The sequence below is a fragment of the Streptomyces sp. NPDC051909 genome, from assembly GCF_040681095.1.
GTDB lineage: Bacteria > Actinomycetota > Actinomycetes > Streptomycetales > Streptomycetaceae > Streptomyces.
On sequence record NZ_JBFAYA010000018.1, the window covers coordinates 57106 to 114776 of the forward strand.

The 57671-nt window shown below is 72.4% G+C and carries 47 protein-coding genes and 3 pseudogenes (2 of these 50 only partly in view); 32 read left to right on the forward strand and 18 right to left on the reverse strand.

The features are described 5' to 3' along the window. From AB0M18_RS26360 to AB0M18_RS26380, 5 genes are all read left to right on the forward strand, one after another. Window positions 1-1138 carry the 3' portion of a DUF3556 domain-containing protein gene (locus AB0M18_RS26360; protein WP_365762139.1) on the forward strand. It extends 686 nt beyond the left edge of the window, so the window shows 1138 of its 1824 coding nt (coding positions 687-1824); the start codon falls outside the window, past its left edge; the stop codon is at window positions 1136-1138. Next, complete coding sequence (locus AB0M18_RS26365) at window positions 1135-2574, forward strand: NAD(P)/FAD-dependent oxidoreductase (protein WP_365762141.1); 1440 nt, start codon at window positions 1135-1137, stop codon at window positions 2572-2574. Before AB0M18_RS26360 ends, AB0M18_RS26365 begins: the two co-directional genes overlap by 4 nt. A gap of 903 nt (window positions 2575-3477) precedes the next feature. Further along, window positions 3478-4599, forward strand: coding sequence for a substrate-binding domain-containing protein (locus AB0M18_RS26370; protein ID WP_365762143.1), 1122 nt, complete (start codon window positions 3478-3480; stop codon window positions 4597-4599). A gap of 126 nt (window positions 4600-4725) precedes the next feature. Then, window positions 4726-8502, forward strand: coding sequence for an endo-alpha-N-acetylgalactosaminidase family protein (locus AB0M18_RS26375; RefSeq protein ID WP_365762145.1), 3777 nt, complete (start codon window positions 4726-4728; stop codon window positions 8500-8502). Between the two features lie 190 nt (window positions 8503-8692). Next, window positions 8693-9754, forward strand: a complete 1062-nt coding sequence (locus AB0M18_RS26380) for a LacI family DNA-binding transcriptional regulator (RefSeq protein WP_365762147.1) — start codon at window positions 8693-8695, stop codon at window positions 9752-9754. A 16-nt stretch (window positions 9755-9770) separates the two neighbouring features. On the opposite strand, the gene AB0M18_RS26385 is transcribed toward AB0M18_RS26380, so the two are convergent. Then, the gene (locus tag AB0M18_RS26385; protein ID WP_365762149.1) at window positions 9771-11723 is read right to left on the reverse strand and encodes a DUF2264 domain-containing protein; all 1953 of its coding nucleotides are present in this window, start codon (window positions 11721-11723) and stop codon (window positions 9771-9773) included. Window positions 11724-12100: 377 nt separating this feature from the next. Between AB0M18_RS26385 and AB0M18_RS26390 the strand changes: the two genes are divergently transcribed. The 4 genes from AB0M18_RS26390 (at window position 12101) to AB0M18_RS26405 (ending at window position 16327) form a co-directional block, all read left to right on the forward strand. Then, complete coding sequence (locus AB0M18_RS26390; protein ID WP_365762151.1) at window positions 12101-13372, forward strand: sugar ABC transporter substrate-binding protein; 1272 nt, start codon at window positions 12101-12103, stop codon at window positions 13370-13372. A 71-nt stretch (window positions 13373-13443) separates the two neighbouring features. Next, window positions 13444-14310 carry a sugar ABC transporter permease gene (locus tag AB0M18_RS26395; protein WP_365762284.1) on the forward strand — a complete coding sequence of 289 codons (867 nt, stop codon included), beginning with the start codon at window positions 13444-13446 and terminating at the stop codon, window positions 14308-14310. Next, window positions 14307-15224, forward strand: coding sequence for a carbohydrate ABC transporter permease (locus AB0M18_RS26400; protein WP_365762153.1), 918 nt, complete (start codon window positions 14307-14309; stop codon window positions 15222-15224). Before AB0M18_RS26395 ends, AB0M18_RS26400 begins: the two co-directional genes overlap by 4 nt. A gap of 122 nt (window positions 15225-15346) precedes the next feature. Beyond that, window positions 15347-16327: a hydroxyacid dehydrogenase gene (locus AB0M18_RS26405; RefSeq protein WP_365762155.1), complete on the forward strand. Its 981-nt coding sequence runs from the start codon at window positions 15347-15349 to the stop codon at window positions 16325-16327. A gap of 110 nt (window positions 16328-16437) precedes the next feature. Here the strand turns inward: AB0M18_RS26405 and AB0M18_RS26410 are convergent. The 3 genes and pseudogenes from AB0M18_RS26410 to AB0M18_RS26420 form a co-directional block, all read right to left on the reverse strand. After that, window positions 16438-16545 (reverse strand): annotated as a pseudogene (locus AB0M18_RS26410) (DNA-binding protein); the annotation flags it as partial. Then, on the reverse strand, window positions 16542-16784 hold the full coding sequence (locus AB0M18_RS26415) for a hypothetical protein (protein WP_365762287.1): 243 nt from the start codon (window positions 16782-16784) through the stop codon (window positions 16542-16544). The gene AB0M18_RS26415 and the pseudogene AB0M18_RS26410, both read right to left, overlap by 4 nt. After that, window positions 16774-17892 (reverse strand): magnesium and cobalt transport protein CorA, encoded by a 1119-nt coding sequence (locus AB0M18_RS26420; RefSeq protein WP_365762157.1) that lies wholly within the window; start codon window positions 17890-17892, stop codon window positions 16774-16776. Before AB0M18_RS26420 ends, AB0M18_RS26415 begins: the two co-directional genes overlap by 11 nt. A gap of 145 nt (window positions 17893-18037) precedes the next feature. On the opposite strand from AB0M18_RS26420, the gene AB0M18_RS26425 reads away from it, so the two are divergent. Further along, window positions 18038-19231, forward strand: coding sequence for a winged helix DNA-binding domain-containing protein (locus tag AB0M18_RS26425; protein WP_365762159.1), 1194 nt, complete (start codon window positions 18038-18040; stop codon window positions 19229-19231). Here AB0M18_RS26425 and AB0M18_RS26430 read toward each other — a convergent pair. Beyond that, on the reverse strand, window positions 19228-20019 hold the full coding sequence (locus tag AB0M18_RS26430; RefSeq protein ID WP_365762289.1) for a LuxR C-terminal-related transcriptional regulator: 792 nt from the start codon (window positions 20017-20019) through the stop codon (window positions 19228-19230). The two genes, AB0M18_RS26425 and AB0M18_RS26430, sit on opposite strands and share 4 nt — an antisense overlap. A gap of 166 nt (window positions 20020-20185) precedes the next feature. Between AB0M18_RS26430 and AB0M18_RS26435 the strand changes: the two genes are divergently transcribed. Together AB0M18_RS26435 and AB0M18_RS26440 are read left to right on the forward strand one after the other, a co-directional pair. Then, window positions 20186-21874, forward strand: a complete 1689-nt coding sequence (locus AB0M18_RS26435) for an AMP-binding protein (RefSeq protein ID WP_365762162.1) — start codon at window positions 20186-20188, stop codon at window positions 21872-21874. Then, window positions 21871-23475: an AMP-binding protein gene (locus tag AB0M18_RS26440; protein WP_365762164.1), complete on the forward strand. Its 1605-nt coding sequence runs from the start codon at window positions 21871-21873 to the stop codon at window positions 23473-23475. The genes AB0M18_RS26435 and AB0M18_RS26440 overlap by 4 nt, the downstream gene beginning before the upstream one ends. On the opposite strand, the gene AB0M18_RS26445 is transcribed toward AB0M18_RS26440, so the two are convergent. From AB0M18_RS26445 to AB0M18_RS26455, 3 genes are all read right to left on the reverse strand, one after another. After that, window positions 23423-24016 (reverse strand): GNAT family N-acetyltransferase, encoded by a 594-nt coding sequence (locus tag AB0M18_RS26445; RefSeq protein WP_365762166.1) that lies wholly within the window; start codon window positions 24014-24016, stop codon window positions 23423-23425. The two genes, AB0M18_RS26440 and AB0M18_RS26445, sit on opposite strands and share 53 nt — an antisense overlap. A gap of 169 nt (window positions 24017-24185) precedes the next feature. Beyond that, window positions 24186-24974 (reverse strand): TIGR04222 domain-containing membrane protein, encoded by a 789-nt coding sequence (locus AB0M18_RS26450; protein WP_365762168.1) that lies wholly within the window; start codon window positions 24972-24974, stop codon window positions 24186-24188. 67 nt (window positions 24975-25041) lie between these two features. Then, entirely contained in the window at window positions 25042-25407 is a 366-nt protein-coding gene (locus tag AB0M18_RS26455) for a hypothetical protein (RefSeq protein ID WP_365762170.1), read from the reverse strand. 739 nt (window positions 25408-26146) lie between these two features. Between AB0M18_RS26455 and gcl the strand changes: the two genes are divergently transcribed. After that, window positions 26147-27934, forward strand: a complete 1788-nt coding sequence (gcl, locus tag AB0M18_RS26460; RefSeq protein ID WP_365762172.1) for a glyoxylate carboligase — start codon at window positions 26147-26149, stop codon at window positions 27932-27934. A gap of 40 nt (window positions 27935-27974) precedes the next feature. Here gcl and AB0M18_RS26465 read toward each other — a convergent pair whose 3' ends face one another. Beyond that, window positions 27975-28994, reverse strand: a complete 1020-nt coding sequence (locus AB0M18_RS26465) for an ArsR family transcriptional regulator (RefSeq protein ID WP_365762174.1) — start codon at window positions 28992-28994, stop codon at window positions 27975-27977. Window positions 28995-29053: 59 nt separating this feature from the next. Here AB0M18_RS26465 and AB0M18_RS26470 point away from each other — a divergent pair. Beyond that, window positions 29054-30278 (forward strand): annotated as a pseudogene (locus tag AB0M18_RS26470) (MFS transporter). Between the two features lie 311 nt (window positions 30279-30589). Here AB0M18_RS26470 and AB0M18_RS26475 read toward each other — a convergent pair. The 3 genes from AB0M18_RS26475 to AB0M18_RS26485 all read right to left on the reverse strand — a co-directional run bounded on the left by AB0M18_RS26475 (window position 30590) and on the right by AB0M18_RS26485 (window position 34044). Then, complete coding sequence (locus AB0M18_RS26475; RefSeq protein ID WP_365762176.1) at window positions 30590-32047, reverse strand: catalase; 1458 nt, start codon at window positions 32045-32047, stop codon at window positions 30590-30592. A gap of 194 nt (window positions 32048-32241) precedes the next feature. Continuing rightward, window positions 32242-33129, reverse strand: coding sequence for a 2-hydroxy-3-oxopropionate reductase (locus AB0M18_RS26480; protein WP_365762178.1), 888 nt, complete (start codon window positions 33127-33129; stop codon window positions 32242-32244). Between the two features lie 63 nt (window positions 33130-33192). After that, the gene (locus tag AB0M18_RS26485; RefSeq protein ID WP_365762180.1) at window positions 33193-34044 is read right to left on the reverse strand and encodes a TIM barrel protein; all 852 of its coding nucleotides are present in this window, start codon (window positions 34042-34044) and stop codon (window positions 33193-33195) included. A 141-nt stretch (window positions 34045-34185) separates the two neighbouring features. Between AB0M18_RS26485 and AB0M18_RS26490 the strand changes: the two genes are divergently transcribed. The 9 genes and pseudogenes from AB0M18_RS26490 to AB0M18_RS26530 all read left to right on the forward strand — a co-directional run bounded on the left by AB0M18_RS26490 (window position 34186) and on the right by AB0M18_RS26530 (window position 41652). Next, the gene (locus AB0M18_RS26490; protein WP_365762291.1) at window positions 34186-34464 is read left to right on the forward strand and encodes a hypothetical protein; all 279 of its coding nucleotides are present in this window, start codon (window positions 34186-34188) and stop codon (window positions 34462-34464) included. Next, complete coding sequence (locus AB0M18_RS26495; RefSeq protein ID WP_365762182.1) at window positions 34461-34847, forward strand: helix-turn-helix domain-containing protein; 387 nt, start codon at window positions 34461-34463, stop codon at window positions 34845-34847. Before AB0M18_RS26490 ends, AB0M18_RS26495 begins: the two co-directional genes overlap by 4 nt. 155 nt (window positions 34848-35002) lie before the next feature. Continuing rightward, window positions 35003-35524 carry a 2-oxo-4-hydroxy-4-carboxy-5-ureidoimidazoline decarboxylase gene (gene uraD, locus AB0M18_RS26500; protein ID WP_365762184.1) on the forward strand — a complete coding sequence of 174 codons (522 nt, stop codon included), beginning with the start codon at window positions 35003-35005 and terminating at the stop codon, window positions 35522-35524. Continuing rightward, the gene (uraH, locus tag AB0M18_RS26505) at window positions 35521-35928 is read left to right on the forward strand and encodes a hydroxyisourate hydrolase (RefSeq protein WP_365762186.1); all 408 of its coding nucleotides are present in this window, start codon (window positions 35521-35523) and stop codon (window positions 35926-35928) included. The genes uraD and uraH overlap by 4 nt, the downstream gene beginning before the upstream one ends. Before the next feature lie 5 nt (window positions 35929-35933). After that, entirely contained in the window at window positions 35934-36857 is a 924-nt protein-coding gene (pucL, locus tag AB0M18_RS26510; protein ID WP_365762188.1) for a factor-independent urate hydroxylase, read from the forward strand. 280 nt (window positions 36858-37137) lie between these two features. Continuing rightward, window positions 37138-37557: pseudogene (locus tag AB0M18_RS26515) on the forward strand (solute carrier family 23 protein); the annotation flags it as partial. A gap of 75 nt (window positions 37558-37632) precedes the next feature. After that, window positions 37633-39024, forward strand: a complete 1392-nt coding sequence (locus AB0M18_RS26520; RefSeq protein ID WP_365762191.1) for an 8-oxoguanine deaminase — start codon at window positions 37633-37635, stop codon at window positions 39022-39024. Window positions 39025-39421: 397 nt separating this feature from the next. Continuing rightward, the gene (locus tag AB0M18_RS26525; protein WP_365762193.1) at window positions 39422-40771 is read left to right on the forward strand and encodes a nucleobase:cation symporter-2 family protein; all 1350 of its coding nucleotides are present in this window, start codon (window positions 39422-39424) and stop codon (window positions 40769-40771) included. A gap of 65 nt (window positions 40772-40836) precedes the next feature. Continuing rightward, window positions 40837-41652 carry an aspartate/glutamate racemase family protein gene (locus AB0M18_RS26530; protein WP_365762195.1) on the forward strand — a complete coding sequence of 272 codons (816 nt, stop codon included), beginning with the start codon at window positions 40837-40839 and terminating at the stop codon, window positions 41650-41652. 7 nt (window positions 41653-41659) lie between these two features. Here AB0M18_RS26530 and AB0M18_RS26535 read toward each other — a convergent pair whose 3' ends face one another. Beyond that, entirely contained in the window at window positions 41660-42238 is a 579-nt protein-coding gene (locus tag AB0M18_RS26535; RefSeq protein ID WP_365762197.1) for a hypothetical protein, read from the reverse strand. A gap of 142 nt (window positions 42239-42380) precedes the next feature. On the opposite strand from AB0M18_RS26535, the gene AB0M18_RS26540 reads away from it, so the two are divergent. Both AB0M18_RS26540 and AB0M18_RS26545 read left to right on the forward strand, forming a co-directional pair. Beyond that, entirely contained in the window at window positions 42381-43352 is a 972-nt protein-coding gene (locus AB0M18_RS26540; protein WP_365762199.1) for a fibronectin type III domain-containing protein, read from the forward strand. Window positions 43353-43403: 51 nt separating this feature from the next. Beyond that, the gene (locus AB0M18_RS26545) at window positions 43404-45203 is read left to right on the forward strand and encodes a hypothetical protein (protein WP_365762201.1); all 1800 of its coding nucleotides are present in this window, start codon (window positions 43404-43406) and stop codon (window positions 45201-45203) included. A 115-nt stretch (window positions 45204-45318) separates the two neighbouring features. On the opposite strand, the gene AB0M18_RS26550 is transcribed toward AB0M18_RS26545, so the two are convergent. The 3 genes from AB0M18_RS26550 to AB0M18_RS26560 form a co-directional block, all read right to left on the reverse strand. Further along, window positions 45319-46467, reverse strand: coding sequence for a hypothetical protein (locus AB0M18_RS26550; protein ID WP_365762203.1), 1149 nt, complete (start codon window positions 46465-46467; stop codon window positions 45319-45321). Window positions 46468-46756: 289 nt separating this feature from the next. Continuing rightward, a complete protein-coding gene (aceB, locus tag AB0M18_RS26555) occupies window positions 46757-48388 on the reverse strand; it encodes a malate synthase A (protein ID WP_365762205.1) in 1632 nt (543 codons plus the stop codon). Between the two features lie 259 nt (window positions 48389-48647). Further along, complete coding sequence (locus AB0M18_RS26560; RefSeq protein WP_365762207.1) at window positions 48648-49259, reverse strand: nucleotidyltransferase family protein; 612 nt, start codon at window positions 49257-49259, stop codon at window positions 48648-48650. Window positions 49260-49420: 161 nt separating this feature from the next. On the opposite strand from AB0M18_RS26560, the gene AB0M18_RS26565 reads away from it, so the two are divergent. From AB0M18_RS26565 to AB0M18_RS26595, 7 genes are all read left to right on the forward strand, one after another. Beyond that, window positions 49421-49777, forward strand: coding sequence for a DUF5955 family protein (locus tag AB0M18_RS26565; RefSeq protein WP_365762209.1), 357 nt, complete (start codon window positions 49421-49423; stop codon window positions 49775-49777). A 430-nt stretch (window positions 49778-50207) separates the two neighbouring features. Next, a complete protein-coding gene (locus AB0M18_RS26570; protein ID WP_365762293.1) occupies window positions 50208-52883 on the forward strand; it encodes a LuxR C-terminal-related transcriptional regulator in 2676 nt (891 codons plus the stop codon). A 119-nt stretch (window positions 52884-53002) separates the two neighbouring features. Then, window positions 53003-54652, forward strand: coding sequence for an MFS transporter (locus AB0M18_RS26575; RefSeq protein WP_365762211.1), 1650 nt, complete (start codon window positions 53003-53005; stop codon window positions 54650-54652). A gap of 35 nt (window positions 54653-54687) precedes the next feature. Beyond that, window positions 54688-54885: a hypothetical protein gene (locus tag AB0M18_RS26580; protein WP_265867800.1), complete on the forward strand. Its 198-nt coding sequence runs from the start codon at window positions 54688-54690 to the stop codon at window positions 54883-54885. Window positions 54886-54913: 28 nt separating this feature from the next. Further along, window positions 54914-55390, forward strand: coding sequence for an SHOCT domain-containing protein (locus AB0M18_RS26585; protein WP_365762213.1), 477 nt, complete (start codon window positions 54914-54916; stop codon window positions 55388-55390). Window positions 55391-55420: 30 nt separating this feature from the next. Beyond that, entirely contained in the window at window positions 55421-55873 is a 453-nt protein-coding gene (locus tag AB0M18_RS26590) for a hypothetical protein (protein ID WP_365762215.1), read from the forward strand. Further along, window positions 55870-56340 (forward strand): amphi-Trp domain-containing protein, encoded by a 471-nt coding sequence (locus tag AB0M18_RS26595; protein WP_365762217.1) that lies wholly within the window; start codon window positions 55870-55872, stop codon window positions 56338-56340. Before AB0M18_RS26590 ends, AB0M18_RS26595 begins: the two co-directional genes overlap by 4 nt. Window positions 56341-56410: 70 nt before the next feature. Here the strand turns inward: AB0M18_RS26595 and AB0M18_RS26600 are convergent, their stop codons facing one another. Together AB0M18_RS26600 and AB0M18_RS26605 are read right to left on the reverse strand one after the other, a co-directional pair. After that, window positions 56411-57037, reverse strand: a complete 627-nt coding sequence (locus tag AB0M18_RS26600) for a response regulator transcription factor (RefSeq protein ID WP_365762219.1) — start codon at window positions 57035-57037, stop codon at window positions 56411-56413. Continuing rightward, a protein-coding gene (locus tag AB0M18_RS26605; RefSeq protein WP_365762221.1) for a sensor histidine kinase crosses the window boundary here: on the reverse strand, window positions 57034-57671 show its 3' portion. Its footprint extends 547 nt past the window's final position; the window shows 638 of its 1185 coding nt (coding positions 548-1185); the start codon falls outside the window, past its right edge; it ends in the stop codon at window positions 57034-57036. The genes AB0M18_RS26600 and AB0M18_RS26605 overlap by 4 nt, the downstream gene beginning before the upstream one ends.

Here is a 57671-nt window from a genome sequence, read left to right on the forward strand (position 1 = left end):
CGATCTCGTCATCGCGGCCAAGCTGCTCATCGTCGTGGTCATGGTGGGCGCCGCGGTCTCGAAGTTCGGCAAGCACTTCGTCAACGTCATTCCGCCGATGGTCTCCAACGCCCCGTGGCGGCCGAAGTCCGTCAAGCGGGCCCACTACCGCAGCGTCGGCGGCGGGGACCTGAAGCCCTCCCGGCTCTCCTGGTTCATGGCCCACATCCTGGGCACCACCGCCGAGCTCGTCGTGCCACCAGTGCTGCTGTTCAGCACCGACCGGGAGCTGACCCTGGTGGCCGTGGCCTGCATGGTGGCCCTCCACCTGTTCATCGTGTCCACCTTCCCGCTCGCGGTGCCGCTGGAGTGGAACATCCTGTTCTGCTACATCTACCTGTTCCTGTTCGTCGGGCACCCGATCGGCGAGGGCTACGGCGTGCTCGACTTCTCCCAGCCGTGGATGCTGCCGGCCATCATCGCGGGCCTGCTGTTCTTCCCGGTGCTGGGCAACCTGCGCCCCGACCTGGTCTCCTTCCTGCCCTCGATGCGTCAGTACGCCGGCAACTGGGCGTCGGCGACCTGGGCCTTCGCGCCGGGCGCCGAGGCGAAGCTCAACCGGCTGAAGAAGCCGGCGAAGAACCAGATCGACCAGCTCGTGGCGTTCGGCTACGAGCCTGACGTGGCCACCATGACGATGGAGCTGGCGATGGCCTGGCGCGCGATGCACAGCCAGGGCCGCGGCCTGCTCTCCACCCTGCAGCGCTACCTCGGCGACACCTACGAGTCGTACACGCTCCGCGAGGCCGAGTTCGGCTGTAACACTGTCGTCGGCTGGAACTTCGGCGACGGACACCTCCACGACGACCAGCTGATCGAGGCCATCCAGAAGCGGGTGGGATTCGCACCGGGCGAGTTCGTGATCGTCTGGGTGGAGTCCCAGCCGATCCACAAGAAGACCCAGGAGTACTTCGTGATGGACGCGGCGCTGGGCATCGTCGAGCGCGGTACCTGGTTGGTGGGCGACTGCGTCGAGCAGCAGCCCTGGCTCCCGAACGGCCCGATTCCGTCGAACGTCACCTGGCGGCACCCCGAGTACCACCCCGCCGCGCGCCGACGGGAGCCGGAGACGGCTGCGGGGACGGGAGCGACGTCGTGACGACGGCGCTCGTGATCGGCGGCGGGCCCAACGGGCTCGCCGCCGGGGCCCTCCTCGCCAAGGCGGGCCTCGAGGTCACCCTCCTGGAGGCCGCCGACGAGACCGGCGGCGGCACCCGCAGCCACGAGGCCATCCTTCCGGGCCTGCTGCACGACCACTGCTCGGCCATCCATCCCATGGCCGTCACCTCCCCCGCGCTGCGCTCGCTGGAGCTGGAACGCCACGGACTGCGCTGGCTGCTGCCGGACATCGACTGCGTCCACCCGCTGGACGACGGAACGGCAGGCGTCCTGCTGCGCTCGGTGGCCGAGACCGCCCGCGGGCTCGGCGCCGACGGCGGCCGCTACCGGGCGCTCCTTGAACCCTCGGTACGGCACTGGGACGCCCTCGCGGAAGACACGATGGGCCCGCTGCTGCGCGTCCCCGGCCACCCGCTGCTCCTCGCGCGCTTCGGCATCCCGACCGTCCTGCCCGCCGGCCTGCTCGCGCGTCTGTTCCGGACCCCGCAGGCGCGGGCCCTGTGGGCGGGTGTGGCCGCGCACGCGTTCCGTCCGCTGTCCGACCCGCTCAGCTCGGCCATCGGCCTCGGCATCCTCACCGCCGGCCACGCCGCGGGCTGGGCCGTCTCCGAAGGCGGATCACAGGCCATCGCACGTGGCATGGAACGGGTGCTGCGCGCACACGGCGGCGAGATCCACACCGGCGTCCGCGTCACCGACCACGCGCAGATCCCGCCCGCGGACGTCACCGTCCTGGACCTCGACCCCGCCCAGGTCGCCGCCCTCTACGGCGACCGGCTGCCGCCCCGGGTACGGGCCGCCTACCAGCGGTTCCGCCGCGGCCCCGGCGCGTACAAGGTGGACCTCGCGGTCGAGGGCGGCGTGCCGTGGACGAACGAGGACGCGCGCCGCGCGGGCACCGTCCACCTCGGCGGCACCCTCGCCGAGATCGCCCACACCGAGCGGGAGATCGCCGCGGGGCGCATGCCCGAGCGCCCCTTCGTCCTGGTCGGCCAGCAGTACCTCGCCGACCCCTCGCGCTCGGTCGGCGACGTCCACCCGGTGTGGACGTACGCCCACGTCCCGCACGGCTACGACGGAGACGCCACGGGCGCGATCATCCGCCAGATCGAACGGTTCGCCCCTGGCGTACGAGAACGCATCCTGGGCATGCGCGTCACCCGGCCCGCCGACTTCGCCGCGGACAACCCGAACTTCGCGGGCGGCGACATCCTCACCGGCTCCAAGGCACCGCGCCAGCTCCTGCTCGGCCCCCGCCCAGCACTCGACCCGTACGCCACCGGCATCCCCGGCGTCTACATCTGCTCCGCCGCCACCCCACCCGGCCCCGGCGCCCACGGCATGTGCGGCGCGGGCGCCGCCGCATCCGCACTCCGCCACCTCGGCATCCGCACCGAGGCCTGTCCTTCGGCGTGATCGACCCAGCCGGGCCGCTCGGGCGGGGCACTGCTCCCGGCGGGCTCCGCGGCGCTGGTGAGGGGGGCGGTCATGGGCGCGGACGAGGTGGCTCAGCCCTGAGCGGTCCAATGGCGGTCGAGAGGTTCACCCACGCCCACGAGCGCACGGTGCCGTTCAGCGCGTTGCGCAGGGCGGACGCAGCCCGGTGGAGGGTGGCCTGACCCCGCTTCGTCCCTCTCTGGGCGGCGTCCCGGTCGTCGACGTGCTTCCGCCGCAGATGCGCCCCGCTGTAGTCCCGGGTGCGGAGCGCCGACGCACGGGCAGCTCGCTCACCGGAGTGTCGTGACGGTCGCGGCGGTGGTGAGAACCGCCGCCAGGCACACCACGGCCGCGGTGCGTGCCGCGGTGTGCGGCACAGCGTGCGGCGTGGCGAGGCGGTCCCGGTGCCACCGGCTGCGGATGGCCAGCAGGGTCGCCGTCAGAAGCCGGATCCAGCGGCCTCTTGGGGCTGCCGAGGGCGACCACCGGCCGTGGCCCGGTGCCGCGAGGGTCGTTCCGCAGCAAGCGGATGTCTGCCCCGGGGGGCGCCACCCATCAGGAATCAGGCGCCGTGCGCCTTGAAGGACCACAGGGGGTAGCCCCAGCCGGTCCCGCGCTGCGTGCCGTACATCCGGACGCGTACCGACCGGAGCCCGGCAGACCGGTCAGATTCTCGACCCCGACGGCGCCACTCGCACGGTGAGACCTGGTCGAGCAGGTCGAAGACGTCGTGACGGGCGGGTGTGTGGCGGTCGGTTAGGGAGGCGGTGGGCGGCTCTCTTTCTGCGCTTGACCGCGCGTTCCACGACAGTTCAGACTGCCCCTGCTTGCGCCCGGGGGGCCGGACAGGGCAGCGATGATGCTGTGTGAACGGGGGAGTGGATGGAAGCCCGACCGCAGTCCGCACGCGAGCTGAAGTTCCGGCAACTGGCCGGCGAGCTGCGGCGGAGGGTGCTCGACGGCACCTGGCCCCAGGGCAGCAAGCTGCCCACGGAGCAGTCGCTGGCGGCCGAGACGGGGCTTTCGGTGACGACGGTCCGGCGCGCCTACGAGGTGCTGGTCGAGCAGCGGCTGATCGAGCGGCGCCAGGGCGCCGGGACCTTCGCCGCGGTACGGCCGGGCGAAGCCCGCTCGTCCGGCCGGGTGGTGGGGGTTCTGGTGCCGACGACGTCGTTGTACTACCCGCGGGTTCTCCAGGGCGTGGAGATGACGCTGGCGTCGGCCGGCGCGCGTATGGTGCTCGCCTGCTCGCAGTACGACCAGGGCGTCGAACGCGAAGCGATCGAACGTCTCGTGGGGTCCGGCGTCGACGGGCTCCTTCTGGTGCCTCTCCTGCATGAGTTGGCCGATCCGTTGGAGCGCGCCGCCGAGTTGATGCGGCTGCCCGTGCCGGTGATGCTGATGGAGCGGAGGCTCACCGCGGCCGGGTCGCGTGACACCACCGAGCATGTGTGCACGGATCACGAGAGCGGTGCCTATGACGCCGTGCGGCACCTGTACGACCTCGGGCATCGCAGGATCGCTCTGGTGCTGCGCGGCGACGGTCCGCACGCAGCGGCGATCACGAGCGGCTTCGACGAGGCGGTGGCGGAGCTGGGTCTGCCGGAGACCGTCCCGGTCAGCGAGTCCACGGACGACTGGGACGCCGAGCAGGCCGACATGGCCGTCGACGTGCTCCGGGCCGACGGGGCGACCGCTGCACTGTGCTTCGGTGACCGGGAGGCCGCCCTGCTGCTCGGGGCCGCGCGCCGGGCCGGTGTGCGGGTGCCAGGGGACCTAGCGCTGGTCAGTTACGACAACGAGTTCGCGGACGTGGCCGAGATACCGCTCACCGCTGTCTCCCCACCGAAGCACCGCCTGGGACGGCTTGCCGCGGAGATCCTGCTGCAGCGGCTCGCCGACGACGGAACCGGTCCCGTGCACCAGGTGCGGTTGCGGCCGAGGCTCGTGGTGCGGGCCTCCTGCGGTGGCACGTCTCCCTGGTCGTCGCGCGGTTCTTGTTGATTCCTCTTCTCCCCCCTCAGCAGCATGGGCCGCCGTCCCCAGGGAATCACGGAGGAACTCCCCATGCCCCGAAGAGCACGACCACGCCTACCCCGAAGGCTCGCCGCGACGGTGGCCTGTCTCGCCATGTCCGCTCCCCTGAACACGGCGACAGTGGCTACCGCGTACGCGGACACCGGCGCGCTCACCCTCTCCACGCCGGAGATGACCGTCCAGGTCGACCCGGCCTTCCCGGCCGTCCAGCACTACACATGGACGGCCGACGGATCGGTCCTGCAGGGCCGCACCACCGGCGCCGGCCAGATCGTCGTCAACGGCAAGGCGTACACCCCCGCCGTGCGGAGCACGGCCGACGCCGACGGCGTCGACTACGTGCTCCAGATCGAAGAGCTGAGCCTGACGCTCCGGGCGCGGCTGTCCGTCAGCGGTCATGTGCTGACGTTCCTGGTCACGGGCATCGAGGAGAACGGCACCGAGAAGGTCCGCACGCTGGCCATCCCCGACCAGGGCCTGATCTCCGCGAACGCCGACCAGCCCGGCGCCGAACTCGCCGACGCGCGACTGTCGTTCAGCGGTGCCTACGAATCCGAGACCGACATCGACCGGCACACCGCGCTCGTCGACGCCCCGCTCGACACGACCCCGCGCGGCACCAGCTACGCGATCCTCACCACGGGCCGGCTCGCCGCCTCCGTCGAGACCAACTCGCTCGAGGACCAGTCGCGTCTGCTCGTCCGTACCACGCAGACCGACGGAACGAAGTCGACGTCGGTGTCCAGCGGCACCTGGACCTGGCGGCCGGAGCCCGTCGCCGGCCAGGACCCCGAGCCCACCGAACTGCCCTACGCCAAGGTCGTCCTCACCGGCGACCGCAACGCCGACGCGGCCGTGGACTGGCAGGACGGCGCGATGGCGTACCGGGAGATCATGTACCGCCCGCTGGGCGCCGAGAAGACCAGGAACTACGTGGTCTCCAACATCGAGTACAACACCAACAGCTTCGCCAGCCACCCCTTCACGCGCGTTCTCGACGACATCAAGAAGGGCAGTCTGCTCACCGACGGGATCGGTCAGCTCGTCCAGCTGAAGGGCTACCAGGCCGAGGGCCACGACAATGGACACCCCGACTACGGCGGGCACCCGAACGAGGGCGCGGGCGGCCGGAAGGACCTCGCACTCCTCGTCGAGAAGGCCAAGAAGTACGGTGCCGCCGTCGGCGTGCACATCAACTCCACCGAGGCATATCCGGACGCGAAGAACTTCCGCTGGGACATGACCAACGGCGAGAAGGACACCGGCTGGATCTACCGGGACGTCTCCTACCGCATCAACCGCGACAAAGACGTCCAGTCGGGCGCCTTCGCCAAGCGCCTCGACGCTCTGGCCTCCGACGTACCGGGCCTGTCGTTCATCTACAACGACGTGTACTTCGGCCGCGGCTACAACGCCTACCAGTTGGCCCGGCTCCAGCACCGCAACGGCTGGATGGTGCACACCGAGTTCGAGGACTTCCTCGACCGGGACACGCTCTGGTACCACCGTGCGGGACAGTACGAGGGCAACGGCGTCCGGTCGCGGATCGTCCGCTTCATCCAGAACACCGACCGCGACATCTGGTACCGCAAGGACGCGACCCTCCTGAAGGGCCTGTCGAACCTGTCGTACGGCGGCTGGATGGGGCAGACCGACCTCAACGCCTGGCAGCGGAAGGTCTTCACCAACAACCTGCCGACGAAGTTCATGCAGCACTTCCCGATCACCAGGTGGACGGACCACAGGGTCGACTTCACCGACGGGGTGTACTCGACGGACACGACCGGGACCTGGCAGCTCTTCCAGGGCGACACCAAGCTCGCCGAGGGCGACAAGCTGTTCCTGCCCTGGGACCCGAAGAAGCAGGACAAGATCTACCACTGGAACGACGCGGGCGGCACCACCACATGGAAGCTCCCTCCCGCCTGGCGGAGCCTCGACTCCGTGGTCCTCTATCGCCTCACGGACACCGGCCGCCAGGACCGCACCGTCCTGAAGGTCGAGGACGGCGCGGTCACGATCACGGCCGACGCCCGCACCGCGTACGTCCTCTACCGGCACAACGCCGCGCACCAGAAGACCGTCTGGGGCGAGGGGGCGATCGTCAAGGACGGCTCCTTCAGCAGCCACACCTTCGCGCAGTGGTCGCGGGAGGGTGACGCCCGGATCGACACCAGCGCCAAGGGATGGCAGTTCGCACGCTTCGACGGCCCGGAGGCCGGCCGGCTGACGCAGACCCTGAAGGGGCTGACGCCCGGCACCTACGCGGCCTCCGCGTACGTCAGGGTCACGGGCGGCCGTACCGCCACGCTCGCGGTGGACGCCCACGGCGGCGCACCGGTGAGCCGGTCCACCGACACCTCGCCCGCCGACCTGAAGGACCCGGTCAACGTCTGGGCGGGCACCCGGTTCCAGAAGGCGACCGTCACCTTCACCGTGCCGGAGGGGCACAGCATCGCTGTGCTCAGTCTGTCGGGCGCGGCGGGCACAGACGGTACCGCGGCCGACTTCGCCGATGTGCGGGTCACCCCCACGAAGGTCTCCCCGAAGGCCGCGGAGCACTACTTCTACGAGGATTTCGAAGCGGCTGACCGCGCCTGGGGCCCGTTCGTCAACAGCGAGGGCTCGGGCAGCGACAACCCGCACAGCCATCGCGCGGAGCGCCATGAGGGCTACACCCGGGACACCGTCAGCGGCGACTTCTCGTTCAAGTCCTTCCGGATCGGCAGAGGCGAGGTGTGGCGGACCGTTCCGCAGACGCTGGAGTTCAAGCCGGGCCGCACCTACCGTGTCGGGCTGAGGTACCAGTCGGACACGGCGGGCCAGTACCGTCTGCAGGCCCGCTCGGGCGGCGCGGGAGCGGAGGACCATGTCCTGGTAGACGACCCGCTGCCCGCCACGACCGACCGCGCGCTGGACAGCTGGCCGTCCGCAGGCGATTCCCAGCCCGCGGGCTGGGACGACAGTGCGCCTCCCCAGGGCAGCGCGCCCAGCAAGGAGTACGGCACGGTGTTCTCCACCGGCGCTGAGGCGTGCGGCGACGCCTACCTGGCGCTGACCTCGGCCGGCGGCAGGGGCGCCGTGACCGTGGACGAGCTGGTGGTCGACGACCTCGGCCCGGCGCCTGAGACCGCCGCCGGGTGCCCGCGGACGGGCGCCCTGACCCTGTCGGTCGACGGGGTCAAGGCGAGCCCCGGCCTTGAGCTCCCCGTCACGGCGACCTTCACCAACCACGGCGCCGCCCCGGCCACCGACGTCGAGGTGAAGCTGACGGCGCCCGCCGGGTTCACGCTGAAGCCGTCCTCACCCACCACCGCCCGGACCGTGGCGCCCGGCGAGACGCTGAAAATCTCGTACACCCTGCTGGCCCCGGCCGACCTCAGGCCCGGCTCGTACGCCATCACGGGTGAGGTGACGTCCGGGTACCTCGGCCTGTCCGCCACCGCCCTGAGCTACCAGACGTTCACGGTCGACTGCCGGCCCGGTATCCGCTGCGAGGCGGAGGACGCGGTGCTGAGCGGTGCGTCGGTGGAAACGCTGGCGCGAGGGCAGAGCGGCGACGGCTACGTCAACTATCCGTCCGGATCGGGAAGCTTCATCGAATGGACCGTGAACGCGGCCGAGGCCGGCGACCACACCCTGGCGATCCACTACGCCCTGCTGTCCGGCGTCCGGCCGCTCACCTTGTCGGTCAACGGCCGCACGATCGGCACGAGCGCCTACCCGGTCACCGGATCGTGGTCCACCTGGTCCGACGCGACGGCGACGGTGCCCCTGAAGGCGGGGGCCAATACCGTCCGGCTCACGGCGGCCGAGAACGACGGACCGAACATCGACTACCTCATGGTCAGGCCAGACGGTAACGGCTGAGCCCCGACCCCCGCACACCGACGGCCCGTGCCCGGCAGTCTTCGCTGCCCGGCGCGGGCCCCTGCCGTTCGCCTGGCCCGACGACACCGCACGCCTGCCGCATCAAGTCGATCGAATGATACAAATTGATCTGACAGGGGCCGCGCACCGCGGCGATTCGCCCGCGTACGCACTGCAGGCAGGGGAAACCATGGCTCTCACCGCCGAGGAACGTCGAGCGCGGATCCTCGACGCCGTCCGCGAACTCGGTACGGTTCGCGTGGTGGACCTCGCGGAACGCCTCGGGCTCGCCGCCGTCACCGTTCGCCGGGACATCGCCGCGCTCTCCGACAACGGGCTGCTGCACCGCTCGCACGGCGCCGTGTCGCTGCCGCGCGCAGCGGCCACCCCCGCGCCCGCCCCGACCGGCCGCGACCGGGTCATCGGCATGCTCGTCCCCACCGTCGGCTCGTACTTCGACGAGATCATCGACGGTGCACGCGCGGCCGCGGCCGCCGCCGGGGCGCGCCTGGTGCTCGGCATCGCGCCGTACGGGGCCACGGAGGATCGTGCCCAGGTGGAGCAACTGCTCGAGTCCGGCGTCGACGGTCTCCTGGTCACCCCCAACTGGACTCCGGAGGGCCCCAGCGGCGTCGGCGCCTGGATCGGCGAACTGTCCCTGCCCACCGTCCTCGTGGAGCGCCGCGCCCCTGCCGACAGCGCCGGTGCGGGCCTGGACTCGGTGGCGTCCGACCATCGCCACGGCGTCATCCTCGCCCTGCGCCATCTGGCCGGACTCGGTCACGGTGCGGTGATGCTCGCCGCGCGACAGGACACCTGGACGGCGTTCCAGGTGCGTGCGGGCTACGCGGAGGGCGTGCGGCTGCTCGGTCTGGAGCCGCAGCCGGTGATCGACATCGAGCACCCCGGCCAGGACTCCGAGGCTGTCGCGGAGCGGATCGCCGAGGGTGTGGCGAAGGGGGTGCGTGCGGTGCTCGTGCACAACGACCAGGAGGCCATCCAGGTCGTCCCGATCCTGCGTGCCCGTGGCCTCCGGGTGCCCGAGGACGTGGCGATGATCTCGTACGACGATGTGTTCGCCGCCCTGGCCGCGCCGCCGCTGACCGCCGTGGCCCCGCCGAAGCGGGCCGTCGGCGGGGCGGCCCTGGAGCTGCTGCTGCGCCGGCTGGACAGCGGCGACGCCGGACTGCCGGTGCACCATGTGGAGCTGCTGCCGCAGCTGGAGATCCGTGCCTCCTGCGGTGGCGGCTGATCCCCTCGTACGGGGGTCAATCCGCCTTGCGTACGGTCACGGTGACGGCCTCGGGTGCGAGCAGGGCCTCGGCTTCGGTGCCGTCGGGTCGGCGTACACGGATCCGACTTCCCTCGACGCGCACATGGAGCGGGGGTTCGGCCCCGGCCGCGGACACGTCCTCGGGGTCGGCTCCGGTCAGCCTCGCCGTGCCGACGAACAGCGAGTCCCCGCCGCTCGTCCGGCCGCCAAGGGCGGGTACCGCGCCCACCGTTCCGTAGGCGGTGCCGGCCGGCAGGGGGTGGGTCCCGGCCGTGGTGAAGCCGTGGACGTTCTCCATCGACGAGAGCAGTCGCGTGCCGTCGGCGTTGATGGCCACGACCCGGGCGGACAGGCCGTCCGCGCGCTCGTCGACGGCCGCGCCCGCCGCCGCCCAGCCGCTGTGCCGCACCTCGGTGCCGGGGTCGGTCCCGGTGACCAGGTGCGCGTGGACCTCGTCGGCGCCCACGGCCAGGACCACGGAGGTGACGGTGACTCCGGGGAGTTCGCAGCCGCGGATGCGGGGGCGGTGCGCGGAGGCGGCCCAGCCGTCGCCCGCGCCGAGGGGACGGATCCGGCCGCGTTCGCTGAGCTCGCCCCCGACCAGGACGCCGATGTGGTTGTCGGGCGTGCCGTCGAGGGCCGGGCCGGTGGCGGTGGAGTAGGCGAGGCGGGCGTACAGCGGGTTGTCGGGCTCCACATGATCGGTGGGCTGGTCGTCGCTGCCGTGGTTGTGGAGCCGGGCGATTCCGTCGGCGGCGGTGGACTGGATCAGCCATCCGGGCCGCGGAAGCGGGACCACGGCGTCGGCACGTTCGACCGGGGCCGGCTCCTCGACCGCGGTCCACACCGGATGCTCCGAGGGGAGGAGGAGCCCGAGGAAGCCCTTGCTCGCCCAGTACGGCGAGGCGGGTCCCGAGTACTCCTGCACGAGCGGCAGGTGGGGACCGTGCCAGCCCAGGGTGAGCAGACCGTCCTCGTCCAGGGCTCCGCGGTCCACGAAGTGACGCAGCACGCCGGAGGCGGCACGGCGGGTGGCGCCGGGTGCCAGCGGGGTGCGGCCGGTGAGGGCGCCGGCCCACAGGGGCGCGGTGGCGGCGAAGCGATAGGTGAGGGAGCGGCCCTGGTGCATCGGGGAGCCGTCGGCGCCGAAGGTACGGGCGTAGCCGTCGAGATGCGCCGCGAGCCGGGGACCGTACGCGTCGAGGAGGCGGGGGTCGCCGTCGAGGTGGGCGTGCAGGACCGGGTAGAGGTGGAAGGCCCAGCCGTTGTAGTGGTCGAAGGCGCGCGGACGGCCGTCGGTGTACCAGCCGTCGCCGAGGTACCAGGGTTCGATCTTCGCCAGCCCGCGTGCGACGGCGGCCCGCGCCGCGCCGTCCTGGTCCGCGCCGACGTCGGCGAGAAAGCCACCGACCGTGAACGGGAAGAGCCACCAGTTGTTGTCGACGGGGGTGTGGCGCAGGGCGCCGGTCAGCCAGGCCAGCGTCCGCGCGCGCACCTGCTCGTCGAGCCGGTCCCAGAGCCAGGGCCGGGTGATCCGCAGGGCGAGCGCGATCGACGCGGCCTCGACCATGGCCTGGCCGCGGTCGCCGATGGCGAGCCAGGAGACGGGATCGCCCGGCGTGAGGTCGGGGTCGGCGGTCGGGGCCCTGGTCCCGGCCGCCAGTCCCTCGGCGTAGCGCGGCAGGAAGCCGTGCGGATCGTCGCCGCCGGCACCCGCGATCCGGAAGGCCGCCAGCAGGAAGGTCCGGGCGAACCCTTCGAGGGCGTCCGAGCGCGTCCCCGAGATGCTCGGGCGGGGGCCGGGCAGGGAGATCAGGGCGTGCTCCGGACCGGCGTGGCGCAGGACCGCCGTCAACAGCCCGTCTGCGACCGCCTCCCAGTGCCGTCGGGTCCAGCCGGTGTACGGGCTGAGCACGCGGTCTTCCGGCGGAAGCGGGATCGAGGACATGGGGGCCACTCCTTGGTCCGACCAGGCGGACCGAATCTAGGGAGAGCCAGATCGAACGTCAAGGGATCGACCGAATGCTCCGAGTCCCGTCGGCTGAGGCTGCCCCCAACCCTCATGAAATGAAAGGTAGTTCCCCACAGAGCGCCACCAATCGACGATCATATGCGATCATTTGATCTGGATCTCTTGACTTCGATCAGAGGCGGCCGCACGATGGCGCCACCCGCACCGGTCAGCGACGGTACGCCGACCGGGCCCCTCCCTCACGGGCACGCCGCCCCATCCACAGGAGCCGAGCCACGTCCTTCAGAAGCATCCCTCGTCGCGGTCGCAGAACCCTCCGGCTCGTCGCCGCCGTCACCGCCTCCGCAGTGTCGATGGGGCTCGCCGCGGCCTGCGGCAGCAGCGACCCGGCCGGCGACGACGCGGGCGGCTCCCCGGTCACGATCACCTTCTGGGGATGGGCCAAGGGCACCGAGGACGTGGTGAAGGCGTTCAACGCCTCCCACAACGACGTCCGGGTGGCCTTCGAGCAGATCCCGTCCGGCAACGCCGGCGGCTACGCGAAGATCTCCAACGCGGTCAAGGCGGGCAACGCCCCGGACGTGTACAACGTCGAGTACGGCGCCCTGCCGGACTTCGTCAGCCAGGGCGCCGTCCAGGACATCACCGCGCTCGTCCCGGACACCCTCAAGGCGAAGTACCTGCCCCAGTCGGTCGAGCTGACCACCCTCGGCGAGCGTACCTGGGCGCTGCCCCTCGACGCGGCCCCGCAGGCGTTCTTCTACCGCAAGGACCTGTTCGCCGAGGCGGGCATCACCGCCCCGCCGAAGACCTGGGCCGAGTACCGCACCGCTGCCGAGAAGCTCAAGGCCACGTCGCCGAAGACCCGGATCGGGACCTTCTTCCCGGACGACCCCGGCGTCCTGGAGGCGATGGCCTGGCAGAACGGGGCGCGCTGGTTCGGTACGTCCGGCGACACCTGGACCGTCGACCTCGACGGCCCCGAGACCAAGCAGGTCACCGACTTCTGGCAGCGGCTGGTCTCCGACGACCTGGTCCACTCCCAGGCGTCCTTCAGTCAGCAGTGGACGGCCTCGCTGCAGAAGGGCGAGACCGCTGGCTACGTCGGTGCCGCCTGGGGCGGCGGCGTGCTCAAGAGCACGCTCGCCGACACCCCCGACGCGAAGGGCAAGTGGGCGGTGGCCCCGGTTCCGACCTGGGACGGAAAGCCCGCCAGCGGCATGCTCGGCGGCTCCACCTTCGCCGTCTCCAAGGACAGCAAGAAGGCGAAGGCCGCGGTGGAGTTCGCGACCTGGGCGACCACCACCCCGGAAGGGATCCAGGCCCGCATCGCCTCCGGCACCTCCTCGATGTTCCCCGCCTCCCCCGACCTGGTACCGGTGGCCAAGGCCGCGTTCGACACCGGCTTCTACGGTGGCCAGGACATCTACACGGTCTTCATCGACGCCGCCAAGTCGGTCAAGCAGGGCTGGCACTGGGGTCCCGCCATGGGCACCACCAACTCCTCCATGAAGGACGCCTTCGGCAAGCTCGGCGCGGGCGGCACCATCCAGTCCGCCGTGGACGCCTCCCAGCAGGCCACTCTCGCCGAGATGAACAACCGCGGACTCAAGGTCGCCCGGTGAACCAGCCCGACACCACCGCCTCCCGCGCCGCCGCCGTCGGCGCGCGGCGTGGGAGGCACGGGGCACCAGCGCTGCTGCTCGCCCCCTTCTTCGCGCTCTTCACCGCGGTGATGGCGGTTCCGATCTGCTACGCGGTCTACCTGAGCCTGTTCACCGAACGCCGCTCCGGACTGGGCTTCGGGGACACCGAGACGATCTTCACCGGCCTCGGCAACTACGTCCGGGCGCTCGGGGACGGGGCCTATCTGGACGGATTCCTGACCATCGGCCAGTACTGCCTGGTCTACCTCCCGATCATGCTCGGCCTGTCGCTGGTCATGGCCCTGCTCCTTGACTCGGCCCTCGCCCGCGCCCAGCGCTTCTTCCAGCTGGCGCTGTTCCTGCCGCACGCCGTACCCGGCATCATCGCCGCCCTGATCTGGACGTACCTCTACACCCCCGGCATCAGCCCGGTGACCAGCGCGCTCCACTCGGCCGGTGCCCAGCTCGACCTGCTCGGCCACCCCTTGCCCGCCGTGGTGAACATCGCCGTGTGGGAGTGGACCGGCTACAACATGGTCATCTTCTACGCGGCCCTCCAGGCCATCCCCCGCGAGGTGCTGGAGGCCGCGGTCGTGGACGGCGCGCGCCCGCTGCGGACGGCCCTCAGCATCAAGATCCCGCTGATCCGCGCCTCGATCACCATGGTCGGCATGTTCACCATGATCGGTTCGCTCCAGCTCTTCACCGAGCCGATGATCCTGCACGCCACCAGTCCGGCCGTGGTCAGTTCCTGGACGCCCAACATGTACGCCTACACCGCGGCCTTCGAACGCAACGACTACGGCCTCGCCGCCGCCGCCTCCGTGCTGCTCGCGCTCGTCGCGGCCGCCTTGTCGTTCCTCATCACCCGGGCCACCCGAGTCCGGTCCGAGCCTCGCGCGGAGGCCACCGCATGACCAACCTCGCACCCCGGAAGCGGGCCGTCACGCGCCCCACCCGGCCGGGACCCGCCCCCGGCGCGACGCGCGCGGGGCGGCCCTGGACCCTCTCCAAGACGGCCGTCAACGGCGCGCTCCTGCTCGCCACCCTCTACACCCTGCTGCCGCTCGGCTGGCTGCTCGCCGCCGCCGCCAAGAACACCCCCGACCTGCTCGGCGGCAACACCCTCACCCCGTCCACCTTCCACCTCGGACGGAACCTCCACGACCTCGCGACCACGGACGGCGGCATCTACTTCCGCTGGTACCTCAACTCCCTGCTCTACGCCGGACTCGGCGCCGTGCTCTGCGCGTTCATCTGCGTCTGCGCCGGCTACGCGTTCCACGTCCACGCCTTCCGCGGCAAGGAGAAACTGTTCGGGCTCGTACTGCTCGGCGTGCTGGTGCCCACCACCGCGCTCGCCCTGCCGATGTACCTGCTCGCCTCCGAGGTCGGCATCGTGAACACCTTCTGGTCCGTCTTCATCCCCTGCCTCGTCAACCCCTTCGGGGTCTATCTGGCACGGGTCTTCTGCGCCGGATACCTGCCCGGAGAGGTCCTGGAGGCGGCCCGAGCCGACGGCGCCGGCGAGCTGCGCACCTTCTGGTCGATCGGCCTGCCCATGGTGATGCCCGGCTACGTGACCATCTTCCTGTTCCAGTTCACCGCGATCTGGAACAACTTCTTCCTGCCCCTGGTGATGCTCTCCGACAACCGGCTCTTCCCGGTCAGTCTCGGCCTCTACTCCTGGAACGCCGAGACCCGCGCCTTCCCCGACTTCTACCCGCTCGTCGTCACCGGCTCCCTGCTCGCGATCGTCCCGCTGGTGGTCGCGTTCATCGCGCTCCAGCGGCACTGGAAGGCCGGCCTCACCGCGGGCAGCGTCAAATGATCCTCCCGCCCCACCGCTTCGACCACCCTCCGGAGAACCACGTGCCCCACCGCACGAGCCGGCCCGTCGCGCCCCCGCGCGCCGACGGCACACCGGGCCACCGCCCCAGAGCCTTACTCGCCATGCATCCGTGGCTCGCGCCCCGGCTCATCGACCGCACCACCCTGGACCGCCTCACCCTGCTGGCCGACCTCGACCCGTCGCTCGTCCTGGACGACTTCACCACTCCCGAGGCGGTCACCGCCCTCGCCGAGACCGAGGTCATCATCAGCAGCTGGGGATGCCCGCCGATCACCGGGGACGTGCTCGCCGCCGCACCCCGGCTGCGGGCGGTGCTGCACGCCGCCGGATCCGTGAAGCACCACATCACCGACGCCTGCTGGGAGCGGGGAGTCCAGGTCACCTCCGCCGCCGCGATCAACGCCCTGCCCGTGGCCGAGTACACCGTCGCCGCCGTGCTGTTCGCCAACAAGAAGCTGCTGCGGATCAGCGGGGAATACCGTGCACGGCGCGGCCCGTTCGACTGGACGTCCGAGTACCAGGACATCGGGAACTACCGCCGCACCGTCGGCATCGTCGGCGCCTCCCGGATCGGCCGCCGGGTGATCGAGCTGCTCCGCCCCTACGATCTCCGGCTGCTGCTCCACGACCCGTACCTGGAGGAGGACGAGGCCGCCGCCCTCGGCGCCCGACTCGTACCCCTCGACGAACTGTGCGCGCAGAGCGACGTGGTGAGCGTCCACGCTCCGCAGCTTCCCGAGACCCGGCACCTGATCAGTCGGGACCTGCTCGCCCTGATGCGCGACGGCGCCACCCTGATCAACACCTCGCGCGGATCGCTGATCGACCAGGACTCCCTGGTCGAGGAGTTGACCTCCGGCCGACTCGACGCGGTACTCGATGTCACCGAACCCGACGTCCTGCCGGCGGACTCGCCGCTGTACGACCTGCCCAACGTCCTCCTCACCCCGCACGCGGCCGGCTCCCTCGGCAACGAACTGCACCGCATGGCCGCGGCCGCCGCCGACGAACTCGCCCGCTACACCGCGAGCCGGCCCTTCGCGCACCCGGTCCACCGTGAGGAGATCCACCGGACCGCCTGATCACGAGCGGGGCGAAGGCGACCATCACGGCCGCCTTCGCCCCTGTGGACACGTCATTTCTGGATTATTCGGAGGTTGCTGTGGCACGGGCCGAGTGTGATGCCGGGAGCCACGGGTAGGTCGGCGTCGCGGGCGGCGGTGAGCCACTCGTGGACCTCGCGGTCGCGTCGCACGGCTTTGGCCAGGCCCTCACTGTCCAGGATGAGCGCGCCGCTCACGCGGCCGCCCCGGATCCGGAGGAGGTGCCGCCGGTGAGCTTGGCACGCTTGGCCGCCACGGCCTCGGGATCGGCGGGGCCGTTGGCTTCGTCGAAGTCGGCGATCAGCTCGTCCAGGTTGTCACGCTCGATCTGCCGTTGCGCGGCCCTCTCCAAGTACGCGGACACGCCACGTTTGCCGACCCGCGGAGCAAACCATGCGCGCGGCGCGAGTGGAGCCGATCGCTCCCTAGAGCCAATCCCGTCGCTTGAAAATCACGTACAAACTGACGCAGACCATCCCCATCAAACCGACCGCGAAGGGGTATCCGAGGCTCCAACCCAACTCAGGCATGGACTCGAAGTTCATGCCGTAGATGGTTCCGACGAGTGTGGGTGCAAAGAGAATCGCGGCCCAGGCGGAGATCTTCTTGATCTCCTCGTTCTGCTCGAAGCCCGCCTCCGCCAGGGCGCGCATCTCCGCGTTCTGCTGCTGGGTGACCAGGGTCGCGTTGACGGTGAGGATCTCCGTGAGGGCCTGGCGGAAGCCGTCGACGCGCTCGCTGGTGTGGGTGACGTGGTCGGCGACGTCGCGGAGGTAGCGCTGGAGTTCCTCGTCCGTGCCGTATTTCGCGAAGCCGGCCATCAGGCCGTGGAGCATGCCGACGAGAGGGCGGGTGGCGCGCTGGAACTCGACCATTTCGCGGGAGAGTTCGTAGATGCGGCGGGAGACCGCGGGGTCGCCGCCGAAGACCTCGGTCTCGATCTCGTCGATGTCGTTCTGGACGCCGGCGACCACCGGCGCGTAGCCGTCGACGACCGCGTCCAGGATCGCGTAGAGCACCGCCTCGGGGCCGAGGGCGAGGAGCTCGGGGTCGGCCTCCATGCGGGTGCGGACCGCCGAGAGGTCGGGGGCGGCGCCGTGGCGGACGGTGATGAGGAAGTCGGGGCCGACGAAGACATGGAGCTCGCCGAAGTCGACCTCCTCCGGGGCGTCCAGATAGCGGGCGGCGCGCAGGACGACGAAGAGCGTCTCCCCGTACCGCTCCAGCTTCGGGCGCTGGTGGGCCTCCATCGCGTCCTCGACGGCGAGCTCGTGGAGGTCGAACTCGGCGGCGAGGGAGTGGAGTTCGTCCTCCGTCGGGCGCTGCAGGCCGATCCAGGCCATACCGTCCGGGTGCTCGCGCAGCTGGCGGAAGGTCTCCGCGAGGGTGGCGGGGGAGGCGACCCGGCGGCCGTCCCGGTACAGCGTCGCCTGCACCACACTCGGCGACTGCGACCCCGACTGAGGCGACGGCTCGGCGGGCGCGGCGGAGTCCGGCGGCTCCGGCGTGCGGCGCCGGGCCGCACGCGGGCGACGGTCGGACATCGGTAGGGCTCCTCCGGGACGCGCGGGGTGCAGGCGGTCGTTTCGCAGGATAACCGGCCGAAACGCACAACGCCGGGATGCCTCGGGGCGCCCGCACCTCCCTTTGCGGACCCGAGCTGTCCGCAATCGCCGCTAGCGTGCGGCCATGGCCCCGAAGACGACGAAGACGACGAAGGCGACGAGGGCGACCAGGGCGACGCCCCCGGTCCTCTCCACCCGCGCTCTCAACCGCGCCACCCTCGACCGTCAGATGCTGCTCCGCCCCGCGCCGCTCACCGCCGAGCAGGCCGTCCACCACCTCGTGGGCCTCCAGGCGCAGAACACCAAGCCGCCGTACTACGCGCTCGCCGCCCGCCTCGACGGCTTCCGCCCCGAGGACCTGTCCGAGCTGATGGAGTCGCGCCGGGTCGCCCGTATCGTCTCGCTCCGCTCCACCGTGCACACCCACACCGCCGCCGACGCCGTCCCGCTGCGCAGGCTCGTCCAGGACGGGGCGATCGAGCGCGAGCTGAGGATGTTCGGCAAGGGGCTCGTCGGCGTCGACCTCGACCGGCTCACGGAGCTGACCGCCGCCGAGGTCGACGAACGGCCGCGCACCCCGAAGGAGCTGCGGGAACGCCTGCTCCAGGAGTGGCCCGACGCCGACCCGCAGTCCCTCGGCCTCGCCGCCCGCTGCCTCCTGCCCATGGTCCAGGTCACGCCCCGCGGGCTCTGGGGCCGGAGCGGGCGGGTGGCCCTCGCCCGCGCCACCACCTGGCTCGGCGCGGCGCCCGCCCCGGACTCGGGCCCGCCGGCCGACCGGCCCGCCGACCTCGACGAGACGGTCCTGCGCTACCTCGGCGCCTTCGGGCCCGCCTCGGTCAAGGACATGCAGACCTGGTGCGGTCTCACCCGGCTCCGGCCCGCCTTCGAACGGCTCCGCCCCCGCCTCCTCGTCTTCCGCGACGAGCAGGGCACCGAGCTCTTCGACCTCCCCGACGCGCCGCGCCCCGACGAGGACACCCCCGCGCCGCCCCGCCTGCTGCCCGAGTTCGACAACCTGCTGCTCTCGCACGCCGACCGCACCCGCGTCGTCCCCGCCGCGCACCGCACCCGCACCTGGACCGGCAACCAGGCCCACCGGACCTTCCTCCTCGACGGCTTCCTCGCCGGGATCTGGCACCTGGACGAGGGCAGGGAGCGCACCACCCTCACCATCGAGCCCTTCGTGCGGCCCACCAAGGCGCAGCGCGACGCGCTCACCTCCGAGGCCGAGCGGACCCTGCGCCTGCTCGCACCCGCCGGTCTCCCGTACGAGATCCGTCACGAGGATCCAGAGGATCCACAGGACACCCCCTAGATCAGCGCCCCCGCCCGCCGCGCCGCCACCACCGCCTCCAGGCGGGTGTGCGCGCCCAGCTTGCGCATCGCCGAGCGGAGGTAGCCCTTCACCGTCTCCGGACGCAGGCCGAGCCGCTCCGCCACCGCGGCGTTCGTCGCTCCCGAGGCCACCGCGGCCAAGACGTCCGTCTCGCGCGGGGTCAGGGTCACGTCGGGGGCCGACCCCGACACGCCGCTGCCCGAGGCCGTCTCCAGGCGCCCGCACACGGCCCACAGCCGCTCCCGGAGCTCGGGGTCGGTCACCCGGGGTGCCAGCTCGCGCAGCTCCCCGTACGCCTGCCGCATCTCCTCCCGCTCGGCCACCAGACGCCGCACCTCGTCGTGGACGGCGAGCGCCTGCTCCACGTCGCGGGCCGCCGCGACCGCCGCGTCGAAGACGCGCTCGCCGATCGGCAGGGCGTCGCGCAGGGCGCCGTACAGCACGCCCCGCACCTTTCGTCGTACGACCAGGGGCACCGCGATCACGGAGCGCAGGCCCTCCGCTCCGACCGGGCCGTCGTACTCGTGGGTGATGTGGCGGGCGGACGGGTAGTCCGTGACCGCGCACGGCCGGGACAGGGCGAGACACTTCCCGCCGAGGCCGGAGCCGGTGGAGATGGCCAGGCCGCGCAGCGCCGGGGTGACCGCGCCGCTCAGCTCCGCGATCCGCATCGTGAAGCCGTCGTGGAGCAGGCCGCCGAAGGCCACCTGCAGGCCCGTGGCGCGCCGAAGCCGCAGCAGCGCGTCGCGCAGCCCGACCGCCTCCACCTCCCCTGTCGCCGCCGCTACCCCCTCGACCCGCTCCGGCACGTTGTTCTCCTTCGTCGCGTCCAACACCCCCGAACGGGGGTAGTGAGACCTGGGTCACTGATTACACGATGTCGGGGACCGGTCCCGCAATGGATGGGTGCCGCGACGAGGAGGACGAGGACGCATGACCACGACGAGTGCGACGGAGGCGACGGAGAGGTTCCGGGCCGCCCGCGACTTCCTGCTCCAGTACCGGGAGGACTACGAGACGGCGTACGCAGGCTTCGCCTGGCCCCGCCCCGACCGGTTCAACTGGGCGCTCGACTGGTTCGACGTCATCGCCGCAGGCAACGACCGCACCGCGCTGCACATCGTCGAGGAGGACGGCACCGAGACGAAGCTGAGCTTCGCCGCGATGTCGGAGCGCTCCAACCGGGTGGCGAACTGGCTGAGCGCGCAGGGCGTCCGCGCCGGCGACCGCATGATCGTCATGCTCGGCAACCAGGTCGAGCTGTGGGAGACCATGCTCGCCGCGATGAAGCTGCGCGCCGTCGTCATCCCCGCCACCCCGCTCCTCGGCCCCGCCGACCTGCGCGACCGGGTGGACCGCGGCCGGGCCCGGCACGTGCTCGTGCGGGCCGAGGACACCGCCAAGTTCGACGACGTGCCCGGGGACTACACCCGGATCGCGGTCGGCGGCGACGGGGTGAGCTGGCTCGGTTACGAGGAGGCGTACGGCGCCTCCGCCGAGTTCACGCCCGGCGGCGCGACCCACGCCGACGACACCCTCATGCTCTACTTCACCTCCGGCACCACCGCCCGCCCCAAGCTGGTCGAGCACACCCACACCTCGTACCCGGTCGGACACCTCGCGACGATGTACTGGATCGGGCTGAAGCCCGGCGACGTGCACCTCAACATCTCCTCGCCCGGCTGGGCCAAGCACGCCTGGTCCAACCTCTTCGCCCCGTGGAACGCGGAGGCGACCGTCTTCATCCACAACTACACGCGCTTCGACCCGGCCCGGCTGATGGCCGAGATGGACCGGCACGGCGTCACCAGCTTCTGCGCCCCGCCCACCGTGTGGCGGATGCTGATCCAGGCCGACCTCGGTCAGCTGACCACCCCGCCCCGCGAGGTCGTCGCGGCCGGCGAGCCGCTCAACCCGGAGGTCATCGAGTCCGTCCGGCGCGCCTGGGGCGTCACCATCCGGGACGGCTTCGGGCAGACCGAGAGCGCCGTACAGGTGTCGAACAGCCCTGGTCAGCGGCTCAAGGAGGGCTCGATGGGGCGGCCGAGCCCCGGCTACCGGGTCACCCTGGTCGACCCGGTGAGCGGGGAGCCGGACGTCGAGGAGGGCGAGATCTGCCTCGACCTCGCCGCCGCCCCGGTCGGCCTGATGACCGGCTACCACGGGGACCCGGAGCGCACGGCCGAGGCGATGGCCGGCGGCTACTACCGCACCGGCGACATCGGCGCCCGCGACGCCGAGGGCTACATCACCTACGTGGGGCGCGCGGACGACGTCTTCAAGGCGAGCGACTACAAGATCAGCCCCTTCGAGCTGGAGAGCGCGCTCCTGGAGCACGAGGCGGTCGCCGAGGCCGCCGTCGTCCCCGCCCCCGACCCGCTGAGACTGGCCGTCCCCAAGGCGTACGTGGTGCTGGCGGCCGGCTGGGAGCCGGGCCCCGACACCGCCAAGGCGCTCTTCGCGCACTCACGCGAAGTGCTCGCCCCGTACAAGCGGATCCGCCGGATCGAGTTCGCCGACCTGCCGAAGACCGTCTCCGGCAAGATCCGCCGCGTCGAGCTGCGCAAGCTCACGGCGGACGGCGAGACCGGCACCGAGTACACGGAAGGAGACCTCGCATGACGCGCGCGAACGGCCTCTCGTACGCCCACGGGACCTGCCCCACCCCGCTCCTCGGCGACACCATCGGCGCCAACCTCGACCGGGCCGTCGCCGCCTGGCCGGACCGCGAGGCCCTGGTCGAGGTGCCGACCGGACGCCGCTGGACGTACGCGCAGTTCGGCGCCGACGTCGACCGGCTCGCGGACGCGCTGCTCGGCAGCGGCGTCATGAAGGGCGACCGGGTCGGCATCTGGGCGGTCAACTGCGCGGAGTGGGTGCTCGTGCAGTACGCCACGGCACGCATCGGCGCCATCATGGTGAACATCAACCCGGCCTATCGCGCGCACGAGTTGGAATACGTCCTCAACCAGGCCGGCATCAGCCTGCTCTTCGCCTCGCTCTCCCACAAGACCAGCGACTACCGGGCCATGGTCGAGGAGGTGCGCGGCCGCTGCCCGCGGTTGCGGGAGGCGGTCTACTTCGGCGACCCGAGCTGGGACGAACTCCTCGCCCGCACCGCACCGGAGGGCGTCCGGCCCGCCGAACTGTCCTGCGACGAGCCGGTCAACATCCAGTACACCTCGGGGACCACCGGCTTCCCGAAGGGCGCCACCCTCTCCCACCACAACATCCTCAACAACGGCTATTTCGTCGGCGAGATGATCGCGTACAGCGAGCAGGACAGAATCTGCATTCCTGTCCCGTTCTATCACTGTTTCGGCATGGTGATGGGCAACCTCGCGGCCACCTCGCACGGCGCCTGCATGGTGATCCCGGCCCCGTCCTTCGACCCGGCCGCCACCCTGCGCGCGGTGCAGGAGGAGCGCTGCACCTCGCTCTACGGGGTGCCGACGATGTTCATCGCCGAGCTCAACCTGCCGGACTTCGCCACGTACGACCTCTCGACCCTGCGCACCGGCATCATGGCGGGCTCGCCGTGCCCGGTGGAGGTCATGAAGCGGGTGGTCGCCGAGATGAACATGGCGGAGGTGTCCATCTGTTACGGCATGACGGAGACCTCGCCGGTCTCCACCCAGACCCGCCGCGACGACGACCTGGAACGGCGCACCGGCACCGTCGGCCGGGTGCTGCCGCACGTCGAGGTGAAGATCGTCGACCCGGCCACCGGCCTCACCGTGCCCCGCGGCACGGCCGGCGAGCTGTGCACCCGCGGCTACAGCGTGATGCTGGGCTACTGGGACGAGCCCGAGAAGACCGCCGAGGCGATCGACGCGGGCCGCTGGATGCACACCGGCGACCTCGCCGTGCTCCGCGAGGACGGCTACGTCCAGATCGTCGGCCGTATCAAGGACATGATCATCCGCGGCGGCGAGAACGTGTACCCGCGCGAGATCGAGGAGTTCCTGTACGGATACGCCAAGATCGCCGACGTGCAGGTCGTGGGCGTGCCGGACGAGCGGTACGGCGAGGAGATCCTCGCCTGCGTGATCCCTCGCGACCCGGCCGACCCGCCCACCCTGGCGGAGGTCACGGCCTTCTGCCGGGACCGCCTCGCCCACTACAAGATCCCGCGCCGGGTGGAGATCCTGGCCGAGTTCCCGATGACGGTCAGCGGGAAGGTGCGGAAGGTGGAACTGCGGGAGCGGTACGGGGCGGGCTGACCTTCCCGGCGGACGCGCCGGCCCCCACGCCGAGCTCCCTGCGCATGCACACCCGGGGCCACGCCGCCAGCCCGTGCGCGGCCTCGGCGGCGCCGATCGCGCGCAGGCCCTCGGTGAGTGCGGGGTCGCCGGTGTCGAGGCGGCGGAAGCCGAGCCGGGTGTAGTAGGGGGCGTTCCACGGCACCTCGGCGAAGGTCGTCAGGGTCAGCGCCGTCAGGCCCTGCTCCCGGGCGCCCTCCGCCAGGTGCTCGATCAGCGCCCGCCCGACACCCCGCCGGGCGGCGTCCGGATGCACCGAGACCTGCTCGATGTGGGCCGCCCCGTCGACGGTGTCCGTGAGCAGATACGCGACGGGCCGGTCGCTCGCGTCCACGGCCACCCAGGCGCGGCCCGCGTCGCGATAGCCCTCCAGGACGTCCAGCGGCAGGGGGTCGTCGTCTGCGATCTCTCCCATGCCGAGGGGCCGAAAAGCCTCGCCCGCGGCGCGTTCGATGTCCTGGAGCAGGGGGAGTTCGGCCGGTGCGGCCGCTCGGATGCGCATACGCCAGTATGGCGCGCCGCGGGGAGGAAAGAGGAAAGGAGTCAGGGTTTCGGGGTGGGCCGGGACGAGCCGGCGCCGGTGCGGCGGCCGGCGTGTGGTCCGGGCGCAGCCGGGGGTGGCCCTCCGCCGAGCGGCACGCCGGCGGCGCCCGCCTTCGACCCCACCCCCCTCAGTCCGGTGTCGTGCTGCCGCAGGTGAACGGGGTCTCCGACGTGCCGCGGCCCGTCGCGTAGGCGTCGTCGTGGGCGGTGGGGTGGTGGGCGAGGAGGCCGCCGTCGCGGGAGAAGTGGGGGAGGAAGAGGGCGAGGGCGGGGTCGCCGTAGAGGGCGACGTAGAGCAGCACGTCGCGGGCGTCGGTGACCTCGCGGCGGTGGGCCGGCAGCGGGTGGCGGGACCGGAGGGCGGACAGCAGGCGGCGGGCCGCGCGGGTGGTCGGCGGGACGCAGAGCAGGGCGAGGGCCGCGAGCACCGGGACCGCGCCCAGGGCGAGCCCCGGGGCGGACACTCCGGTCGCCGCGAGCCCCCCGGCGACCGTCAGCGGGACGCACACCAGGAGCACCCGGGCCGCCCGGTGCCGCCCGGGCGGGCGGAGCAGCCCGGTCCGGCCCAGTTCCGCGCGGAGCGCGTCGAGCGCCTGCCGGGCCTTGGGCCGGGTGGCGAGCAGCCGCAGCGTGAGCGCGCGCTGCAGCGAGCGGTGCACGCCGAGCTGGAGCGGATCGCGTGTGCGCCCGGCGCCGCCGTTGGCGCGAATCGTGCCCCGGCGCCCTGCCGCGACCGCCCCGCGCTGGTGCAGCGCGACGAGCGCCACCACGACCGCCGCGCGCGGCCCGCCGCGCAGCAGCGCGAGCGCCTGCGGCGGCAGCTCAGGACGCTCCTGGCTGCGGGCACGCAACAGCAGTGCCGCGAAGGAGAGTTGAGCAACGGCGGCCCCCAGGAACCACCACATCCCCGTTGTCATGACGTCCACCCCCACAGGTGTTGTGCCCGGGGGAGCGCCCGTCCTCACGTGCGAATGGCCGAAACCGTCAGGGTGCGCCGGCGGCGAGCAGCGCACCCGCCGGGGGATTGACGGGCTGCGGTGTGCCGGTGAGGTCGAGCACGAACAACGGGATGCCGAGCCCGTCCGCCCGCTCGTGCGCCTCGGGGGTGTAGCCGGCGAGCGAGAAGCAGACGCTCGTCGCCGCGTTGCTGAGCCCGTTGAGCCAGAGGCACTCGACGGCCCGCAGCCCGGTCGGCCGGGTGCTCGGGTCGACCTGGGCGACGAGACCCGGGCCCCGCAGATCGACGGCCGAGGCCGAGCGCTCCTCCGGCTGGACCACGTCCCGGAAGCCCAGCCAGCGCAGGTATCCGGCGGACGCGGCGACCGCGTCCCGGGCGGTCCTGATCGTCACCGGCCGGAAGGACGGGCGCGGCGCCTCGGGGAGCGGCCTGCCCTGGACAGACCCGGACCCGGACCCGCACCCGGACCCCGACCCGGACCCCGACCCGGACGCCGGCGGCGGTGCGGGGTGCCGCAGTGCGAAGGGCGGGGGAGCGTCGGGCGCCCGGTCCCCGAGGCCCCGCGCCCGTTCGGACCGTCCCGGCCGCGGTCCGCGCCCGTGCGTCGCCTGCGGGGGCACGACCCTGTTCCCGGGCTCCTCGCCCGGGGCCCGTACCGGCACCCGCAGCACCGCCCCGCACACGCAGCCCACCTCGGGGTGCGGCCAGTCGGAACGGCGGGCGCAGGCCGGGCACTGGACGGTGACCCACTCGTCGGACCAGTTGCGATGAGTGACGGGAACGGCCTCGGCGCCGGCGATCACCGGAGGAGCGAGCGGCCTGCCGCACGAGCAGGGGAAGGCGGGTGCCGCGTAGTGCAGCGCGCGGAGGCATTCCGGACAGCGCACCTCTACCGACTCGGCCACGGACGTACCCCCTCTGCGACGTGCGCCCCCATCGTCCACCAATTCGGCCGTCCGGGGGAGCGACTTCGGCCATCGCGTGCCAGGACGTCCCTTGACGCCTCTCCCCCGCCCGACCTACATTGCTTCCGTATAGCAGAACAGTACTTCCGCATTATGGAAACAAGTCGCTGGGGCTCCTGCCGGAGCCGCCGCGCCTGTGTCCCCTGGCCGAAGCAGGAGCACTCCCATGCCTCGTATGACCGCCGCCGCAGCGGCCGTTGAGATCCTCAAGCGCGAAGGCGTCACCAACGCGTTCGGTGTGCCCGGCGCGGCGATCAACCCCTTCTACCGCGAGCTCAAGAACGTCGGCGGCATCAGCCACACGCTGGCCCGCCACGTCGAGGGCGCCTCCCACATGGCCGAGGGCTACACCCGCGCCAAGGCCGGCAACATCGGTGTCTGCATCGGTACCTCCGGCCCCGCCGGCACCGACATGATCACCGGTCTGTACTCGGCGATCGCCGACTCGATCCCGATCCTCTGCATCACCGGCCAGGCCCCGGTCTCGAAGCTCCACAAGGAGGACTTCCAGGCCGTCGACATCGCCACGATCGCGAAGCCGGTCACCAAGGCCGCGACGACCGTCCTGGAGGCCGCGCAGGTCCCCGGCGTCTTCCAGCAGGCCTTCCACCTGATGCGCTCCGGCCGCCCCGGCCCGGTCCTCATCGACCTGCCGATCGACGTCCAGCTGACCGAGATCGAGTTCGACCCGGAGACCTACGAGCCACTGCCGGTCTACAAGCCGTCCGCGACCCGCGCCCAGGCCGAGAAGGCGCTGACCTTCCTCCTGGAGTCCGAGCGCCCGCTGATCGTCGCCGGCGGCGGCATCATCAACGCCGACGCCACCGACCTGCTCGTCGAGTTCGCCGAGCTGACGAACATCCCGGTCATCTCCACCCTCATGGGCTGGGGCACCATCCCGGACGACCACGAGCTCGCGGCCGGCATGGTCGGCGTCCAGACCGCGCACCGCTACGGCAACGCGACCTTCCTGGAGTCGGACCTCGTCCTCGGCATCGGCAACCGCTGGGCCAACCGCCACACCGGTTACAACCTCGACGCCTACACCCAGGGCCGGAAGTTCGTGCACGTCGACATCGAGCCCACTCAGCTGGGCAAGATCTTCGCCCCGGACTACGGCATCGCCTCCGACGCCAAGGTCGCCCTGGAGCTGTTCGTCGAGATCGCCAAGGAGTGGAAGGCCGCCGGCACGCTGCCGGACTTCTCCGCCTGGGCCGCCTCCGCGCAGGAGCGCAAGGCCACCCTGCAGCGCCGTACGCACTTCGACAACATCCCGATGAAGCCGCAGCGCGTCTACGAGGAGATGAACAAGGCCTTCGGCAAGGAGACGCGCTACGTCACCACCATCGGCCTCTCCCAGATCGCGGCCGCGCAGTTCCTGCACGTCTACAAGCCGCGCCACTGGATCAACTGCGGTCAGGCCGGCCCGCTCGGCTGGACCATCCCGGCCGCCATCGGCGCCGCCACCGCCGACCCGGAGACCCCGGTCGTCGCGCTCTCCGGCGATTACGACTTCCAGTTCATGATCGAGGAGCTGGCGGTCGCCGCCCAGCACAAGGTCCCCTACGTCCACGTCCTCGTGAACAACGCCTACCTCGGTCTGATCCGGCAGGCGCAGGGCGGCCTCGGCATCAACTTCGAGGTCAACCTCGAGTTCGAGAACATCAACACCCCGGAGATCGGCGTCTACGGCGTCGACCACGTCAAGGTCGCCGAGGGCCTGGGCGTCAAGGCCATCCGGGTCACCGACCCCGACAAGCTGGGCGAGGCGCTGGAGGAGGCCAAGAAGCTGGCCGTCGAGCACCGGGTCCCGGTCGTCGTCGAGGCGATTCTGGAGCGCATCACCAACATCGCGATGAGCAAGACGGTCGACATGAGCGACGTCACCGAGTTCGAGGACCTGGCCACCGAGCCGGGCCACGCGCCCACCGCGATCAAGGCCCTGAAGGTCTGATCCAGGCTGTCAAAGTCCGATCAAGGCCCTGAAGGTCTGATCAGGGAGCCGTGAGACGGCCCCCGCCCCGAGAAGCACCGGGGCGGGGGCCGTCTTGTGCCGCCACGAGCACCGCGCCCGCCTCCGTCCACTCGTACAGGACCGAACGGCCCGCCCGCCCCCGCCGTACGAGCCCGGCGTCCCGCAGCACCTTCAGATGGCGCCCGACCGACCCCAGGCCCTGGCCGGTCAGCGCCACCAACTGGCTGGTGGACAACGGCGATCCGAGCCGTACGAGCACCCCGGCGCGGGCCGTCCCGAGCAGGACCGCCAAGGCCTCGGGCACCGCCGGACCGGCCGTGTCCGCCAGAACTCCCGCGCAGGCGTAGACGATCGCGTAGCGTTCCGTCCCCTCCCACGAGGACCAGCCGGTGGCCGGTGTCACCGGCACGAGCAGCAGCCGCCCCCTGTCGACCGAACGGGGGGGATAGTCCCGGGTGTTGATCTGGAGCCGGCCGTCTCCGAGCCAGCGCATCTTCCCCGGGCACAGTTCGTCCAGGGCCGCCGCCCAGCCGCCGCGGCTCAACAACGCCGTGCGCGCCAGCACATCGGCCTCCAGGATCCGGCGCCGGCGCGCCCACTCCGGCCGGACCGTCTCCCGCCACACCCAGCCGAGCACGCCCGCGAGCCGCTCGGGCAGATCGCGCGCCGAGCACAGCGGCTCCGGTACCGGGCCGCCGATCGCCACCGCCAACTGGGCGACGGCGTCGCCCGGTTCGGTCGCTCGGACCGCCTCGACCTCCTCCTCGAAACTCCGCTCGCCGTCACCCGCCGGGGTCGGGGTGAGGAAGTCCGCGTTCCAGGTGGGGCCGATCGCCGCCCGCACGAGCAGCGCGTCGAGCGGCTCGGCCGCGAGCCGATCCCGGTACGCGGACAGGTGCCGGCCGAGCCAGGCCCGCTCGCCCGGGTGCGTCGCCGCCCCCGCGTGCAGCGTCTTGAGCGAGGCGACCGTCTCGGCGAGCGGCGAGAGCACGAACGCGCTACCCGCCAGAGTGTCCGTGCCGATCCGCCACCAGCCCATGTTTCGCCTCCCCGCGAAACAATAACGGTGCCGCACCGCGCGCCCGGAGACTCCGCGGCATGCCCCGCTACCGCGACGTCTTCCGCGTCCCCGAGTTCACCCCGCTCTTCCTCAGCGGATCCGCGCACTCCGCCGCCCAGACCCTGGCCGGCCTCGGCCTCGCCACCCTCGTCCACCGGGCCACCGGATCACCACTGCTGTCCGCCCTCGCCATGTTCGGCCCGGCCCTCGCCCAGCTGGTCGGCGCCACGACCCTGCTGTCCGCGGCCGACCGGCTGCCGCCGCGCGCGGCCCTGAGCGGCGTCGCGCTGCTCTTCGCGGCCGGCACCGCCGCCCAGGCGCTGCCGGGCCTGCCGGTCGCGGTGGCCTTCGCGCTGCTCTTCCTCCAGGGCCTGGCCGGTTCCGTCGGCGGCGGCGTGCGCTACGGCCTCGTCAACGAGATCCTGCCCCCCCAGCCGCTTCCTGCTCGGCCGGTCCGTGCTGAACATGTCCGTCGGCGTCTGCCAGATCGCCGGCTTCGCCACCGGCGGCGTCCTGCTCGCGCTGCTGTCGCCGCGCGGGGCGCTCCTGGCCGGCGCCGCCCTGTATCTGGCCGGGGCGCTGCTCGCCTACCGAGGCCTGTCCGCGCGGGCGCCGCGCGCCGCCGGACGGCCCTCGCCGGGGGAGACCTGGCGGACCAACGCCCGGCTGTGGTCCTCGCCCGCCCGACGGCGGATCTATCTGGCCCTGTGGGTGCCCAACGGGCTGATCGTGGGCTGCGAGTCGCTGTTCGTGCCGTACGCCCCCGAGCGCGCCGGCTTCCTCTTCACCTGCGCCGCCGTGGGCATGCTGGCGGGGGACACCGCCGTCGGCCGCTTCGTACCGCGGAGGTGGCGGGGCCGGCTCGCGGCGCCCCTGCAGACCCTGCTCGCCGCCCCGTACCTGATCTTCGTCCTCCGGCCGGGGCTGCCGCTCGCGGTGCTCGCCATCACCGTCTCGGCCGTCGGGTACGCGGCGAGCCTGCTGTACCAGGAGCGGCTCACGGCGCTCGTACCGGAGGAACTGAGCGGGCACGCCCTCGGGTTGCACGCCTCCGGCATGCTGGCGCTCCAGGGACTGAGCGCGGCCCTGGCCGGAGGGCTCGCCCAACTCGCCTCGCCCGCCACGGCGATGTCGATGCTGGCGCTCGCCTCGCTCGCGGTGACCGCGGCCCTGTCCGTCCAGGAGCTGCGCATGCGGAAGGGGCGCACGCGCAAGAGCGCGGAACCAGGGACCGTAAACCTGGTTCCGCGCTCTCGTTGGTGACCGCCCGACGGTGCGAGGCTGGCGCGACAGGACGTTCGCGCCGCCGGGCGGAGTCTGTGCCCCTTCCGTCTTCCGCGCGAGAAGGGGGTGCGTCGGACCGCGGTGGCGCCGACGGGAGCTGCGGCCGGTCCCTTCCTTCAGGTCAGGAAGGGGAGCTTGCAGTCCCTTACCACCGCACTGGCTCGGAGCCACCGCGGTCCTCACGCTGTCCGGTTCACCGACCACCCCTCATCCGGGCCGGTGATCCGGACCGCGTACGGCTCTGACCTCCCGTCAGAAGCCGTACGCAGCCTGGGTGTCGTGCCGGAGGCTCAGTCCTCGCGCAGGGCGCGGACGGCCTCCTCGACGCGCCGGCCGTACTCGGCGTCGGCGGCGGCGAAGTGGGCGAGGTTCTTCTCGATGACGTCGTCGCGGGAGACCTGGGAGAGACTGCCGGCGATGTTGGACACCAGACGGGACTTCTCGTCCTCGGACATCAGGCGGTAGAGCTCACCGGCCTGGAAGAAGTCGTCGTCCTTGACGTGGGCCGGGGCCGCGTGGGTGCCGGTCCAGCCGTGGATCGCCAGCGGCGCGGACAGCGCGGCGTCGGTCTGCGCCGGACCCTGGTACGAGTTGGGCTCGTAGTTCTTGTCGTGGCGCGAGCCGTTGCGGGTGGCCATCAGGCCGTCGCGGCCGTAGTTCTCGGCGGAGGTAGCCTTGGGGGCGTTGACCGGCAGCTGGGTGTGGTTGACGCCGAGGCGGTAGCGGTGGGCGTCCGCGTAGGCGAAGAGGCGGCCCTGGAGCATCTTGTCCGGCGACGGGCCGATGCCCGGGACGAAGTTGTTCGGGGAGAACGCGGCCTGCTCGACCTCGGCGAAGACGTTGTCCGGGTTGCGGTCGAGGACCAGCCGGCCCACACGCTGCAGCGGGTAGTCCGCGTGCGGCCACACCTTCGTGAGGTCGAAGGGGTTGAAGCGGTAGTCCGCGGCCTCGGCGGCCGGCATCACCTGGACGTAGAGGGTCCAGGAGGGGCTCACGCCGCGCTCGATGGACTGCAGCAGGTCGGTCTGGTGCGAGTTGGCGTCCTTGCCGACCAGCTCGGCGGCCTGCTCGGCGGAGAGGCTGCGGACACCCTGGTTCGTCTTGAAGTGGTACTTGACGAAGAAGGCCTCGCCCGCCTCGTTGGTCCACTGGTAGGTGTGCGAGCCGTAGCCGTTCATGTGGCGGTACGAGGCGGGGATGCCGCGGTCGCCGAACAGCCAGGTCACCTGGTGGGTCGCCTCGGGGGCGTGGGCCCAGAAGTCCCAGACGTTGTCCGCCTCCTGCTTGCCCGTGAAGGGGTCGCGCTTCTGGGAGTGGATGAAGTCGGGGAACTTGATCGGGTCCTTGATGAAGAACACCGGGGTGTTGTTGCCGACGAGGTCGTAGTTACCCTCCTCGGTGTAGAACTTCAGCGCGAAGCCGCGCGGGTCGCGGACCGCGTCCGCGCCGCCGAGCGAGTCGGCCACGGTGGAGAAGCGCAGGAACAGCTCGGTCTTCTTGCCGACCTCGGAGAGGAAGGCGGCCTTGGTGAAGGCGGTGACGTCGTCGGTCACCTCGAAGTAGCCGTACGCGCCCGAGCCGCGGGCGTGCACCACACGCTCCGGGATGCGCTCACGGTTGAAGCGCGCGAGCTTCTCCAGGAGGTGCTGGTCCTGGAGGAGGAGGGGGCCACCGACGCCGGCGGTGGCGGAGTTCTGGTTGTCGGCGACGGGGGCGCCGGACTCGGTCGTAAGCACGCGCTTCGACATGGTGACCTTCCGTGAGCTGCACTGCTGACTGGTGAAGTGCTCTGGAGCGTAGGTACGCCCGGCGAAAAACGTCAACAGTTTGTTGAAAATGAAGAGTGGTGTTCCGGACGGCGGCGACGCCTGGGCGCGACAGGACAGGTTGTCGGCGCCGCCGCCGTCCGGAAATCTGGGCCCCGTCGGAACGGGGGACCGGGTCAGACCTGCTGGCCGGAGAGGCGCTCGACGGCGCGCAGCAGGGCCGAGTGGTCCAGGCCGCCGTCGCCCTGCGCGCGCAGGGAGGCGACGAGCTGGGCGACCACGGCGCCGACCGGGAGGGCCGCGCCGACGTTGCGGGCGGCGTCGGTGACGATGCCCATGTCCTTGTGGTGCAGGTCGATCCGGAAACCGGGCTTGAAGTCGCGGTTCAGGAAGTTGTCCTTCTTGCGGGTCAGGACCGTGGAGCCGGCCAGACCGCCGTTGAGGACGTCCAGGGCGGCGTTGAGGTCCACGCCGGACTTCTCCAGGAAGACCACGGCCTCGGCGCACGCCTGGATGTTGACGGCGACGATGAGCTGGTTGGCCGCCTTGACCGTCTGGCCGGAGCCGTGCGGGCCGCAGAGGACGATGGTCTTGCCGAGGGCCTCCAGGATCGGGAGGGCCGCGTCGAAGTCGGCCTGCTCGCCACCCACCATGATCGACAGGACGGCCTCGATGGCGCCGGCCTCGCCGCCGGAGACGGGGGCGTCGATGACGCGGATGCCCTTCTCCTTGGCGTTCCTGGCCAGGTCGACCGAGGTCTGCGGGGTGATCGAGGACATGTCCACGATCAGCGCGCCCTGCTTCGCGTTCTCCAGGATCCCCTCGGGGCCGTAGGAGATGGCCTCGACCTGCGGGGAGGCGGGCACCATCGTGATGATCACGTCGGCGTCCTTGACCGCCTCGGCGATCGAGCCGGCCGCGGTGCCGCCGGCGGCGGCCAGGCGGTCCAGCTTGTCCTGCTCCAGGGTGAAGCCGGTCACGGAGTAGCCGGCCTTGATCAGGTTCTCGGACATGGGGGAGCCCATGATGCCGAGACCGATCCACGCAATCTTGGGAAGGGTCATGAGGGTGCCTCTCGAAAACAAGGTGGTACGGGGAGGGGGCGCCGGGCGTGTCGGCGTCGGGCGTCAGCGGGCCGGGCGGGCCTCGGCCGGGAGCCACTCGAAGGACGCGGCGGCGTCGGCGGCCTTGTACTCCAGGCCGACCCAGCCGTCGTAACCGGCCTTCCTCAGCTCGTCGAGGAGCTGTTCCAGCGGGAGGTCGCCGGTGCCCGGGGCGCCACGGCCCGGCATGTCGGCGATCTGCACGTGGCCGGTCCTGTCCGCGTACGCGGCGATGACCGCGCTGACGTCCTCGCCGTTCATCGCCAGGTGGTAGATGTCGAGAAGGAACTTGGCGTTGCCGAGGCCGGTGGCCGCGTTCACCCTGTCGACGACCTCGATCGCGGCGGGGGCGCTCACCAGCGGGTAGAGCGGCGACTCCGGCTTGTTGAGGGTCTCGATCAGCAGGATCGCGCCGACCCGGTCGGCCGCGCGGGCGGCCAGGACCAGGTTCTCCAGGGCGAGCTCGTCCTGGACGGCCGGGTCGACGCCCTCGACGCGGTTGCCGTACAGCGCGTTGAGCGCCGTGCAGCCGACCGAGGCCGCGAAGTCCGCGGCGATGTCGATGTTGGCCTTGAACCGGTCCGACTCCTGGCCGGGCACCGAGACCGCGCCGCGGTCCGGGCCGGGCAGCTGTCCGGCGTAGAAGTTCAGGCCCACCAGCTGGGTGCCGGCGTCCTCGAGCGCCTTCTTCAGGGCGTCGAGCTCACTCTGCTCGGGGGTGGCGGTGTCGATCCAGGGCCACCACAGCTCGACCGCGGTGAAGCCCGCCGCGGCGGCGGCCGCGGGGCGCTCCAGGAGCGGGAGTTCCGTGAAGAGGATCGACAGGTTCACATCGAAGCGCTGGTCCGGGACTGCGCCTTCAGAGAAGCGGGCCATGAGGGGCGGCGCTCCTTCCGTATTGCGGAAGTAACTTTCTGTCTGACGGAAGGTTGCAGGGCGGGCGCCGCACTTGTCAAGAGGTCCCCGCAGGTCCGGGGCTCCCCGCGGGCCGGGGGCGGGCCGTAGCGTGGGGGCATGGTGCGTTTGAGAGTGGAGTTCACGACCGAGCCGTTCGACCTCGACGAGGCGCCGGCGCACGCGGTCGTGGCACGTGAGGTCATCCAGTCGGCCGAACTGGACGCGGTGGACGTGGGCCCCTTCGGCAACACGGCCGAGGGCGGCGCCGACGCCGTGCTCACCGCGGTGGACGCGCTGCTGCGCAAGTCCCTGGCGGCCGGTGCGACCCGTGTGTCGCTCCAGGTCAATGTGATCGACGGGGCCGCTGGGGCGGACGGAACGGGTGAGGGCGACAGATGAGCGAGCATCCTCTGGTCTCGGCGGTGAAGCCGCTGGTGGACGCGATGGGCGCCGAGCTGCTCGTACCCGAGCAGGCTGAGCCGGACGACGTGGTCCTCGCCTGGGAGGGGGAGGACGTGCTCGCCGTACGACTGCCGCAGCTGTCCGAATCCCTGGACCACATCCTCGCCGCCATGGAAAGACGGCACGGGATGCCGCTCTCCGAGCTGGACCGCAAGACCAAGCAGGAGGTCGTGCGGATCCTTGAGGCGCGCGGTGCCTTCTCGGTGCGCCACGGAGTGGAGACGGTGGCCGGCGCGCTCGGCGTCAGCCGCTTCACCGTGTACAACTACCTGAACCGGGAGACCGCCCTGAACAGGGAAAAGGCGCCCAAGAACGGCTAGTCGATCATTCCGTGCCGGAAGCCGTCGTCCAGTTGTCGGGACGACGGCTTTTGTGTGGCCGAGTTTTCAACAAAGTGTTGACGTGGTGTTGCGGAGGGCGTTAGCTATCCGCAGCCCGTCCGACGCACAGCGAAAAACAGCCACGGAGGCATCCCGTGACTTCTGGTACGACTCCGGGTCTGACCCGGTTCAACACTTCGGCGGAGGGCGACGCGCTCGCCGCGCTGCACGAGGTGTGCACGAGTTCGGCGTGGGCGAGCAAGCTCCTCGCCCAGCGCCCGTACGCCACGGTCGACGCCCTCTTCCGGGCCAGTGACGCCGCCATGGCCGAGCTGACCGCCGAGGATCTCGCCGACGCGATGGCGGGCCACCCGCCGATCGGTCGTCCCAAGGAAGGGGACCCGACCTCCTCCCGCGAGCAGAGCGGGATGGCCGGCGCCTCCGCGGACCTCAAGGCCGAGATGCTCGAACTGAACCTGGCCTACCAGGACACGTTCGGACATGTCTTCCTGATCTGCGCCACCGGGAAGACCGGCGAGCAGATGCGCGACGCGATCCGTGAGCGGATCGGTAACTCGCCCGAGCGGGAGCGGGAGATCGTCCGCACCGAACTGGGCAAGATCAACCGCATCCGTCTGAACCGTCTCGTCGAGACCATCGAGGAAGAGAACCGATGAGCACCGACACCACCGCATCGGTGTCCACCCACATCCTGGACACCAGCATCGGCCGGCCGGCCGAGGGAGTGGCCATCACGCTCGCGGCCCGCGCCGGCTCCGACGCCGAGTGGGCGGCCCTGGGCGGCTCCGCCACCGACGCGGACGGGCGCTGCAAGGACCTCCCGGCCCTGCCGGAGGGCACGACCCACGTACGGCTCGATTTCCGGACCGAGTCGTACTTCCTGAGCAAGCAGAACAAGCAAGCCGAGGCGCAGCAGGACGCCCCCGCGAATCGGGACAGCGGTGCGGCCGGTGTGTTCTTCCCGGAGGTGGCGATCACGTTCGCCGTCGTCCCGGGCGAGCACTACCACGTACCGCTGCTGCTCAACCCGTTCGGCTACTCCGTTTACCGAGGGAGCTAGCAGACATGCCCACGATTCTCGGCCAGAACCAGTACGGCAAAGCAGAGAACCGCGTCGTCAAGATCACCCGTGACGGTCGCACGCACCACATCAAGGACCTGAACGTCTCCGTCGCCCTCTCCGGTGACCTCGACGACGTCCACCTCACCGGCTCCAACGCCCACTGCCTCCCCACCGACACGACGAAGAACACCGTCTTCGCGTTCGCCAAGGAGTACGGCATCGAGTCCGCCGAGCAGTTCGGCATCCACCTCGCCCGCCACTTCGTGTCGAGCCAGGAGCCGATCCAGCGGGCCCGGATCCGGATCGAGGAGTACGCCTGGGAGCGGATCGCCAGCTCCGACGCCAACTCCAAGTTCATCGGCGCCGACGAGGTCAACCACTCCTTCGCCCGCAAGGGCCAGGAGACCCGCGTCACGCAGATCACCTACGACGGCGAGAAGTGGGAGGTCATCTCCGGCCTCAAGGACCTCGTCGTCATGAACTCCACCAACTCGGAGTTCTGGGGCTACATCAAGGACAAGTACACCACCCTCCAGGAGGCGTACGACCGGATCCTCGCCACCCAGGTGTCGGGCCGCTGGCGGTTCAACTGGACCGACGACGACCAGCGCATGCCCAACTGGGAGCGGTCCTACGAGCAGACCAAGAAGCACATGCTCGAGGCCTTCGCGGAGACCTACTCGTACTCCCTGCAGCAGACGCTGTACCAGATGGCCACGCGGATCATCAACAACCGCGCGGAGATCGACGAGGTGCGCTTCTCGCTCCCGAACAAGCACCACTTCCTGGTGGACCTCGAGCCCTTCGGCCTGAAGAACGACAACGAGGTCTACTACGCCGCGGACCGCATGTACGGCCTGATCGAGGCCACGGTCCTGAGGGACGGCGCCACGGCGCAGATCCCGGTCGACATGACCAATCTCTGAGCGGCCCTGAGTGACCCGGTCCCCGCCCGCCCGCAGTCGGGCGGGGACCGGCACCAGACCGGAGGGACCCAGCATGGCACTGCCCGCAAAGGGGCCGGCATCCGCCGAAGGCCCGTGTTCCACCCCGTCCACCCCGGCTCCGACCTCGGCCCCGTCCGCGGCCGACTGCCACCCGGTGGACGAGAGACTCCCCGCCTCGCGGCTCGTCCCCGCGGCTCTCCAGCACATCGCCGCCATGTACGCCGGCGTGGTCACCCCTCCGCTCATCATCGGCCAGGCCGTCGGCGTCGTCTCGCTGACCCGGGTGCGCAGCCGCTATGTGGTCGCCGTCGCCGGCGGCGCCCTCCTGGTCCTCGGTGCCTTCCCGGTGCTCGGCGCGGTGGTCTCGCCGGTCCCCATGCCGGTCCTCGGCGGCGCGGGTATCGTCCTCTTCGGCTCGATCGCGGTCAGCGGCATCCGTACGCTGTCCGAGGCCGGCCTGGACGACAGCTCCAACATCGTCCTGGTGGCGGTCGCGCTCGGCACGGGCATCATCCCGCTCGCCGCACCCACCTTCCACGCCGGATTCCCCGCCTGGGCACAGACCGTGCTCGGCTCCGGCATCAGCGCCGGCGCGCTCGTCGCCGTCCTGCTGAACCTGTTCTTCCATCATCTCGGCACCCGGAGCCGTCACGCGGCTCCGGCACTCAAATCCTCCTAGGGTCCTGCCGTGCCCTCCCCCTACGACTTCGTCATGGGGGGACCCCCACCCCCTTGGAATGAAGGAAGCACCGCCATGGCAGCACCTTCGGCAGCCCCCCAGCGCATCGTCATCGAGAACGCGGCGATCGCGACCGTGGACGCGAACGACACCGAGTACGCCACCGGTCACCTCGTCGTCGCCGACAACAAGATCGAGTCGCTGGGGGCCGGCCGGGCCCCCGAGGGCCTGGAGAACGTGGTCCGGCGGATCGACGCCACCGGCCATCTGATCACGCCGGGTCTGATCAACACCCACCACCACTTCTACCAGTGGATCACCCGCGGCCTCGCGACCGACCACAACCTCTTCGACTGGCTGGTGGCGCTGTACCCGACGTGGGCGCGCATCGACGAGGCGATGGTCCGCACCGCCGCCCAGGGCTCGCTCGCCATGATGGCCCGCGGCGGTGTCACCACCGCGATGGACCACCACTACGTGTACCCGCAGGGCTCCGGCGACCTGTCCGGCGCCATCATCGGCGCCGCCGCCGACATGGGCGTCCGCTTCACCCTCGCCCGCGGCTCCATGGACCGCAGCGAGAAGGACGGCGGCCTGCCGCCGGACTTCGCCGTCGAGACCACCGAGGGCGCGCTCGCCGCGACCGAGGCGACGGTGAAGCAGTACCACGACGCCTCCTTCGACGCGATGACCCAGGTCGCCGTCGCCCCCTGCTCGCCCTTCTCCATCTCCACCGAACTGCTGCGCGAGGGCGCGGCCCTCGGCCGCCGGCTCGGCGTGCGCATGCACACCCACGGCTCGGAGACCGTGGAGGAGGAGAAGTTCTGCCACGAGCTGTTCGGCATGGGCCCGACCGACTACTTCGAGTCCACCGGCTTCCTCGGCGAGGACGTGTGGATGGCGCACTGCGTCCACATGAACGACTCCGACATCGCCGCCTTCGCCCGCACGAAGACCGGTGTCGCACACTGCCCGTCCTCCAACGCGCGCCTCGCCGCCGGCATCGCCCGCGTCCCCGACATGCTGAAGGCGGGCGTCCCGGTCGGCCTCGGCGTCGACGGCACCGCCTCCAACGAGTCGGGCGAACTGCACACCGAGCTGCGCAATGCCCTGCTCATCAACCGCCTCGGCGCCCACCGCGAGGCCGCGCTCAACGCCCGCCAGGCCCTGCGCCTCGGCACCTTCGGCGGCGCGCAGGTGCTCGGCCGCGCCGACAGCATCGGCTCCCTGGAGCCGGGCAAGCTCGCCGACTTCGTCCTCTGGAAGATCGACGGCCTCGGCCACTCGTCGATCGCCGACCCGGTCACCGCCATCGTCTTCGGCGCGGCGGCCCCGGTCACCGCCTCCTTCGTCAACGGCCGGCAGATCGTCGAGAACAACCGACTGCTCACCGCCGACGAGGACGCCATCGCGCGCGACGCGCGCGCGGAGGCCCAGCGCCTGGCCCGTATCGCGGCCCAGGCCTGACCCCTCCCCAAGGAGTCCGACCGAGGGGGACGGCCCTCGGTCGGTCACCGCGGACCCGAGCGGGGTCCGCGGCTGCCGGGCCGGGGGGTGTGCGTACGCACCAGTCGTACGGCACCCCCCGGAACGGTGTATCCACGTCCGCACCCCCACCGGACATCCGTCCCGCGCGGCACCCCCTCCGCCGGCGCACCGCACCACCCCGCATCGAGCCGCACCTCCTGCACCTCGCACCGCATCGCACCACCTCCCTGACACCCGCGTCCCCGCCGACGTGTACCCGACCGGAGGAACCGCCGTGGCCGCCAAGCCCCAGGTTCGCAATGCACAAGACGCAGGCAGCCCCCCAGACGGAGACCGGAGCAGGCATCCGGTCGACGAGACCCTGCCCCCACTGAGAATGCTCACCAGCGGTCTGCAGCACGTGGCCGCCATGTACGCGGGCGTCGTCGCCCCGCCCCTGATCGTCGGAGCGGCCGTCGGCCTCTCCGGGACCGAGCTGACGTTCCTCACGGGCGCCAGTCTCTTCACCGCCGGACTCGCCACCTTTCTCCAGACCCTCGGCGTCTGGAAGATCGGCGCCAAGCTCCCGTTCGTCAACGGCGTCACCTTCGCCGGCGTCGCCCCGATGCTCGCCATCGTCGACACCACGAAGGACAAGGCCGACGCCCTCCCCGTGATCTTCGGCGCGATCATCGTCGCCGGACTCCTCGGCTTCATGGCCGCCCCCTGGTTCTCCCGCCTCGTGCGGTTCTTCCCGCCGGTCGTGACCGGCTCCGTCATCACCCTGATCGGTGTCTCACTGCTTCCGGTCGCCTTCGGCTGGGCCCAGGGCCCCAACCCCCAGGCGTCCGACTACGGTTCGACCACCTATCTCTCCCTCGCCGGCATCACCCTGGTCGTCGTGCTGCTCCTGCGCCGCTTCACCCGCGGCTTCCTGAAGCAGATCGCCGTCCTGGTCGGTCTGGTGCTCGGCACGCTCATCGCGATCCCCTTCGGCGTCACCGACTTCAGCCCGGTGACGGAGGCCGACATCGTCGGCTTCCCGGCCCCGTTCCACTTCGGTGCCCCGCAGTTCGCGCTCGCCGCGATCATCTCGATGTGCGTGGTCATGCTGGTCTCCATGACCGAGTCGACCGCCGACATGCTCGCCCTCGGTGAGATCGTCGACCGGCCGGCCGACGAGAAGATCATCGCGGCCGGTCTGCGCGCCGACACCCTCGGCTCGGCGATCAGCCCCCTCTTCAACGGCTTCATGTGCAGCGCCTTCGCGCAGAACATCGGTCTGGTCGCGATGACCCGGATCCGCAGCCGGTTCGTGGTCGCCTGCGGTGGCGGCTTCCTGGTCCTCATGGGCCTCTCGCCCGTGGCCGCCTCGCTGATCTCGGTCGTGCCCCGGCCGGTGCTCGGCGGCGCGGGTGTCGTCCTCTTCGGCTCGGTCGCCGCGAGCGGCATCCAGACCCTGGTCAAGGCCGGCCTGGAGAAGGACAACAACGTGCTGATCGTCGCCGTCTCGCTGGCGGTCGGCATCATCCCGATCACCAGGCCGGAGTTCTACCATGCCTTCCCCGAGACGGCGAAGATCATCCTGGACTCGGGCATCTCCACCGGCTGCGTGGCCGCCGTGGTGCTCAACCTGGTCTTCAACCACATCGGCAGGAGCCGGGACGCCGACACGGTGACCGCGCCGATGGAGCCGGGCGAGGAGATCTCCGAGACCGCCTCCGCGAAGGCGGTCCACGTCCACTGAACCGCCCGCACCACCCCCCGACCGCCCCGGTCCCCGCGCACGCCGCGGGGCCCGGGGCGCCGGGCGTGCTCCCGCCCATGGTGGTCCTCGTCAACCCCAACACCTCGGCGGCCACCACCCGGATGATGACCGGCATCGCCCGCCGCGCCCTCGCCGGCACGGGACTCCGGGTCCGGGGCGTCACGGCCGCCGCCGGCCCGCCGATGCTCACCGACCCGGCCGCCCTGCGCGCCGCCGCCCCGCACGTCGTGGCGGCCGCGCACCAGGCGGTGGCCGGGGGCGACTGTGCGGCCCTGATCGTCGCGGCCTTCGGCGACCCGGGAGTGCCCGAACTCCGCGCAATGCCGGGGCCGGTGCCCGTCCCGGCGCCGGGGCAGTTGCTGGTGCCCGTGCCCGTGCCCGGTCCGGTGCCTGCTTCGGCGTCTGGTCCCGTGCCCGTGCCGGTGCCTGGTCCCGCGCCCGGGCCGGTGTCCGTCCCCGTGCCCACGCCCGTCCCGGTGGTCGGCATCGGCGAGGCGGCCCTGGCCGAGGCCGCGGCGGGTGGCCGGCGCTTCGGGATCGCGACCACCACCCCGCGCCTGGCCGGCTCGCTCGACGCCCAGGTCGCACGCCTGGGTCTCAGCTCCTCGTACACGGGAGCCCGCTTCACCACCGGCGCACCCGAACTCCTGGCCGCCCGCCCCGAGTCGCTGCTCGTCGCCCTGGAGACGGCCGTCCGCGCCTGCGTCGTACGGGACGGGGCCGAGGCGGTCGTCATCGGCGGCGGCCCGCTCGGCGAGGCCGCCGACGCCCTCCAGTCGCGTCTCGCCGTCCCGGTGGTCGCCCCGATTCCGGCCGCCTGCCGCCGGATCGCCGACGCCCTCGGCGTCTCCGGCCCCTGACACCCCCTCAACGCTCCACCTCCATCCGCCGCCCGCACTCGCGGGCCAGATGCGGATAGGCGGCCGCGATCGCCTCGTACACCCGGCGGCGCAGCAGCCGCTCCGCCTCGGCGCGGCCGGTGTCGCCGTACAGTCCGTCGAGCAGCGTGTCGTACCGCGACAGCGCGTGCCGGAGGTAGCCCACCTGCCAGCGGATCATCGAGCCCGCCGTCGCCCCGCCGGGACTTCGGGCCCCCAGCAGGTGCCGGTGCCGCACCGCGCGCCGCTCCAGCTCGGCGGCGGGCAGCCGGGGGACCTCGATGGGTTCGGCTCGGATCGTCGCGAGGACCGCCCGGCGCCGTCGCTCGGCACCCGCGCCCGCCGCCGCCGAGCCGCGCCCCGCCACGGCCGCGGCGCCCAGGAACTCCGGGGTGCGCTCCACCGCCTCGACCCGCGCGAGGAGATAGAGCAGCACCGGCGCGAGCGACCAGCGTCGTGGGTCGCGCCCCTGGACGTCGGCCCGGCCGAGCAGTTCGCCGATCATCGCGTCGCTCCACCCGCGCCGGCGCAGCCCGGCCATCGTCACATACGTCGTACGGTCCGTCACGATTCCCCCAGATTCGACTACGTAGAGTGATGAATCCAGTGAAGCGCACGCCACTGACAACGCCCCCTTGCCGCCGCGTCACCCGCCGTGCGATATAGGTCCAGACCTTTCACCCGTGTTCGGCCGGACGGAGGCACCCCCCATGCAACGCCCCCTCGCCGCACCCCTGTTGACCCTGTCCGCACTCGCCCTCACGGCCACCGCCCTCACCGCCTGCTCCGGTGCCGCCGCGGCCCCCGAGGACACCCGCGCCCCCACCACCCCCGCCGGCGTCACCGCCACCGCCGGCAGCGCCACCACCGTCCACGTCATGTGGACCGCCGCCACCGACGACACGGCCGTCACCGGCTACGCCGTCTACCGCCAGGGCCACAAGATCAAGGACCTGCCCGCCGGCACCCTGATGACCGACGTCACCGGCCTCGCCCCCGCCACACCCCACACCTTCACCGTCCGCGCCCGCGACGCCGCCGGCAACGTCTCCCCTGACAGCGCCGCCGTCACCGCCACCACCCCCACCGCGAGCGCCGAGGACCGCACCGCCCCCACCCGCCCCACCGCCCTGCGCGTCACCCCCGCAGGACCCGACGCCGCCGCCCTCACCTGGCGTCCCGCCCGCGACGACACCCGCGTCACCGCCTACGACGTCTACCAGTCCGGCTCCCGCGTCCACACCGTCCCCGGCACCGCCACCGAGGCCCGCGTCACCGGCCTGCGCCCCGCCACCGCCTACTCCTTCACCGTCCGCGCCCGCGACGCCGCCGAGAACTCCTCCCCGGACAGCGAAGCGGTCCCGCTCACCACCCCCGCCGTCCCCGGACACCGCCCCGCCACCGCCCCCACCGGCGTCACCGTCCGCGCCGCCAAGGGCGCGCTCACCGTCACCTGGACCCCGCCGCGCACCGCCACCCCCGTCAAGGAGCACCAGCTCCACCTGAACGGCCGCTTCGCCACCACCATCGTCTGGGGCGCCGACCCCGGCCCAGGCCCGGTCGGCTACACCCTCACCGTCCCCGCCACCCCCGGCGTCCGGTACGCCCTCACCCTGCGCGCCAAGCTCCCCGACGGCACCTGGGGCGACTTCTCGACGCCGACCACGGTGGTGACGGTCTGACGGACGTCGCCGACCCGGCACACCGCCCCGCCCCGAACTACGCTGGGAAGCGTGGCCGAGATCGTTCTCACCAACACCGGTCTTGACGCGTTCCTGGCAGCGCACCCCGAGTTCCGGGGACCCGGCGCGGCCCGGGCCGCCGACGCCGTCCTGGGCCTGCTCGCACTGCGCGGGGCGGACCGGACCAGCGGACTGCCGGAGCCCACGCCCGCGCTGGTCAGACGGCTCCTCGTGGAGGACCTGCCCGCCTTCGTGGGCGCCGCGCCCACCGAGCTCGACGTCTACCCGGCGGTGCTCCGGGCCCTCGTCGAAGCGCTCGACGGCGAGCGCCGCCGGCGCGTCGAAGGGGCGATCGGCGAGGCCGAGCCCGACTTCGCCCGCGCCATGGGCGACCCCGGCAACCTCACCTGGCCCCGCTGGTACGCCCAGTTGCTGCGCGCCGACGGCACCGACCCCGGCGACCCCGCAGCCGTACGCGACTGGCTCGCCCGGCTCGACGGGCCGCCACTGCCCGACGGCATGCGCCGGGCCGACCTCATGGGCCGCACCGCACTCGCCGACGTGCTCCTCGCCGAGGTCCTGACCAGGGCCTACGTCCGCGACGCCGAGCATCCGCCGGCCGCCGGACCGCTGCTCGGCGACCACGACGTGGCCCAGGGCATCGGGACCGTCGCCGCCGCCCTGCTCGACCGCTGGACCGCCGCCGGACTCGCCGAGGAACTGGCCGGCCCCTACGCCCACCTCGCCCCCGGCCCCGACGACTTCCCCCACCTCGTCCTCGCCGACGCCCTCCTCGACGAGCACCTCGACTACTACGGCGACCCCGCCGTGCCGCTCCCGCCGCCCGAGACCCAGGCCGCCGAGGACGACGTGGAGGCCGAAGCCGACCTCCTCGCCGCCGCCGTCGACGCCCTCGAAGGCGCGGACGGGGAGGACTCGGGCCCGTACGGCGGCGAGGCCGCGCACCTGCTCTACACGCTCTACCAGCGCGGCTGCTCCGCCGAGTCGGTCGCCCGCCGCGCCGCCGAGTTCGAGGACTGGACCGTGGACCCGGCCCTGGAGGACGCGCCGGTCCCCGTACCGCCGCCCGCCTCGACCGGCTACACCACCCCGACGGCCGGCGAACTCGCCCGGCTGCTCGGCACCCCCGGCCTCACCGACACCGACCGCGCCCGGCTCGACAAACCGGCCCGCGAGCTCGCCGCCGTGGTCGACCGGCTCGCCGTCACCGGACTCGTCTTCCGCAGCGGGGACGCCTTCGGGCTCACCCCGCGCGGCTGCGCCGCAGTCCGCTATCTGCTCGCGGTGCGCCGGGTCGAGGTCCCCGACGCCGCCGAGACGGCGGGCTGGGAGGCCGCCCACCTGGTGGCCGCCGCCGAGGGCTGGCCGCCGGCCGCCGCGGGCCGGGTGCTCGGCGCCTGGCTGACCGCCCGGGACGGCGCCGAGCGGGCCTGGGGCGAACTGTTCGACGCGGTCGGCACGGTCAACGCCGGCACCTCCGACGCCGCCTCGACCCGGGCGCTGCTCGGTCTGCTCGACTGGTCCGCCGTGCCCACGGGCGCGCTCCACGCCGCCCTCGCCGACCCGGTGGCCGGCGCCCGGGCCGCCGCGGAGCTGACCGCGCGCGGCGAGCCGGTGGACCCGGCCGCGGTGCCGGCCTCCGCCCGCGCGCTCGCCGTCCTGGACGGGCTCCCGGCGAAGAAGGGGCCGCTGGAGTCCCGCCGTACCGCCTTCGACACGGCGGCCGCCGCCTGGCCCGGCGGGTCGGCGGCGCTGGTCGCCACGATGACGGCCGCGGACCCGCACGAGACCGTGCGGGTCCTGAAGCCGCTGGGCGTCGGCCTGCCCTGAGTGGCCCGGTGGCCCGGTGGCCCGGTGGCCCGGTGGCCCGGTGGCCCGGCGGCCTGGCGGCTTGGCGGCTTGGCGGCCTGGCGGCCTGGCCGGAGGGGCCGGGGGCCGGGGACGATCAGCCGGTGGTCAGGTACATCCCCGAGGCGCCCGTGCCCGCCGTGTTCCGGCAGCCGTAGTTCCCGGCCGTGCGGGCGTTGATCAGCGCCAGACAGCGGCCGAGCGCCAGCTGCCCGTAGTAGTTCGGGTGCATGTCCTCCTGGAGCGGACCCTGGGTCTCGTTCTGGTCGATCCAGCGCGCCCACTCGCTGGTGGTCGCCGAGGCCGGGACGGTCGAGGTCACCTGCTTGCTGGCCTTCGCGCACACCTCGCGGCCCTGCAGCATGTCGCGCAGGTCGAGGAACTGCGCGCCCTTCGCCGTCGCCACCGTCTTCAGCCGGTTCGCGATCTGCGGGACGAGGGAGTCGCGGGCCCAGTCGGAGTCCAGGTTCCAGAAGGGGCAGCCGCCGGTGTTCACCCGGCTCCAGCCGCTCTCGCCGTAGCGGTTCTCGGCGGCCCGGGGGATGGGGGACGGGTACGACTGGAGCACGATCCGGTAGTCGGCGGACGCGTAGCCGGCGCCGGTCATCACGGTCCGGATCTCGTCGATCGCCTTGCCGACGTTCGCCATCACTCCGTCGATCTTCGCGTCGACGACGGCCTGCTGGTCGTCGTGGCAGTAGGAGTACCAGACGATGTAGTCGGTGGCGCAGGTGGTGATGATGTCGGCGAAGCCCAGGTCGTTGCCGCCGATGGAGAGCGCGATCAGCTTCACGTCACGGGTGGCGGCGACGGCGGCGAGCTGGTCGGCCTGCGGGGCCTCGCCCTTGTAGGAGACGCCTCCGGCGACCGAGCGGAAGACGTTCTGCGTCGTGGCGCCCGAGCAGGCGAGGTTGATCCGCTCGGTGGTGAGCGCGCCCGCGCTGTTCACCTCGGCCGAGTCCGAACGGTGACAGCCGTTGGCCTCGGTGCTGCCGTAGACCCGGCTGGGGTCGTAGGCGCTGCCGGTCCAGGCCCGGTCGGTGCCGTTGCGGCTGCCGCTGGTGGTCAGGCTGTTGCCCTGCCAGCGGCCGGCCTCGCCGGAGATGTAGCTGTCGCCCATGGTGACGACGGCGGTGGGGCCGCTGCCGGGGGAGGCCAGGGCGGGCGAGGGCGCCAGGGTGACGAGTCCGGCGGCCAGGCACAGGGGGAGCAGTCCGCGCAGCGCGCGGTGGCGGAACGAAGGCATGGCTGTGCTCCTGCGGAGTGCGGTGCGCAGTGAGTGGGGGACAGCCGCCGGCCGGTGGCATGGCGGAATTTCGCACGCGCCGGCTTGTTACCGCTAGGTAGTTGCATATCTCGGTTGCGTCACGTGACTTGTGAAACGCCATGGATCGAAAACCGTCCGTTCCTTCCGCAAACGGCTACAAGCCTTCGCGGGCACGGAAAGACCCCCGCCGCCGGGTGCTCGTGCGAGCACCCGGCGGCGGGGGTCGGTTTGCGGCCCATCAGGGCGGGCCTGGACGGCTGTTGTGCGGTCAGCCGACCAGCTGGTCGTACGCGGGGAGAGTCAGGAAGTCCGCGTAGTCGGCGTCCAGGGAGACATGCAGCAGGAGGTCGTGCGCCTGCTGCCACTTCCCGGCCGCGAAGGCCTCCTCGCCGATCTCGGCGCGGATCGCGGCCAGCTCCTCGGCGGCCACCTCGCGGGCGAGCTCGGGGGTGGCCTTCACGGATTCCCCGGCGTGCTCGAACTCGACCCCGGCGTTGATCCACTGCCAGATCTGCGAGCGCGAGATCTCGGCGGTGGCCGCGTCCTCCATCAGGTTGAAGATGGCGACGGCGCCCAGGCCGCGCAGCCAGGCCTCGATGTAGCGGATGCCGACCTGGACCGCGTTGCGCAGGCCCTCGTAGGTCGGGTGGGCGTCGAGCGAGGCGATGTCGATCAGCTCGGGGCCGGCGACGTGCACGTCCTCGCGCAGCCGGTCCTTCTGGTTCGGCTTCTCGCCGAGGACCGCGTCGAAGGAGGCCATGGCGATCGGGACCAGGTCGGGGTGGGCGACCCAGGAGCCGTCGAAGCCGTCGCCGGCCTCGCGGTCCTTGTCGGCCTTGACCTTCTCGAAGGCGACCTTGTTGACCTCGGCGTCGCGGCGGGACGGGATGAAGGCCGCCATGCCGCCGATGGCGTGCGCGCCGCGCTTGTGGCAGGTGCGCACGAGCAGCTCGGTGTACGCGCGCATGAACGGGGCCGTCATCGTCACGGCGTTGCGGTCCGGCAGGACGAACTTGGCGCCGCCGTCGCGGAAGTTCTTGACGATGGAGAAGAGGTAGTCCCAGCGGCCCGCGTTCAGCCCGGCGGCGTGGTCGCGGAGTTCGTAGAGGATCTCCTCCATCTCGTACGCGGCCGTGATGGTCTCGATGAGGACCGTGGCGCGGACGGTGCCCTGCGGGATGCCGACGTAGTCCTGGGCGAAGACGAAGATCTCGTTCCAGAGGCGGGCCTCCAGGTGCGACTCCGTCTTCGGCAGGTAGAAGTAGGGGCCCTTGCCGAGGTCGATGAGGCGCTGGGCGTTGTGGAAGAAGTAGAGGCCGAAGTCGACCAGCGCGCCCGGGACCGGGCGTCCGTCGACCGTCAGGTGGCGCTCCTCCAGGTGCCAGCCGCGCGGGCGCATGACGACCGTGGCCAGCTCCTCGGCCGGCTTCAGGGCGTAGGACTTGCCCGACCCCGGGTCGGTGAAGTCGATGTTCCGGGTGTAGGCGTCGATCAGGTTGACCTGACCGAGGACCACGTTCTCCCAGGTCGGCGCCGAGGCGTCCTCGAAGTCGGCGAGCCAGACCTTCGCACCCGAGTTCAGCGCGTTGATCGTCATCTTGCGGTCGGTCGGGCCGGTGATCTCCACGCGCCGGTCGTTCAGCGCCGCCGGGGCGGGCGCGACCTTCCACGAGTCGTCGGCGCGGATCGCCGCGGTCTCGGGCAGGAAGTCCAGGGAGGAGGTGCGGGCGATCTCGGCGCGGCGCTCGGCGCGGCGGGCGAGCAGTTCGTCCCGGCGCGGGGTGAAGCGACGGTGCAGCTCGGCCACGAAGGCGAGGGCCGCGTCGGTGAGCACCTCCTCCTGGCGCGGCAGGGGCTCGGCTTCGACGACGACCAGGGAGGACGGCGCTGGTGCGGACATGAACTGTCACTTCCTTCAGCGGACTTCACGGGCGGTGCCAGTCCGGCCGCCGGGCGTCGTCCTGTGGCACGCCGTGCCACAGGCGCCGGATACGGCCGGGAGCGCCGTCTCGGGGGATCGGGCGCTTCTGAACAGTGGATACTAGTTTCCTCATGGTGGAAGTTCAATGGTTTGTTGATGTCGAGATTCTTCGGGTCGACAGAACGTGGCGCTGGGTGCCACTGCCCTCACTCCCGGTGTCCCGGCCCGTCCGCCGCCCTCACTCCAGGTGCCACAGGTCCGCCTCCGTGTCGATGTCGTACGGCTCGGCCACATCCGAACAGTCCACCAGCGTGATCGCATCCCGGTGCGCCGCCAGATAGTCCCGCGCGCCGCGGTCCCCGACCGCCCCGGCCGCGATCCCCGCCCAGCGGTCCGCGCCGAACAGCACCGGATGCCCCCGCTTCCCGTCGTACGAGGCCGCCGCCAGCGCGTCCCGCCCGCCGTACGCACCCCGCACCCGGGCCACCGCCGCCGCACCGATCCCGGGCTGGTCCACCAGCGACACCAGCGCCGCGTCCACCCGCACCGGCGCCGCCCGCAGCGAGCCCAGCCCCACCCGCAGCGACGACCCCATGCCCTCCGCCCAGTCCGGGTTGTCCACCAGGACACAGCCCGGCAGCTCGGCCTCCGCCCGCACCCGTTCGGCCGCCGCCCCGAGCACCACGTGCACCACCTGGCAGCCGCCCTCGCGCAGCACCCGCACCGCGTTCTCCACCAGGGGACGGCCGCGATGCGGAAGCAGTGCCTTCGGCCGGCCGCCGAGCCGGCGTCCGCCGCCGGCGGCCAGCAGCAGCCCGGCGACCAGGGGTTCCCGTGTCTCATGCGTCATGGGGACTGCATACCGCATCGGGCCCCGCCACACGGACGCCTGAAATCGCGTCATGCCGCTGGCGCGCCGGGCGCGCGGAGGTGTTGACTGGCCCGCGACCCCCGGCGCCTGACCACCGCTCGACGGGTCGGTCGGCAGTACAGAGGCGTGCGAGGGGGAGCATGGTGCGGAGCGTGGGGCAGAGGCGAGTGACCGGGCGAGTGACCGCGGACGGCGTGGATCCGAGAGTGGCCGGACTGCGCGCCGCCGTGTCCCGGCTCCGGCGCGAACTCGCCGGGCACCGCAGGGAGTTCGCCGACCGGGGGATCGCCGAGGACGAACTCGCCGCACTCGACGCGATGGCCGCGGGCGGCGCCCCCGAGGTGTGGCGGCTGCGCCGCTCCCTGCTCCTCGTGGCCGGCGCCCTCGGCTCGGTCAGCGCGCTCGCCGACGCGCTCGCGGGTGTCCGCCGAGCCGTCGACCTCTTCGGCCCGCCTGCCGTGCCCCCGGCCCGCGACGGGCAGCACCCGGACGCCTGACCGGCCCGGTCCGTGAGGCGGGACGCCGCAGGGTGTCCTGAGACCTGGGACCTTCGGGTACCCCGGAGGGGTTTGTCCGGCTCTGCCGGTACGCCGGAACGCCGCCAGACTGGAGGAGACCAGGGCCTGGGGCCTGTCCGACGGAAGGGCGGTGGCGAGCGTGGCGGGAGTCCGCGACACCCCTCCGCACGGGCCCGCCCGGCCCGGCGGTCCGGCCGCGTCCGGCGCCCTGGAGGCCCCGCCCGGCGCTCTGTCTGCGCTCGGCGAGCCGGAGGTCCTGCCCGGCGGACCGTCTGTCCCCGGCGAGCCGCCGGCGCCCGCCGCTCCCTCGGTCGTGCCCGGTGTCCCGGGACTGCCCGGCGAGCACTTCGCGCCCGGCGCCCCGGAAGCCCTGCCCGGCGGTCCGCCTGCGCTCGGCGCCCCGGCGGCTCTGCCCGCCGCCCCGGAGACCCCGCCCGGCGTCGACCCGCTGGGCGACCCGTTCCTGCGGACCCGTTTCGTCCCGCCGGCGATCCCCGGGACCTTCCTGCGGCGCCCGCGCCTCGCCGAGCACCTCGGCCGGGCGACGGACGCCCCGCACACCCCGCTCACCGTGGTCGAGGGCTGCGCCGGTGCGGGCAAGACCCTCCTGGTCGCGGACTGGGCCGCCCGCCTCGACCGCCCGCCCGCCTGGCTCACCCTCGACCCGGCGATCCAGGGCCCCGGCATGTTCTGGGCGCACTTCCTCCAGGCCCTGCGCGCCGCCGGGACGCCGGTCGGCGCCGAGGCCGGACCGCCCACCCGGCCCGGCCGGGTCGACCCCACGCTGCCGTCCCGGCTCGCCGCGGAGCTGGCCGGCCTCGACCGGCCGGTGACGATGATCATCGACGAGTTCGACCGGATGACCTCCCCCGAGACCGCCCGGCAGCTGGAGTTCGTGCTGCACCACGGCGGCCCGGGACTGCGCCTCGTCCTGGTCACCCGTACCGAACCGCTGCTCCCGCTGCACCGCTACCGGGTGGCCGGCCAGGTCACCGAGATCCGGGACGCCGACCTGGCCTTCACCACCGAGGAGGCCGTCACGCTGCTCGGGCTGCACGGGCTCGACCTGACCGCCGCGGCGGCCGGAGCGCTGGTGGAGCGCACCCGCGGCTGGGCGGCGGGCCTGCGGCTGAGCGCCCTGGCCGCCCGGCTGAGCCCGGACCCGGAGCTCTACCTCAAGGAGTTCGAGGCGGACCGGGGCACCATCGCCGACTTCCTGCTCGCCGAAGTGCTCGAACGGCAGCCGCTTCCCACCCAGGACCTGCTGCTGCGCGTCAGCGTCCTGGACCGCTTCCAGCCGGAGCTCGCCGACGCCCTGACCGGCCGCCGCGACGCCGCGCCGATCCTGGCCAGACTGCTTCGCGACAACGCGTTCGTGGAGGACTTCGACCACGGCTGGTACGCGCTCCACCCGCTGTTCCGGGAGATCCTCCGGGCCCATCTGCGCCGGCGCTCACCCGGTCTGGAGCGGCAACTGCACCGGCGGGCGGCCCGCTGGCTGCGCGGTTCCGGCGCGCTGCCGGAGACCCTGGCCCAGGGAGCCGCCGCCGGGGACTGGACCTTCGCCACCGGCGCCCTGGTCGACGACCTGGCTCTCGGGCAGCTCTTCTCCGGCCCCCGCGCGGACGAGCTGGAGGCGCTGTTCGCCGGTCTCGACGCACGGACCCCCGGCCCGGCCGCGGACCTCGTGCGCGCCGCGCGCGCCCTGACCCGCCACGACCTGGACCGCGGCCTCGCCCACCTCCACGGCGCCGAGGAACAGCTGCCCCCCGACGCGGGTGACACGGCGGCGGCCCGGCTCGGCTGGGCCCTGCTCACGACCCTCGCAGGCCGGCTCGCCGGCTCCGCGCACACGGCGGAACGGGCCGCCGAGACCGCCGCCGACCTCCTGCCGGCGGTGCCCGCCCCGCTCCTGGAGGAGCACCCCGAGTTCCTGGCCCTGCTGCAGACCCATCTCGGCTCGTCCCTGCTCTGGGCCGGCCGCTTCGACGAGGCGCGGGCCGCCCTCACCGCCGTGACCGCGGGGCCCGTCGTCGCCGCCACGGCGCTGCCGCTGCGGGACTCCCTGGAGCACCTGGCGCTCATCGACTACCTCGACGGCCGGCCGGGCCGGGCGGAGCGCAGGATCCGCGCGGCGACGGCCGCGGCGGAACGCTGCGGTGCCCCCGTCCCGCCCGGCACCGGTCTCGGCCGGCTCGTCCTCGCCGCGGTCGCCGTGGAGCGCGGCGAGACGGCCCGGGCCGAGGCCCTGCTCAGGCGGCCGCCCGACGCCCCGCCGGCCGATCCGGTGACGGCCGCGGGCCGCCGCCTCGCCACCACCGGGCTGCTGCTCGCCCAGGGGCACACCCGCGCCGCCCTCACCGCAGCGGCACGGGAGATCCCGGCCGCCGAGGACTCCCCTTGGGACCGGGACCACGCCGCCCTCGCCGTGTCGGCCGCCCGACTGGCCGAAGGCGACCCGCGGGCCGCCGCCGAGGCCCTGCGCGCGGCTGACGACGGCCGGCCGCTGTGCCGGGTCGCCGCCGCCTCGGCGCATCTCGCGGCCGGCGACGCCGCCACCGCCCTCCACATCCTCGACGGTCTGCCCGGCGCCGAGCACACCGGCCCGGTGGTGTCCGTGCGCGCCGCGCTGGTACGCGCCCGGGCCGCGCGACTGAAGGGCGACCTCACCGCCGTACACCGACTGCTCGGCCGGGCCCTCAGGGAGGCCGGACCGGAGGAACTGCGCCGCCCCTTCCTGGAGGCCGGGCCCTGGCTCGCCCCGTTCCTGGCCACGCCGTCCCTGCGGCCGCTCGCCGCGGGCTGGCTCGCCCCCGCGCCTGCACCCACATCAGCACACACATCAGCACCCGCACTCGGACCCGCACCCGGACCCGAACCCGGTCCGCTCACCGAGCCGCTGAGCGCCCGCGAGCGCGACGTGCTGCACCGGCTCGCCCGCACGATGTCCACCGAGGAGATCGCCGCCGACCTGTACGTCTCCGTCAACACGGTCAAGACCCACCTCAAGAGCGTGTACCGGAAGCTGGCGGTGCACCGGCGCAACGAAGCGGTGCGTCGCGCCCGCGACCTCGGTCTCCTCTGAGGTCCCCCCCCCGCCGGTCCGGCGCCTCACCCGCGGCGGGTGAGGCGCCGGACCGGCCCGTCGGGTGTCATGACAGCGTGGGGGCGCCCGACCCGGGTGGACACGGTGAGGTGGACACGGTGAGACAGTGGCGCGCACTGATCGTCCTGGGCACGGCCCAGTTCCTGATGGTCCTGGACACCTCGGTCATGAACGTGTCCATCAGCCAGCTGGTCGAGGACTTCGACACCGAGGTGACCGCCATCCAGGCCGTCATCACCCTCTACGCCCTGGTCATGGCCGCCTTCATGATCATCGGCGGCCGGATCGGGGACATCCTGGGCCGCCGCCGCGTCTTCCTGATCGGCATGGGCGTGTACGGCGTGGGCTCGGCCCTGACCGCCGTCGCGCCCACCCTCTGGGTCCTGGCCCTCGGCTGGTCGGTCATCGAGGGGCTCGGCGCCGCGCTGGTGCTGCCCTCCATGGCGGCCCTGGTCGCCGAGTCGTACCGGGGGAGGGACCGCTCCGTCGCGTACGGCGTCATCGGCGGCCTCGCCGGTGCCGGGATCGCGGTGGGGCCGCTGCTCGGCGGCTGGGTGACCACGTACCTGACCTGGCGGCTGGTCTTCGCCGGCGAGGTCGTCGTCGTCCTCGCCGTCCTGCTCTTCCGGCGGGCGGTCGAGGAGCACCCCGCCCCGGGGCGCCGCCCCCGCCTGGACGTCGTCGGCGCCGTGCTGTCGGCGGCCGGCCTGGCCCTCGGCGTGCTCGGGGTGCTGCAGAGCACCACCTGGGGATGGGTGGCGCCGCGCGATCCGCCCTTCACGGTGTTCGGCTTCGCCCCCACCCTGTTCGTGGTGGCGGCCGGGGTGGCGCTGCTCGCCCTGTTCCGTGCCTGGGAGCGACGGCGGGAGGAGGGCGGAGGCGACCCCCTGGTCCACCTCGCCCTGTTCCGCAGGCCCGTGCTGCGCTCCGGCCTGATGACCCTGCTGAGCCAGAACCTGATCCTGCTCGGACTGTTCTTCACCATCCCGCTGTATCTGCAGGTGGTGCAGGGCTTCGACGCCTTCGAGACCGGACTGCGGCTGCTGCCGGTCTCCGTGACCATGCTCCTCGCCTCCCTGGGCGGGGCCCGGCTCGGACGCCGGGCGGGACCGCGCCGGGTCGTGCGGGTGGCCCTGGTGCTGCTGACGGGGGCCATCGCCTGGCTGCTCGCCACCATCGACCCGGTCATCGACGGCGCCCAGTTCTTCGGGGCCATGGCACTCCTCGGCCTGGGCATGGGGATGCTGGCCTCGCAGCTGGGCAACGTCGTCCAGTCCAGCGCGGGGGAGGAGGAGCGCAGCGAGGTCGGGGGCCTGCAGTTCACGGCGCAGAACCTGGGATCGGCGCTCGGCACGGCCCTGATCGGCTCGATCCTCATCGGTGCCCTGGTCCAGGCGTTCACCACGGAGGTCGAGGAGGACCCGCGCCTGTCCGAGCAGGCCCGGCAGCAGACGAGCATCGCCCTGGAGTCCGGGGTCAGCTTCGTCCCGACCGACCAGGTCCGCAGCGCCGCCGAGCAGGCCGGGCTGCCGCCGCGCGAGGTGGACGCCGTCACGGAGTCGTACGCCACCGCCCAGCTGAACGGTCTGAAGGCGGCCATCCTCGCGGCCGGCGGCATCACCCTGGCGAGCTTCCTCGTGACCCGCGGACTCCCCGCCGGGAGCCGGACCACGGCCCAGGGCCAGGGCCCGGGCCACGGCCAGGGGCGCGGCCCGGGCGGGGACCCACGAGTCACCCCTCAGGGGTGAGGCGGACGGCCCTCCCCACGGCGCACGATCGCCGTATGCAGTACGAGATCCGCGTCGACGGACACATGTCGGAGCCGTTGATCAGCGCGTTCCCCGAACTGGAGCACGTGGTGATCTCGCACGAGTCGGTGCTGTACGGCCCCGTCCTGGACGAGGCGCACCTCTACGGACTGCTGGCCCGCTTCCAGTCGCTCGGACTGCACGTGGTGGAACTGCGCCGCCTGCCCGAGTGACGGGAATCGATTCGGAACGGAGCAAGAGATGGGCACGTATCTCGCCTACGACTATCCGCTGCTTGGCGCCTTCTGGACCATGCTGTGGCTCTTCCTGTGGATCCTGTGGTTCATCCTGCTCTTCCGGATCATCGTCGACATCTTCCGCGACGACGACATGGGCGGCTGGGGCAAGGCCGGCTGGCTGGCGTTCGTGATCCTGCTGCCCTTCCTGGGCGTGCTCGTGTACGTCATCGCCCGCGGCAAGTCCATGGGCGGCCGGGAGATCAAGCATGCCCGCGCGCAGCAGAAGGCGTTCGACGACTACGTCCGTGAGACCGCCTCCGGCGGTGGCGGCGGTCGCAGCCACGCCGACGAGCTCGCCAGGCTCTCCGAACTCCGGACCCGTGGCGACATCACCGAAGAGGAGTTCCGCCGGGCCAAGGCGCTGGTCCTGGGCGACGACGCCCCGTCGGGGTCCGCGTCCACGACCGCGGCAGACACCGGCGCCACCCCCCGTGGCTGAGGTCACGGGAGGACGGAAAGGAGAACCGAGATGGCCACCGCACACGCCTCCACCCACACGTCCCGGAAGAGTTCGGCCACCTACGCCTGGGCCGAGGGGCTGACGGCCTTCGCCGCCGTCATGCTCGGCCTGGCCGGGCTGCTCGCCATCTTCCGCGGCATCATGGCGATCGCCGAGGACGAGGTCTTCGTCACCACGCCCAACTACGTCTTCCAGTTCGACCTGACCGGGTGGGGCTGGGTCCATCTCGGGCTCGGCATCGTCGCCGTGCTCGTGAGCGCCGGACTGTTCATGACCCAGACCTGGGCACGCGTCCTCGGCGTGGCCATCGCCGGGCTGGTCATCATCGCCAACTTCCTCTCGCTGCCGTACTACCCGGTGTGGTCCGTCATCATGATCGCGATGTCCGGATTCGTCATCTGGGCCCTGTGCGTCAGCCGCAAGGACGACACCGGCGCCGCCTCCGGCGGGAGGACGTCGTGAACGACCTGAAGTTCGAGCAGAAGCGTTCCCTGAGCCACCAGGAGGCGGCGGACCTGCTGGCCTCGCTCGCCAAGGCGTTCAAGAAGGGCGAGGAGGCCGAGCTGGCCTTCGGCGGGGGAACGCTGAGCCTCAAGGTCCCCGAGGGGTTCCGCACCGAGGTGGAGGTCGAGGTCGACGGCGACGAGATCGAGATGGAGCTGGAGCTGAAATGGCGTACCGGCGGCGAACCCGCCGCCACCGCGCCCCCGCCCGCCGAACCGAAGGCCAAGGCCGCCGAGCCGGACAAGCCGGCGAAGCCGGCCGCGTCGGCCACCACGTCGGCCAAGCCCAAGGACAAGGCCCCGAAGCCGCCCAAGGACAAGGCCCCGAAGCCGAAGGGAAAGTCCGCCAGACCGAAGAGCACGTCCGCGAAACCGAAGGGCAAGCGCGCCAAGCGCCGCGCGAAGCGCGCCCGTGCCAAGCGGTGACCCCGCAGGTCCACGAGCCCGCAGGTCCACGAGCCCGCGGGCCCACGGCCCGGCGGCCGGTCCGAGCGCCTCAGCGCCGGATCAGCCGCCGGGCCGTCGCCGTCGCCACCGCCGCCGTGCGCGAGTCCACGCCCAGCTTGGCGAAGATGTGCACCAGATGGGACTTCACCGTCGCCTGGCTCAGGAACAGCGCCTTGCTGATCTGCTGGTTCGACAGACCCTCGCCGACCAGCTGGAGCACCTCCAGCTCGCGCCGGGTCAGCGCCTCCGCCGGGGTGCGCATCCGGTCCATCAGACGGTGCGCCACCGCCGGGGCGAGCGCGGACTGGCCGGCCGCCGCCGTCCGGACCGCCGCCGCCAGCTCCTCCGGCGGCGCGTCCTTCAGGAGATAGCCCGAGGCCCCCGCCTCCACCGCCGCCAGGATGTCCGCGTCCGAGTCGTACGTGGTCAGCACCAGGACCCGCGGCCCGCCCGGTACGGCGGTGATCGCCGCCGTCGCCTCCGAACCGTGCATCCCCGCGCCGAACTGCAGGTCCATCAGGACCACGTCCACACCCCCGGCGGCGGCCAGCTCCACCGCCCGCTCGGCGGTCGCCGCCTCCGCGACCACGGTGAAGTCGGGCTCCGTGTCGAGGACGGCGCGCAGCCCCGCCCGTACCACCGGGTGGTCGTCGGCGAGCAGCAGGCGGACGGTCATACGTCGGCTCCAGTGGGTCCGGTCGGGAGGGGGAGGGACACGGCCACGGCGGTGCCCTGGCCGGGGGCGGACTCGACGGTGAAGGACCCGCCGAGCGACTCCGCCCGCGAGCGCATGGCCGGCAGCCCGAAGCCGCCGTCCGCGGAGGACGACGGGCGCACCACCGCGCCCGGGTCGAACCCCTTGCCGTCGTCCACCACGTCCAGGGTCACCGAACCGCCCATGAAGGACAGCGTGATCCCGGCCCGCGAGGCGGAGGCGTGCCGGACCGTGTTCGCGAGCGCCGACTGCGCGATCCGCAGCAGCGCCACCTCGTACGGCGTGGGCAGTTCCACCGGAGTGCCGCTCACCGAGAACCGCACCCGGGGACCGTCCGGACCGGCCGTCCCGCACAGCCGCTCCAGGGCCCCGGCCAGCGAACCGTGCTCCAGATCGGGCGGGGCGAGCGCGCGGACGAACCGGCGCGCCTCCGCCAGATTGTCCTGTGCCGCCCGCCGCGCCGCCTCGATGTGCCCGGCGGCCGGCGAGCCCTCCGGCAGCGCCCGCTCGGCGGCCCGCAGCAGCAGCTGGATCGAGGACAGACCCTGGGCCAGGGTGTCGTGGATCTCCCGGGCGAGCCGCTCCCGCTCGGCGA

Coding starts and splice junctions, on each gene's coding strand:
- AB0M18_RS26465 (WP_365762174.1), bottom strand. CDS start 28,994: ATGGGCTGGTGGCGGATCGGCACGGACACTCTGGCGGGTAGCGCGTTC.
- AB0M18_RS26400 (WP_365762153.1), top strand. CDS start 14,307: ATGACCAACCTCGCACCCCGGAAGCGGGCCGTCACGCGCCCCACCCGG.
- AB0M18_RS26390 (WP_365762151.1), top strand. CDS start 12,101: ATGGGGCTCGCCGCGGCCTGCGGCAGCAGCGACCCGGCCGGCGACGAC.
- AB0M18_RS26375 (WP_365762145.1), top strand. CDS start 4,726: ATGTCCGCTCCCCTGAACACGGCGACAGTGGCTACCGCGTACGCGGAC.
- AB0M18_RS26435 (WP_365762162.1), top strand. CDS start 20,186: ATGACCACGACGAGTGCGACGGAGGCGACGGAGAGGTTCCGGGCCGCC.
- gcl (WP_365762172.1), top strand. CDS start 26,147: ATGCCTCGTATGACCGCCGCCGCAGCGGCCGTTGAGATCCTCAAGCGC.
- AB0M18_RS26450 (WP_365762168.1), bottom strand. CDS start 24,974: ATGACAACGGGGATGTGGTGGTTCCTGGGGGCCGCCGTTGCTCAACTC.
- AB0M18_RS26525 (WP_365762193.1), top strand. CDS start 39,422: ATGCTCACCAGCGGTCTGCAGCACGTGGCCGCCATGTACGCGGGCGTC.
- AB0M18_RS26580 (WP_265867800.1), top strand. CDS start 54,688: ATGCAGTACGAGATCCGCGTCGACGGACACATGTCGGAGCCGTTGATC.
- AB0M18_RS26440 (WP_365762164.1), top strand. CDS start 21,871: ATGACGCGCGCGAACGGCCTCTCGTACGCCCACGGGACCTGCCCCACC.
- uraH (WP_365762186.1), top strand. CDS start 35,521: ATGAGCACCGACACCACCGCATCGGTGTCCACCCACATCCTGGACACC.
- AB0M18_RS26420 (WP_365762157.1), bottom strand. CDS start 17,892: ATGTCCGACCGTCGCCCGCGTGCGGCCCGGCGCCGCACGCCGGAGCCG.
- AB0M18_RS26480 (WP_365762178.1), bottom strand. CDS start 33,129: ATGACCCTTCCCAAGATTGCGTGGATCGGTCTCGGCATCATGGGCTCC.
- AB0M18_RS26565 (WP_365762209.1), top strand. CDS start 49,421: ATGGTGCGGAGCGTGGGGCAGAGGCGAGTGACCGGGCGAGTGACCGCG.
- AB0M18_RS26475 (WP_365762176.1), bottom strand. CDS start 32,047: ATGTCGAAGCGCGTGCTTACGACCGAGTCCGGCGCCCCCGTCGCCGAC.
- AB0M18_RS26550 (WP_365762203.1), bottom strand. CDS start 46,467: ATGCCTTCGTTCCGCCACCGCGCGCTGCGCGGACTGCTCCCCCTGTGC.
- AB0M18_RS26600 (WP_365762219.1), bottom strand. CDS start 57,037: ATGACCGTCCGCCTGCTGCTCGCCGACGACCACCCGGTGGTACGGGCG.
- AB0M18_RS26485 (WP_365762180.1), bottom strand. CDS start 34,044: ATGGCCCGCTTCTCTGAAGGCGCAGTCCCGGACCAGCGCTTCGATGTG.
- AB0M18_RS26380 (WP_365762147.1), top strand. CDS start 8,693: ATGGCTCTCACCGCCGAGGAACGTCGAGCGCGGATCCTCGACGCCGTC.
- AB0M18_RS26520 (WP_365762191.1), top strand. CDS start 37,633: ATGGCAGCACCTTCGGCAGCCCCCCAGCGCATCGTCATCGAGAACGCG.
- AB0M18_RS26560 (WP_365762207.1), bottom strand. CDS start 49,259: ATGACGCATGAGACACGGGAACCCCTGGTCGCCGGGCTGCTGCTGGCC.
- AB0M18_RS26385 (WP_365762149.1), bottom strand. CDS start 11,723: ATGTCCTCGATCCCGCTTCCGCCGGAAGACCGCGTGCTCAGCCCGTAC.
- AB0M18_RS26495 (WP_365762182.1), top strand. CDS start 34,461: ATGAGCGAGCATCCTCTGGTCTCGGCGGTGAAGCCGCTGGTGGACGCG.
- aceB (WP_365762205.1), bottom strand. CDS start 48,388: ATGTCCGCACCAGCGCCGTCCTCCCTGGTCGTCGTCGAAGCCGAGCCC.
- AB0M18_RS26585 (WP_365762213.1), top strand. CDS start 54,914: ATGGGCACGTATCTCGCCTACGACTATCCGCTGCTTGGCGCCTTCTGG.
- AB0M18_RS26445 (WP_365762166.1), bottom strand. CDS start 24,016: ATGCGCATCCGAGCGGCCGCACCGGCCGAACTCCCCCTGCTCCAGGAC.
- pucL (WP_365762188.1), top strand. CDS start 35,934: ATGCCCACGATTCTCGGCCAGAACCAGTACGGCAAAGCAGAGAACCGC.
- AB0M18_RS26540 (WP_365762199.1), top strand. CDS start 42,381: ATGCAACGCCCCCTCGCCGCACCCCTGTTGACCCTGTCCGCACTCGCC.
- AB0M18_RS26590 (WP_365762215.1), top strand. CDS start 55,421: ATGGCCACCGCACACGCCTCCACCCACACGTCCCGGAAGAGTTCGGCC.
- AB0M18_RS26405 (WP_365762155.1), top strand. CDS start 15,347: ATGCATCCGTGGCTCGCGCCCCGGCTCATCGACCGCACCACCCTGGAC.
- AB0M18_RS26425 (WP_365762159.1), top strand. CDS start 18,038: ATGGCCCCGAAGACGACGAAGACGACGAAGGCGACGAGGGCGACCAGG.
- AB0M18_RS26370 (WP_365762143.1), top strand. CDS start 3,478: ATGGAAGCCCGACCGCAGTCCGCACGCGAGCTGAAGTTCCGGCAACTG.